The organism is Pseudomonas sp. SDT291_1_S447 (assembly GCF_054070155.1).
The window spans coordinates 1-51,625 of sequence record NZ_JBSVXS010000032.1; the positions used below are offsets into that span (position 1 = coordinate 1).

The window sequence follows — 51,625 nt, forward strand, 5'->3', positions numbered from 1 at the left end:
TTGGAATGCGATCAACCTGTGGGAGCGAGCCTGCTCGCGAAGAGGCCAGTGCAAACAGAAAAGATTTCTAGGGTTGTTCCCCGGAGAACAAACATGACTGACACGCCAATGTCCCCCGCCGAATTCGAAGCGGCCCTGCGCGCCAAAGGCGCCTATTACCACATCTACCACCCCTACCACGTGGCGATGTATGAAGGCCGCGCCACTCGCGAGCAGATTCAGGGCTGGGTCGCCAACCGCTTCTACTATCAGGTGAACATCCCCCTGAAGGACGCGGCGATCCTCGCCAACTGCCCCGATCGGGAAATCCGCCGCGAGTGGATCCAGCGCCTGCTCGACCATGACGGAGCTCCCGGCGAAGACGGCGGCATCGAAGCCTGGCTGCGACTCGGTCAAGCGGTCGGTCTCGACCCGGATCAACTGCGCTCCCAGGAACTGGTGCTGCCCGGCGTGCGTTTCGCCGTCGACGCCTACGTCAACTTCGCCCGCCGCGCCAGTTGGCAGGAAGCCGCCAGCAGCTCGCTGACCGAACTGTTCGCGCCGCAGATTCACCAGTCGCGCCTCGACAGCTGGCCGCAGCATTACCCGTGGATCGATCCGGCCGGTTACGAATACTTCCGCACCCGTCTCGGTCAGGCACGGCGCGATGTCGAGCATGGTCTGGCGATCACGCTCGAGCACTACAAGACCCGCGAAGGCCAGGAGCGCATGCTGGAAATTCTCCAGTTCAAACTGGACATTCTTTGGAGCATGCTCGATGCCATGAGCATGGCCTACGAACTGAACCGCCCGCCGTACCACAGCGTCACCGAACAACGGGTCTGGCATAAAGGAATCACCTTATGAGTTTCGACCGCAGCAAAATCCCGACCTGGCGTCCCGGTTACCGCTTCCAATACGAACCGGCGCAGAAAGGCCATGTGCTGCTCTACCCCGAAGGCATGATCAAACTCAACGAAACCGCTGCGTTGATCGGCGGTTTGATCGACGGCGAACGCGATGTCGCGGCGATCATCGCCAAACTCGATGAACAGTTCCCCGGCGTGCCTGAGCTCGGTGACGACATCGAGCAATTCATGGAGGTTGCCCGTGCGCAGCACTGGATCGAACTTGCCTGATCTGCCGCCCAAGCCTGAAGTCGGCCTGCCGCTGTGGCTGCTCGCCGAGCTGACCTACCGCTGCCCGCTGCAATGTCCGTACTGCTCCAATCCGCTGGATTTCGCCGAGCAGGGCAAAGAGCTGAGCACCGAGCAGTGGATCAAGGTGTTCCGCGAAGCGCGGGAGATGGGCGCAGCGCAATTGGGCTTTTCCGGTGGTGAGCCGCTGGTGCGTCAGGATCTCGCTGAGCTGATTCATGAAGCGCGGCAATTGGGTTTCTACACCAACCTGATCACCTCAGGCATCGGTCTGACCGAGCAGAAAATCAGCGACTTCAAGAAGGCCGGTCTCGATCACATCCAGATCAGTTTCCAGGCCAGCGACGAGCAAGTGAACAACCTGCTTGCCGGCTCGAAAAAAGCCTTCGCGCAGAAGCTGGAAATGGCCCGCGCGGTTAAGGCCCACGGCTATCCGATGGTGCTGAACTTCGTCACCCATCGGCACAACATCGACAAGATCGACCGCATCATCGAGCTGTGCATTGCGCTCGAAGCCGACTTCGTCGAGCTCGCCACCTGCCAGTTCTACGGTTGGGCGCAGCTCAATCGTTTCGGCCTGTTGCCGACCAAGGAACAACTGGTGCGTGCCGAGCGCATCACCAACGAATATCGGGCGAAACTGGAAGCAGAAGGGCATCCATGCAAGCTGATTTTCGTTACCCCGGATTATTACGAAGAACGCCCAAAAGCCTGCATGAACGGCTGGGGCAGCATCTTTCTGACGGTCACCCCGGACGGCACCGCCCTGCCCTGCCATGGCGCCCGACAGCTGCCGGTGCAGTTTCCCAATGTGCGCGATCACAGCATGCAGCACATCTGGTACGACTCGTTCGGCTTCAACCGCTTTCGCGGTTACGACTGGATGCCCGAGCCGTGCCGCTCCTGCGACGAGAAAGAAAAAGACTTCGGCGGCTGCCGCTGCCAGGCGTTCATGCTCACTGGTGATGCGAGCAATGCCGACCCGGTGTGCAGCAAGTCCGAACATCACGGCGTGATTCTCAAGGCCCGCGAAGAAGCCGAGACCGCCACTCAAACCATCGAACAACTGGCCTTCCGCAATGAACGAAACTCACGCCTCATCGCCAAGGGCTGAGCCTTTCAGCGCCTTGCAAGCCGTCGCTGCCGGCATGGATTTCGCCGAACTGCAGCTCGGCGCCAATGGTTTGTTCTGGAATGAATACCGCCCGGAAGATGCCGCGTGCCGGATCTGGCATTGGCGCGATGGCGTGGCGAAATGTCTGACGCCGGATGGCTTCAGCGTGCGCAGTCGGGTGTACGAATATGGCGGTGGCGCGTTTTGTCTGACGCCGGATGGGGTGGTTTTCGTCGCTGAGGCGGATCAGCAGTTGTATCGCCAGAAGCTCGGTGGCGAGCCGGAAGCATTGACCTCGGGCGAGTGCCGTTATGGCGATCTGCATTTTGCTTTCGGCCAAGTGCTGGCGGTCGAAGAACAGCAAGATCAGCATCGGCTGGTAGCAATCGATCTGGCTGACGGTGGGCGGCATTTATTGGCTGAAGGCGCGGATTTTTATGCGGCGCCAATCCTTAGTGTGGATGGCCAGCGTTTGGCCTGGATCGAGTGGAGTCGGCCGCATCAGCCGTGGACGTCGACCCGGTTGATGGTGGCTGAGCGTTCGACCAATAGCGCTTTTAGTTCGCCGCGATGCGTTGCCGGCGCCGAGTTTGAAGAGTCCATCCAACAACCGCGATTCGATGCCGACAATCGCCTTTATTGCCTGACCGATCGTGGTGGATTCTGGCAGCCGTGGGCTGAGACTTCCGCCGGTTTGGAGCCATTACCTGCTGCGCAAGCCGATCACGCGCCAGCACCGTGGCAACTCGGCGGCTGCACCTGGTTTCCTGTTGGGGATTCCTTTCTTGCCAGTTGGAGCGAAGGTGGTTTTGGGCGTCTGACGCTTGGCGATGAAGATTACACGGGGGATTACAGCCGCTTCCGCCACTTGGCGCTGGATGCACAAAACATCTACTGCATCGCCGCCTCGCCGATCAGCCCTTCGGCGGTCATCGTTATTGATCGAACGAGTCGCGAAGTGAAAGTGCTGGCCGGTGGTGTTGCGCCCCTGCCCGCCGAACGCATCAGCCGTCCGCAAACCCTGCGCTACCCAAGCGGTTCGGGCGAAGCGCATGGATTCTTTTATCCAGCCATGAGCGGCGAGACAAAACCGCCGCTGGTGGTGTTCATTCACGGCGGCCCGACATCAGCCTGCTACCCGATGCTTGATCCGCGAATCCAGTACTGGACGCAACGCGGCTTCTCCGTCGCCGATCTCAACTATCGCGGCAGCAGCGGTTATGGCCGGGAATATCGACAGGCACTGCATCTGAGCTGGGGCGAGGTGGATGTCGAGGATGCTTGTGCGGTGGTGAGTTATCTCGCCGAACAGGGTTTGATCGACGGTGAACGCGCATTCATTCGAGGTGGTAGCGCGGGCGGCTACACCACGTTATGTGCGCTGGCGTTCAAACACGTCTTCCGCGCCGGAGCGAGTTTGTACGGCGTTAGCGACCCGGTTGCGTTGGCTCGGGCAACGCACAAATTTGAGAGTGATTATCTGGACTGGCTGATCGGCGATCCCGAGCAAGACGCCGAACGCTACGCCGCACGCACACCGTTGCTGCACGCAAACAACATCCGCGTACCGGTGATCTTCTTTCAGGGAGAACTGGACGCCGTGGTTGTCCCGCAACAAACCCGCGACATGGTCACGGCGCTGGAGCAGAACGGCATCGCGGTCGAAGCGCATTACTACCCCGACGAACGCCACGGCTTCCGTCGCGCGGCCAATCAGGCGCATGCGCTGGAGCAGGAGTGGAAGTTTTATCGCCGCGTGATGGGGTTGGCGGACTGATCAGGGCGCCCCGCAGAAATCGCGCAGCCCCATTCGCGAGCAGGCTCGCTCCCACATTGGATCGGTGTTGTTCACAAATCCCCTGTGGGAGCGAGCCTGCTCGCGAAAGCTATCTACTTGGCGCCGCAGAACTCAGCGCTTGGCGATGATATACACCGCATGCACGATCCCCGGAATATAACCGCACAACGTCAGCAGAATGTTCAACCAGAACGCCCCGCCAAACCCGACCTGCAGAAACACGCCCAGTGGTGGCAACAGAATAGCGATGATGATGCGAATGAAATCCATGGGGCAGCTCCTGTATGGGGGTTGGCTCACTTGAGCCATACAAGCTAATCGACCTGCGCCGCTCGTCAGGGTTCAGTGCTAATCACGGTGTCGGTATCAAACTGATAGCTCAGCCAAGAATTTGCAGTCCGTGCTTCTGCACGATACTCAGTAACTTCAGCGCCATTCCGCTGGGGTGTTTGTCTCCCGACTCCCATTGTTTGACTGTCGACGCGCTCGTGTTCAAGTAGCGAGCGAATACCGGCTGGCTAACGTTATTGCGTTCGCGCAGAGCCTTGATCTGTTCCGCCGGGATCGCTTCAGGAACCGTTGCCAGACACGACTCATCAAACTCCCGCATTGTTGCCTTGCTGATTGCGCCGACAGCCAGTAGAGCGCTGGCTGATTCGTGTATCGATCCAAAAACTTCACTTTTGAATTTCTTACTCATGAAATATCTCCACAAACTCCTTCATTGCCAACAAATCCCGGATCTGCTCCTCGGTCAGCTGAGCATAGGCTTTGGCTAACTTTCGTAAATCCTTCAATTCAGATGTCGCAGGGACCTCCTAAAAAACCATTCGCACGACGAACTCTCAAGCTCTAAACACCATCTGCAAAACCCGGCCACAAAAAAACGCCCCACGCCAAAAGAATCAGGCGTGGGGCGTGCGTTATACCGCGAGACGGTTCTGGAAATCGGGTAGGAAACTTCAGTTCAGACGGCAATCCCCTTGCGGCATTGCAGTTGTGCGGTTCGCACTCGCGAGAAGGCGCGACCCAGGCGCAGGAGCATTTCGTCGATGTTGGTTTTGCTCACGGTGAGCGCCGGGGTGAAGCGCAGGCAGTTGGCTTGCGGGGCATTGAGCAGCAGGCCTTCATGCAGTGCGGCGTGGACCACGGCTTCGGCGGAATCGTCTGACAGGGTCAATCCGTAGAACAGGCCTTGGCCGCGCAATTCGCCGTGGTCATAGCGGTGCGCCAATCGAGCCAGGCCTTCGCGCAGGTATTGGCCGTTGTCGTTGATCTGCTGGAGGAAGCTGCGGTCGTACACGCTGTCGAGCACTACCAGACCGGCCGCCGTCATCAATGCATTGCCGTGATGCGTACCGCCGAGTTCGCCGGCCTCGAAACAGCAGGCCTTGCCCCGCGCCAGCAGCGCCGCCAACGGCACACCGCCGCCAAGCCCTTTGCCGAGCACAACGATATCGGCGCGCACGCCGTAGGATTGTTCGGCGAGCAAGGTGCCGCAGCGACCGATGCCGGTCTGTACTTCGTCGAGAATCAGCAGAATGCCCAATTCGCGGCACAGTCGTTCGACACCTTTGAGGTAATGCTCGGTCGCCGGCACAACGCCGGCGTCGCTCTGGATCGGCTCCAGCATGATCGCCACGGTCTGAGCATCGACCGCGGCGTGCAGGGCCGGCAAGTCGTTGAACGGCACCAGATCAAAACCCGGCAGCAGTGGCGCAAAACGGTTGTGCAGGTTGCAGCTGTCGGAGGCGGAAATCGTCGCCAGACTACGGCCATGACAACCCTGCTTCGCAACAATAATCCGCGACGCGCCGCCGCGATGCAGTTGGCCCCATTTGCGCGCCAGTTTGATCGCCGCTTCACAGGCTTCGCTGCCGCTGTTGAGCAAGTACGCCTGATCGCTGAAAGTGGCGGCGCAGAGGCGCTCGGCAAGGCTGAGCATGCCGCGATTATGCAGATTGAAACCGGGATTGATCAGCGCCTGCGCCTGACTGCTGATGGCTTTGACCAATGCCGAAGGACTGTGGCCAAGGCTGTTGGCGCCACCGGCCTGGGAAAAATCGAGGTATGCGCGGTCGTTACTGTCCCACAGCCACGACCCCTGCCCCCGGACGAACACCTGCTGCGGTCGTTCGATGCTGGGCATCAGCCTTTCAACGCTAAGATTTTCGCTGCTTTCTGCAGGATTGGCCTCGAAGGCGAGGTCATCAAGACTCGGCGTCTGACGCCGCAAACTGAACAGATTCATTGAAAAACACCTCGTTTCAGGTGTTTTGAACTGCCTATGCAAACACTGTCGAAGCGAACGCTATTCATCGCGCTTTCTGGCCCTGTAAGCCTTGTGAATGCGGTTAGACTAGGCTCACCGAGGCTTGCGGGCCATTTCGATTTACCAGCATTTTCGATAAGCATTACTTATGGATTTCAAACAACTGCGTTATTTCGTCGCGGTCTACGAGGAAGGTCATGTCGGCCGGGCGGCGGAACGCCTGTCGATTTCGCAACCGGCGCTCTCGCAGCAGATCCGCCAGCTCGAACAGAACCTCGACGTCACCCTGTTCGAACGCAGCAGCAAGCGCCTGCTGCCTACCCTGGCAGCGCACACCTTGTACAACCACGCGTTGCCGCTGCTCGATGGTTTGCAACGGGCGCGCGAGGCGTTGGGGAATTTCAAAGGACAGGCCTTGCGCACGCTGGCGATCGGCGTGCTGCAAACGGTTCACACTAGTCTGGTGCCACAAATGCTTGAGCGGGTGCGTAAAGCGCAGCCGCATCTGGTGGTGCAGATTTATGAGTTGACCGGACTTGAGATCGAGCGGCGACTGCTCAACGGTTCATTGGACATCGGCATTAGTTATCTGCCGCCGCGCCAACCTGGGCTGCATGGCGTCATGCTTTACGAAGATGAGCTGACGCTGGTCATCCCAGCCGATCACCCCTTGCGTGAATTCAAGAAAGTCTCGATGCGCCAGGCTGCCGAGTTGCCGATGTTGCTGCTGGGCGAAGAATTTCAGATCCGCCAGATCTGGCAGGCGCAACTGACCGCGCTGGGACGTCGCCCGCAGGTGCAGGCTGAGCTGAACAATATGGTGGGGATTCTCGACAGCCTGCCACACACCAAACTGGCGACGGTGCTGCCGGGGCGTTCGCAAAAGGAGTACGACGATCAGGATTTGCTGTGGAAACCGCTGAGCGAACCCAGGGTGCCGCTGAAGGTTGGGTTGGTCTGTCGCGATGTGCAGCGTCAGCAGGCGCCTTTGGCACTGTTACAAACGTTGCTGGAGGAAGTGATGGAGCGCGAAGTGAAGCCGGCGCTGGATCCGCTGGCCTGACTACTTTTCTGCAGGCAAAAGAAAACCCCGCCGAAGCGGGGCTTTGCAGACTGTTTCCCTGACATCCATTTCACTCCGCCACCCTGGCAGAATCCTACGTGTCCGTGTTGTTGCTTTGCGCTTCCTGCGCGACGTCCATGAAATGTAGATTAGCCGTGGATCCAATCCACGCATATGGGAGAACAGCAGCACGTCATGTAAGCAAATGCTTACATGACGTCATCGCATCAGAATTGCGCTGCATCCAGCAGGAACAGCGACTCGCTACCGGCCTTCACCGACGCACTCAACGAGTGAATACGCGGCAGCAAACGGGCGAAGTAGAAGCGCGCGGTGCCGAGCTTGCTGGCATAGAAATCGTCCTGCGCTTCTTTACCCAACGAGGCTTTGGCCATCAACGCCCACATGTAGGCGTAGGAAACGTATCCAAACGCTTGCAGATATTCGACTGAGGCCGCGCCGATTTCGTTCGGGTTGTTTTTCGCCCGATCCAGCAGCCACGAGGTCAGCTCGTCGAGGGTGTTGACGGCATCGTTCAGCGGTTTGGTGAATTCGCCCAGATCGGCACTCGCGGTGGCGGTGAAGTGGCGGATCTCGTCGGCGAACAGTTTGTAGAACGCGCCACCGCTGCCGACGATCTTGCGACCGACCAGGTCCAGTGCCTGAATGCCGTTGGTGCCTTCGTAGATCTGGGTGATGCGCACGTCGCGCACCAGTTGCTCCTGACCCCACTCGCGGATATAGCCGTGGCCGCCGAAAATCTGCTGGCCGTGCACGGTGGTTTCCAGACCCAGATCGGTGAGGAACGCCTTGGCCACCGGCGTCAGCAGTGCAACCAGATCTTCCGCACGTTTGCGGGTGGTGGCGTCTTCGCTGAACTTGGCGGTGTCGAGTTGCATCGCCACGTAGGTGGAGAACGCACGGCCGCCTTCGTTCGAGGCTTTCATGGTCAGCAGCATGCGCCGCACGTCCGGGTGGACGATGATCGGGTCTGCGACTTTGTCTTTGTTCTGCGCGCCGGTTGGCGAACGGCTTTGCAGACGGTCACGCGCATATTCAACGGCGTTCTGGTAAGAGCGCTCGCCGGTGGCCAGGCCCTGGATGCCGACGCCCAGACGTTCGTAGTTCATCATGGTGAACATCGCGGCGAGGCCTTTGTTCGGCTCGCCAACCAGATAACCCACGGCTTCGTCGAAGTTCATCACGCAGGTCGCGGAGGCCTGGATACCCATTTTGTGTTCGATCGAACCGCAGTTCGCCGGGTTGCGCGCGCCCAGGCTGCCGTCGGCGTTGACCATGAACTTCGGCACGAGGAACAGCGAAATGCCTTTCGGACCCGCTGGCGCGTCCGGCAGTTTCGCCAGCACCAGATGGATGATGTTTTCGGTGAGGTCGTGTTCGCCACCGGTGATGAAGATCTTGGTGCCGCTGACCTTGTAGGAACCGTCGGCCTGAGGCTCGGCCTTGGTGCGAATAATCCCCAGATCAGTACCGGCGTGTGGCTCGGTCAGGCACATGGAACCGGCCCAGACGCCGGCGTACATGTTCGGCAGGTACGCAGCTTTCAGCTCTTCGCTGGCGTGGGCGTTGATCGACAGGCAGGCGCCGGCGGTCAGCATCGGGTACAGACCGAAGGACAGGCTGGCGGAGTTGACCATTTCTTCGACTTGCGCCGACACGGCTTTGGGCATGCCCATGCCGCCGTAGGCCGGATCACCGCCAACGCCGACCCAGCCGCCTTCGGCATAAGTCTGATAAGCCTGTGGGAAACCTGCCGGTGTGGTGACGGCACCGTCGGCCCAATGGCAACCTTCTTCGTCAGCCGCACGGCTCAGTGGCGCGATGCTTTTGCTGGTGACCTTGCCGGCCTCTTCGAGAATGGCTTCAACAGTTTCGGCGTCGACGGTCTCGGCCAGCGCTGGCAGTTCAGCCCAGAGTTTGGCGACTTCGAACACTTCATTGAGGACGAAGCGCATATCGCGCAGCGGCGCTTTGTAGTCAGCCATGGCAAACCTCGCAAGATCTAAACAGGTGATTCGTGGAATGGTGTTTTCGTTGAGCCGGAGTGTACCTCAACAACTTTTGCGACACATAGGGTCAACCGGTGACTGTTTTGTTATTTTTAGTCATCAAAAAAGATCACAGCCTTCGCCAGCGCCTACAGGTAAAACACGATCCTATGTAGGAGCTGCCGAAGGCTGCGATCTTTTGATCTTCCTTAAAGCGCAAACAGTTCAGCAGGCAACTTCATCAAACAATCACTCCCCGCCTCGATCGCCGCCCGATGCGCTGCCGTACGCGGCAACAAACGCTTGAAGTAAAACTCGCACGTCGCCAACTTCCCGCGCAGGTAATCCGCCTCACCCTCGCCCGCGTCCAGTTGCGCCTGCGCCACCAATGCCATACGCAGCCACAGATAACCGAGGATGATGTAACCGCTGTACATCAAATAATCCACAGACGCCGCGCCCACCTCATCCGGGTTCTTCATCGCCGCCATCCCAACCTTCATGGTCAGGTCGCCCCACTGCTGGTTCAACTCATTGAGCTGCGCAACGAAACTGCCCAGTTGCGGGTGCTCGGCGTTGGCCGCGCAGAACTTATGGACTATTTTGGTGAAGCCGCGCAGCAACTTGCCCTGACTGCCCAGCACCTTGCGCCCCAGCAGATCCAGCGCCTGAATGCCGTTGGTGCCTTCGTAGATCGGCGCGATCCGACAGTCGCGAACCAACTGCTCCATGCCCCACTCGCGAATAAAACCGTGGCCACCAAACACCTGCATGCCGTGGTTGGTCACTTCCAGCCCGGTGTCGGTCATGAACGCCTTGCAGATCGGCGTGAGGAACGCCAGCAAGTCCTCAGCCTCCTGACGCGCCTCGGCATCGCTGCTCAGATGCGCGACATCAAGCAACTGCGCGGTGAAATACGTCAGCGCACGATTGCCCTCGTTGAAGGCCTTCATGGTCAGCAACATGCGCCGCACATCCGGGTGAACGATGATCGGATCGGCGGCTTTGTCCGGGGCTTTGGCACCGGTAAGCGAACGCATCTGCAAACGGTCGTTGGCGTATTTGATCGCACCCTGGAAACTCGCTTCACCCAGACACAAACCCTGCATCCCGGTGCCAAGGCGTGCATGGTTCATCATGGTGAACATGCAGTTCAGGCCCTTGTTCGGCTCGCCGATCAGGTAACCCTTGGCGCCGTCGAAGTTCAACACGCAAGTGGCCGACGCCTTGATGCCCATTTTGTGTTCGATCGAACCGCAGGACACGCCATTGCGCTCGCCTGCCTCACCCGTCGCATCCGGCAAGAATTTCGGCACGATAAACAGCGAAATCCCTTTGGTTCCGGCCGGCGCGTCCGGCAGTTTGGCCAACACCAGATGGATGATGTTGTCGCTCATGTCGTGCTCGCCGGCAGAGATGAAAATCTTGCTGCCGGTGACCGCATAACTGCCATCGGCCTGAGGCACGGCGCGGGTCTTGATGATGCCCAGGTCGGTGCCGCAGTGGGCTTCGGTCAGGCACATGGTGCCCGTCCATTGCCCGGCGGTGAGTTTGCTCAGATAAGTCTCTTTCTGCTCGGCGCTGCCGTGGGCGTGGATCGCCGACATCGCGCCGTGAGTCAGCCCCGGGTACATGCCCCACGACGTGTTGCTGGAGCCGACCATTTCGCTGATCACCAGCCCCAGCGAGCTCGGCAGGCCTTGGCCGCCGTAGGTCGGGTCCGCCGCCAGACCGTGCCAGCCGCCCTCGACGTATTGTGCGAAGGCTTGCTTGAAGCCTGTAGGCGTTGTCACCACACCGTTGTCGAAATGGCAGCCCTCTTCGTCACCGCTGCGATTAAGCGGCGCCAGAACGTTCTCGCAGAACTTCGCGCCCTCTTCGAGGATCGCGTTGATCATGTCCGGGCTGGCGTCATGGGCGCCGAGAGCGGCGTAATTGGCGTGGAAGTCGAAGACGTGGTCGATCAGAAAGCGCATGTCGCGCAGGGGAGCTTTGTACTCAGGCATGGTGGCTTCTCCGTCAGCAGATTGCCTCAACCTACTGCCGGCCACCACGCCAAACAATCATTGTGCAGACGCTGAATGCGCCGTCATCACTCAACCCGCAGCGGTGTCCATACGCACCGCGCCACGGCGGTTTTGTCCGTACGCCATCACGCAGTTACGCCCCGCGCCTTTAGCGGCGTAAAGCGCCTCGTCGGCGGACTTCAGCACTTGTTCCGGGTTGCGCTGCTCCACTCGCTCGGCGACACCGATGCTCACTGTCACCGACACACTGGACGCTCCCGAACCGGCGCGGCGCTGGCGACCTTGCTGATCATCCTGCGGACGGTTTTCCTGATTGCGCAGTTGAATGCTGTAGGACGCAATCGACTCTCGGATCACCTCAAGGTGCGGCATGCACTCTTCAAGGGTTTTGCCTGCGAACACCAGAGCAAATTCCTCACCACCGTAGCGATACGCCCTACCGCCACCACTGATTTTCGACAGCTTGCTGGCGACCAGACGCAGTACCTGGTCACCGACATCGTGACCGTGGGTGTCGTTGAATTTCTTGAAGTGATCGACGTCGCTCATCGCCAGCACATAATTGCGGCCCAAGCGCTGCATGCGTTCGTTGAGCGCACGACGTCCCGGCAGACCGGTCAGTTCGTCGCGGAAGGCCATTTGATAAGCCTCGTGCGCAACGGCGGCGGCAATCATCAACATCACCTGACTGCACATGATGTTCAAGGTAAACGGCAGGATGAAGGTTTTCGGCAGCATCCAGAACACGCCGAGCAGGCCAACCAATTGTGCCGCATGCAGTGGACGCGGATTGCGCCAGTATTGCCAGGCCAAGAGCAGGAACGCCGAGATAAATACCGGATAGGAAAGCTGGATCAGACTCATCCATGCGCCATGCAGCGCCGGCCAGCGGATTTCCGACAGCCACATCAGCAGTGCCTGGGGATAACTTTGCTCAAGCCCCAGCGCCACGCTGCCGAAGGCCAGCAGCACGGCGAAGCGCGCAACCATGTCCTGAAACAGATGCGTACGTTCCTGCCACGCAGCGAACAAGCCGAACAACAACGGCAGCAGCAAACACACAAGATGAAAGACCACCGCAGCGTCTTCGCGGACCTTGCCGTTGTCGCGGTAATAGTCGGTCTGGGTGTCGAGCAAAAAGTAGGCGATGTACACCGTGAGCATCAGAAACAGTTCACGCTGACGCCGATAAACCGCGCAATACGCGCCACCCAACAGCAGCACCAGGGTCGGCAACACATTGAACAGCGAAGTGAAGAACACGCTGAGGTCTTTGACGTACGCAGCCGCCAACCCCGCGAGTAACAACAGCAGTGAAGGTAGGAAATGGCTGAAACGTACAGCGGAAGAACGCGGCAAGGGTAAAGCTCCGACCCGTCATATCAAAGAGATGGCATTGTGCCTGCAAAGTGCAGCCAAGCCCACACAATGTGATCCAGATCACACACTGTCTCTTTAACGGCCGGTAGCCCGACTATCTGAACTGTTCACCAACAAAAAAACCGCTACCCCCTAACGGGAGCAGCGGTTTTCAGGAGACTGCGTTAAGGCTTAGTAGCCCAGTGCGAAGTCTTCTTCTTTCATGTCCATCAGGTTGTTGGCGCCCGACAGCATAGTGGCCACGTGCGTGCGGGTACGCGGCAGGATGCGCTGGAAGTAGAAGCGCGCGGTTTGCAGCTTGGCGGTGTAGAACGCCGCGTCGCCGCTGCCTTCTGCCAGCTTTTCAGCAGCCAGACGCGCCATGTCGGCCCAGAAATAAGCCAGGCAGGCATAACCGGAGTACATCAGGTAGTCCACGGAAGCCGCGCCGACTTCTTCGCGATCTTTCATGGCGGCCATACCGACCTTCATGGTCAGCTCGCCCCATTCCTTGTTGATTGCCGCCAGCGGTGCGACGAACTCTGCAACGGCTTCGTTGCCTTCGTTGTTCTGGCAGAACTTGTGGACGATCTTGGTGAAGCCCTTCAGAGCCTCGCCTTGCGTCATCAGCACTTTACGGCCCAGCAGGTCGAGTGCCTGGATACCGGTGGTGCCTTCGTACAGCATCGAAATGCGGCTGTCGCGAACGTTCTGCTCCATGCCCCACTCGGCGATGAAGCCGTGGCCGCCGTAGATCTGTACGCCGTGGTTAGCGGATTCGAAGCCGACTTCGGTCATGAACGCTTTGGCGATCGGGGTCATGAAGGCCAACAGTGCGTCGGCTTTCTTTTTCTCTTCTTCATCGACGCCGTATTTGACGATGTCGACCTGTTTGGCAGTGAAGTACACCATCGCACGGTTGCCCTCGGCGAACGCCTTCATGGTCAACAGCATGCGGCGTACGTCTGGGTGCACGATGATCGGGTCAGCGGCTTTTTCCGGCGCTTTCGGGCCAGTCAGCGAGCGCATTTGCAGACGATCGCGAGCATATTTCAGGCCGCCCTGGAAACCGATTTCGGCGTGGGCCAGGCCCTGCAGTGCGGTACCCAGACGTGCGGTGTTCATAAAGGTGAACATGCAGTTCAGGCCTTTGTTCGCCGGGCCGATCAGGTAACCGGTGGCGCCGTCGAAGTTCATCACGCAGGTGGCGTTGCCGTGGATGCCCATCTTGTGTTCCAGCGAACCGCAGGTCACCGCGTTGCGTGCACCGACGGTGCCATCAGCATTCGGCATGAACTTTGGAACGATGAACAGCGAGATGCCTTTGGTGCCAGCCGGTGCGTCCGGCAGGCGGGCCAGCACGATGTGGACGATGTTGTCGGCCATGTCGTGTTCGCCGGCCGAGATGAAGATCTTGGTGCCGGAAACTTTGTAGGAACCATCAGCCTGAGGTTCGGCCTTGGTGCGCAGCATGCCCAGGTCGGTGCCGCAGTGCGGTTCGGTCAGGCACATGGTGCCAGTCCATTCGCCGGAAACCAGTTTGGTCAGATAGGCTTCTTGCTGCTCTGGCGTGCCGTGCTCGGAGATGGTGTTCATCGCGCCGTGCGACAGGCCTGGGTACATGCCCCACGACCAGTTGGCTTCGCCAACCATCTCGCTCACTGCCAGACCCAGCGACTCCGGCAGGCCTTGGCCGCCGTGCTCAACGTCGTGAGCGAGGCTTGGCCAGCCGCCTTCAACGAATTGCTTGTAAGCCTCTTTGAAGCCTGTCGGGGTTTTCACGCCGGACTCGCTCCAAGTGCAACCTTCGAGGTCGCCCACGCGGTTCAGCGGTGCCAGTACCTGCTCACAAAACTTGGCGCCTTCTTCGAGAATGGCGTCAACCATGTCCGGAGTTGCGTCTGCGCAAGCCGGAAGGCTCTGATAGTGCGCTTCGTAGCCGAGCAGTTCGTCACGAACGAAGCGAATATCACGCAAGGGGGCCTTGTAGTCAGGCATAGCGATAAACCTCTGCTGATGTAACCGGGAATGAACGACCGTGTTGATTTGTTGTGACGGTCAAACAGTTGTTTGAAACATACGTTTACGCCGAAATCTTGTCAAGCGTCGATCTTTTGCCGTTCGTCATCGCACCTTTCAAACGCCGGGCACAGCAAACCGCCATGCGTTCGAATGAGCCACGGGCGCTGAAAAAAGATTAGTTGAGGGAGAAGGACTTACAACAAAAAACGCCGCGACAAGGCGCGGCGTTCAGGGTGCAGATTGCGAAAAATCAGGCGAAGGTGTCGATGATCGTACCGAGCACTTCGTCGGAGGCTTTGGCGACTTTCACACCCAGCTCCGCCTGGATCTTGCCCTGAGACATCTCGACCATATTGCTGGCCAGATCCGATTGCTGGGCGCGATCGACACCGCGCAGACGATCAATCTGCACTTCAGATGACTGGCTGGTCACCGAGCGCTCGATTGTGTTGTTGGCAATCTGGCTGGCAGCCTGATCGACGCGGTTCTGCCCGCTCTGAATCGAGCTCAGACCTGCATAAAAAGCTGTGTTACCGGAGATTTCCATAACAGTTCTCATCCCTGGGAAGGATCAATGGCTGCCATTGAAGCAGAGGCGCCAGAAAAACACCCGTCAAAAACACTAATGGCACAGTGCCTGCCCATAGAGAAAAGCTTAGTCGAGCAGATCCAGTTGCAAATGATCCGCCACCGCTTCTGCGCTCAGGGCCTTGAGTTTCGGCACGCGCCCCAGGCACGGCGCCGGAATCCGCTCGGCCAACGTCGCGAGGTTTTCTTCCAGCCGTGAAGTCTTCGGATCGATGATATTCGCCACCCACCCGGCCAGTTGCAGCCCATCACGGGCAATCGCCTCCGCAGTCAGCAAGGCATGACTGATGCAACCCAGTCGCACGCCCACCACCAGAATCACCGGCAACTTCAGCGCAATCGCCAGATCCGACAGATTATCCTGATCGGCCAAAGGCACCCGCCAGCCGCCCGCGCCTTCGATCAGAGTGAAATCGGCATGCATCGCCAGAATCTCACGCATCGGTGCCAGCAGCGATTGCACGGTCAAGGCCACACCCGCTTCACGCGCCGCCAGATGCGGAGCAATCGCCGGCTCGAACGCCACCGGATTGACCTGTTGATAAGTCAGCGGCAGCGAACATTCGGCCAACAGCGCCAACGCGTCGGCATTGCGCAATCCCTTCGGCGTCACTTCGCACCCGGACGCCACCGGTTTGCCCGCCGCCGTACTCAGCCCCGCAGAACGCGCCGCATGCAGCAACCCGGCGGCAATGGTGGTCTTGCCGACGTCAGTGTCGGTTCCGGTGATGAAATAGGCTGTGCTCATACGGGTTTCTCCAACACGGCGTAGACCACCTGATAAGTCGCCGGCAACCCCGACGCCTGACGGAACTGCTCGTAAGCGTCGACCAAACCGAGAATCCGCGCCCGCCCGGTCAAACCGCCCGGGCGCCCCGGGTTCAAATTGTGCGCGCCCAAGGCTTTCAACTCATGGGTCAAACTGCGCACATCCGGGTAATGCAGCACGTGCGGTTGATTCTCCAGACTCAACGTGCGCAAGCCACTGGCCGCACACAATTGTTCATAGCGGGCGAACTCGCGGAAGCGATTGACGTGCACCATCCCGTCGACCTGCCGCCAGCTGTCGCGCAACTCAAACAGCGTCCCTGCACAAAGACTAGCAAACGCGAAGATCCCACCCGGTTTCAGCACGCGAAAAGCTTCGCTGAGCACTGCATCAAAGTCCGCGCACCACTGCACGGCGAGGCTGGAGAAGATCAGGTCGCAAGTCGAGTCCTGCAACGGCAGACGCTCCGCATCGCCGGCAATGAAATGCTCGGCACCACCCAATGGCCGCGCGTGCTCAAGCATGCCTTCAGCGATATCCAGCGCCAGACCGTGACCCTCGGCAAACCGCGAAGCCAACGCGCGGGTGAAATAACCCGTGCCACAACCCAGATCCAGCCAACGCGCAGGCACAAATTCCTGCGGCAAACGCTCAACCAACTGTGTACCAACATCACGTTGCAACTCGGCGACGCTGTCGTAACTGGCCGCCGCGCGAGAAAAAGAGGCCGCGACCTGACGCTTGTCAGGCAAGCCGCCAGGCAGCACAAGAGACAAATCAGTCATCACCGCACTCATGTAAAAAAGCCTGGATAGCGCCCGCCAGTCCGTGGGGGTCTTCCAGGAGGAACGCATGACAGGCCTGTTCGATCAGACCTATTTCGATATCCGGCAACAGGGCGAACAATGCCCCCGCCGCTTCCGCCGGGACCAGACCGTCCTGTCCGGCGAACAAATGAAACTGCGGGCCACGAAAAGCCTGCAGCGCTTCGCGGGTGTCCATTTGCGCAAGCAATTCCAATCCCGCCATCAACGCCGACGGCGCAGTATTTGGCGCGCCGCCCAACATCAACCGCGACAACCCGCGCGGGTCCTGCGCGCCTTGAGCACAGAGCAGCGAGAAGCGTTTGAGAGTTGTGCGCGGATCAGCCTGGCAACCGGCGAGAAACGCGTCGAAAGTCTCGCCGGGCATCGCGTTCGGCCACTGCTCATGGGCAACGAAAGAAGGATTGCTCGCCAGCGTCAGCAAACCGCAGCAACGCTCGCCACGCCGTGCCGCCAGCTCGGACGCGAGCATGCCGCCCAGCGACCAGCCACCCAGCCACACGTCCTGAGGAATGCTTTCATCAAGTTCGTCGAGCCAGTCCTGCAGGTCGCTGGAATCCAGTTCCGGCAGCGGCTCGATGTCGACTTTCAGATGTTCATCAAGGCCTTGCAATGCGGCGGCCAGAGGCTCCATCGGCGACACGCCGAGGCCCCAACCGGGCAGCAGAATCAGGCGATCACGCATGGCTTGGCTCCGACGACAGTTGGGCAAAGCAATCGGCCAGTCCCTCTAACAATAGCTGCACCTGCGCCTCGCTGTGCGCGGCGGTCAGGGTCACCCGCAAGCGAGCGCTGCCGGCGGGCACGGTTGGCGGGCGGATGGCGGTGACCATCAAACCGCGCTCGCGCAACATCTGCGACAACCGCACCGCGCGCCCGGCATCGCCGATCATGATCGGCTGGATCGGCGTGAAACTGTCCATCAACTCGAGGCCAATCTGCTCGGCGCCATGGCGGAACTGACGGATCAGCGTTTGCAGATGTTCTCGACGCCAGTGTTCAGTGCGCAGTAGCTCCAGGCTTTTCAGCGTCGCGCAGGCCAGCGCCGGTGGCTGGCTGGTGGTGTAGATGTACGGACGGGCGAACTGGATCAGGCTTTCGATCAGCTCTTCGCTGCCAGCGACAAATGCCCCTGCCGTGCCGAACGCTTTGCCGAGGGTGCCGACCAGCACCGGCACATCCTCCTGAGTCAAACCGAAATGCTCGACGATGCCGCCGCCGTTCGCACCCAGCGGCCCGAAACCGTGAGCGTCATCGACCATCAACCACGCACCTTTGGCCTTGGCTTCACGGGCCAGCGCCGGCAGATCCGCGAGGTCGCCGTCCATGCTGAACACACCGTCGGTTACCACCAACGTATTGCCGGTGGCTTTCTCCAGGCGTTTGGCCAGGCTCACCGCATCGTTGTGCAAATAACGATTGAAACGCGCACCAGACAACAGGCCCGCATCCAATAACGAAGCGTGATTGAGGCGATCTTCCAGCACCGTATCGCCCTGCCCGACCAGCGCCGTGACCGCACCGAGATTGGCCATGTAGCCGGTGGTGAACAGCAACGCACGCGGGCGGCCAGTGAGGTCAGCCAGTGCTTCTTCCAGAGCGTGGTGCGGGCCGCTGTGGCCGATCACCAGATGCGAGGCGCCACCACCGACGCCCCAGCGTTCAGCACCGGCGCGCCAGGCTTCGATCACTTGCGGGTGATTGGCCAGGCCGAGGTAATCGTTGTTACAGAAGGCAAGTAACGGTTTGCCGTCGACCACCACTTGCGGGCCTTGCGGGGACTCGAGCAGCGGTCGCTGGCGATAGAGGTTTTCGGCACGACGGGCAGCAAGGCGTGCGGCGAGATCGAAAGACATGCAGGCCTCACATCTGAAAAATGACTGTGTAGGAGCTGCCGAAGGCTGCGAACTTTTGATGTTGTTTTTTAAAGACAAGATCAAAAGATCGCAGCCTTCGGCAGCTCCTACATGGAATCCGTATGGCGATCAGACGGCGGCGTTATAGAACTGCTCGCTGCTCTTCTGCTCCACCAATGCCTGCTCAATCGCAGCCTGATGCACTTCATCGGAATGCTCTTCACGGGCTTCCGGCTGGATGCCCAGGCGCGCAAACAGTTGCATGTCCTTGTCCGCCTGCGGGTTGGCGGTGGTCAGCAGTTTGTCGCCGTAGAAAATCGAGTTAGCACCGGCGAAAAATGCGAGGGCCTGCATCTGCTCGTTCATCGCTTCGCGGCCGGCGGACAGGCGCACGTGGGATTGCGGCATGAGAATGCGAGCCACGGCGAGCATGCGGATAAAGTCGAACGGATCAACGTCTTCGGCGTTTTCCAGCGGCGTCCCGGCGACTTTCACCAGCATGTTGATCGGCACCGATTCCGGATGCTCCGGCAGGTTGGCCAACTGGATCAGCAGATTGGCGCGATCATCCAGCGACTCGCCCATGCCGAGGATGCCACCGGAGCAGATCTTCATCCCCGACTCACGCACATAGGCCAGCGTCTGCAGACGCTCGCTGTAAGTACGGGTGGTGATGATGCTGCCGTAGAACTCCGGCGACGTATCGAGGTTGTGGTTGTAGTAATCGAGGCCGGCTTTGGCCAGTGCTTCGGTCTGATCCTGATCGAGACGACCGAGGGTCATGCAGGTTTCCAGGCCCATGGCCTTCACGCCTTCAACCATTTTCAGCACGTACGGCATGTCTTTCGCCGACGGGTGCTTCCACGCCGCGCCCATGCAGAAACGTGTCGAACCGATGGCTTTGGCGCGGGCAGCCTCTTCGAGGACTTTCTGCACTTCCATCAGCTTTTCTTTTTCCAGGCCGGTGTTGTAGTGACCGGACTGCGGGCAGTACTTGCAGTCTTCCGGGCAGGCGCCGGTCTTGATCGACAGCAGGGTCGAAACCTGAACGCGGTTGGCGTTGAAATGTGCACGGTGCACCGTCTGCGCCTGGAACAGCAAGTCGTTGAAGGGCTGTACGAAGAGTGCTTTGACTTCGGCCAAAGACCAGTCGTGACGCAGGGTGGCAGTGGTGCTCGCGCTCATGGGTAGTTCCTTGGTTATGCTTGGCTGGCGGCTGCGGGAACGGAATACCCACAGGCGCTACACGGATGTTCGGCATATTTAAGGAAGAGCCATGCGCTGTCAACCACGATACGAAGGACCGGTTTACATCTGTTTAAATAATGTACAACTCTGCTTGCTTTGCGATGAGCCGGCAGACGCAGAAATGCCAATCTGCGTGGCCTGTGAAACCGAACTGCCGTGGCTCGGCGAGCACTGCGTCACCTGCGCTTTGCCGTTGGTCGCAGCGGGCCTGACCTGTGGTGAGTGCCTGCTAGAGCCGCCGGCGTTCGAACAGGTGGTGGCGCCGTGGCTGTATGGCTTCCCGGTCGACAGTTTGATTACGCGGTTTAAACACAATGCGAAATGGCCGTTTGGCCACCTGCTCGCCGACGTTCTCGGGCAATACCTGCAACATCGCTTCGATGAGGGTTTGCCAAGGCCGGAGGCGTTGTTGCCGGTGCCGCTGGCTGGTAAGCGTCTGCGCCAGCGCGGGTTCAACCAGGCGGCTATGTTGGCGCGCTGGTTGAGTCAGTCGCTGGATCTGCCGTGCGAAGAACAGGTTCTGCGGCGAGTCAAGGAGACCGACGCCCAGCAGGATCTTGATGCCAAGGCGCGTAAACGCAATCTGCGCAATGCTTTCAACCTCATGCCGGATGCGCAGATAAAAGACCGACATTTGGCGTTGGTTGATGATGTGCTGACTACAGGCGCGACTGCTCAAGCGCTTGCGCGTCTGCTGATGAACGCAGGCGCTGCGCGGGTCGATGTCTATTGCCTGGCCCGCACGCCAAAACCCGGAAGCTGAAGCCAACGCAATCCCCCTGTAGGAGTGAGCCTGCTCGCGATAGCGTCATCATTGCCAACATTTATGCTGACTGATCCACCGCAATCGCGAGCAGGCTCACTCCTACAAGGGATCTCGGCTCGACTTGACTCTCGCGTCGCTAGCGGCCAACTTCACGTCCCACCGCCACAAAAAAAAGCACCCCATCCATGTCCATGCCCTCCCTGTTGTCCCAGCACATCGTCCGCCGTCCGCAGCGCATCGCTTTGCTGCAACACATCGCCGAACAGGGCTCGATCACCCGCGCGGCGAAAAGCGCTGGCCTGAGCTACAAAGCCGCGTGGGATGCCATTGATGAGTTGAACAACCTGGCGCAAAAACCATTGGTCGAGCGCGCCGTCGGTGGCAAGGGCGGTGGCGGCGCGAAACTCTCCAGCGAAGGCGAGCGCGTTTTGCGTCTGTACCAAAAACTCCAGGCCTTGCAAGCGCAGGTGCTGGAAGCGGCGGAAGACGCCAGCGACCTCGATCTGCTCGGGCGCTTGATGCTCAGAACCAGCGCACGTAATCAGTTGCACGGCAAAGTCGTGGCGATCGAAGCGCAGGGCCGCAATGACCTGATCCGTCTCGAACTGGCCGAAGGGCTGTGCCTCGACGCGCAGATCACCCACGACAGCACCGTGCATCTGGAACTGCAGGCCGGTACCGAAGTGGTCGCGCTGATCAAGGCTGGCTGGCTGGAATTGCTCGGCAGCGCGCAATCTGCAACGTCTGGTCACAATCTTCTGAAGGGCACTATCGAAGCGATTCTCGACGCCGAGGACGGCCCGAGCGAAGTACGGATTACCCTGCCCAACGGCCATACCCTCTGCGCCTTGGCTGAGCCGCTCGATTTGCGCACTCGCGGGCTGACCGTCGAGCAACCGGTGCAGGTGCAGTTTTCGCCGTCCAATGTGCTGATCGGCACGCCGCTGTAATCAGGCGCTGCAACGAAAGCGTCATCGACGCTCATTAAGGTAGCTGCCAAAACCAAGCAGGGAGCCTGATGTGAGCCTATTAGAAGAAAACCAATCCACTGACCTGGAAAAAATGGTCGGCCTCAGCCGTCGCGGCTTCATCGGCGCCGGTGCGCTGTGCGGTGCAGCGATGTTCCTCGGCGGCAGTCTGTTGAGCCGCAGCGCGCTGGCCACCGGCGTCAGCGCCGGCAACAGCCGCCTGCTCGGTTTCGAGAGCATTCCCGCTGCGACCACCGATGTCATCACGCTGCCCAAGGGCTACAAGTCTTCGGTGCTGATCAGCTGGGGCCAGCCATTGCAGAAAAACGGCCCGGCCTTCGACCCGAGCGGTAACGGTACCGCGGCCGCACAGGAAGTGCAGTTCGGCGACAACAACGACGGCATGAGCCTGTTCGCCTTCCCCGACGACCGCAACCGCGCGTTGATGGCGATCAACAACGAATACACCAACTACCGCTACCTCTACCCGCACGGCGGCATGCCGCAATCGGCCGAAGACGTGCGCAAGGCACTGGCCTGCGAAGGCGTGTCGGTGATTGAAGTGCAGCGCAAAAACGGTCAGTGGCAGTTCGTTCAGGGCTCGCGCTACAACCGCCGCATTCACGGCAACTCGCCGCTGCGCATCAGCGGCCCGGCGGCCGGTCACGAACTGATGAAAACCGCCGCAGACAAACACGGCAAGAAAGTCCTCGGCACCTTCCAGAACTGCGCCAACGGTAAAACCCCATGGGGCACTTACCTGACCTGCGAAGAAAACTTCACCGACTGTTTCGGCAGCAGCAACGCCCAGCAGCAGTTTGACCCGGCGCAAAAGCGCTACGGCGTCTCGGTCGCCAGCCGCGAAATCAACTGGCACCCGTACGACCCGCGCTTCGACATGGCGAAAAACCCCAACGAACTCAACCGACACGGCTGGGTGGTCGAGATCGATCCGTTCGATCCGCAATCGACTCCGGTCAAACGTACGGCGCTGGGCCGCTTCAAACATGAAAACGCCGCACTGGCCGAGACCGACGACGGTCGCGCCGTGGTGTACATGGGCGACGACGAGCGTGGCGAATTCATCTACAAATTCGTCAGCCGCGACCGCATCAACCACCGCAACGCCAAGGCCAACCGCGACATCCTCGACCACGGCACCTTGTACGTGGCCAAGTTCGATGCCGGCGACAGCAACCCCGATCACCCGAAAGGCCAAGGCCAATGGATCGAGCTGACCCACGGCAAGAACGGCATCGATGCCAGCAGTGGTTTTGCCGATCAGGCCGAAGTGCTGATCCATGCGCGCCTCGCCGCCAGTGTCGTCGGCGCGACGCGCATGGACCGCCCGGAATGGATCGTCGTCAGTCCGAAAGACGGCCAGGTCTATTGCACCCTGACCAACAACGCCAAGCGCGGCGAAGACGGGCAACCAGTGGGCGGACCGAACCCGCGCGAGAAGAACGTCTACGGGCAGATCCTGCGCTGGCGCACCGACCGCGACGATCACGCCGCGAAGACGTTTGCCTGGGATCTGTTTGTGGTCGCTGGCAACCCGGGCGTGCATGCCGGGACGCCGAAGGGTGGCTCGAAGAACATCACCCCGCAGAACATGTTCAACAGCCCGGACGGTTTGGGCTTCGACAAGGCTGGGCGCTTGTGGATTCTGACTGACGGTGATTCGAGCAACGCCGGGGACTTTGCCGGCATGGGCAATAACCAGATGCTGTGTGCCGATCCCAAGACCGGTGAGATTCGCCGGTTCATGGTTGGGCCGATTGGTTGTGAAGTCACGGGGATCAGCTTCTCGCCGGATCAGAAAACCCTGTTTGTCGGGATTCAGCATCCGGGGGAAAACGGGGGGTCGACCTTCCCTGAGCATCTGCCGAATGGCAAGCCGCGGTCGTCGGTGATGGCGATTACCCGTGAGGACGGCGGGATCGTCGGCGCCTGATCCACCGCCTTCGCGAGCAAGCTCGCTCCCACAGGGGATCGCATTCCAAATGTAGGAGTGAGCCTGCTCGCGATGGCGTCAGCACAGACACCAACCACCTCCCCCGCTGCCATCTGCGCTACCATGCTGGGCCGGACGCGGCAGCCTGCTGCGCGCAGGAGTCAGCATGGCCCACCCGTTTGAAACCCTCACCCCCGACCTCGTGCTCGATGCCGTTGAAAGCATCGGCTTCCTCAGTGATGCGCGTATTCTGGCGCTCAACAGCTACGAAAACCGCGTCTATCAGGTCGGCATCGAAGACTCCGAACCGCTGATTGCCAAGTTCTACCGTCCGCAGCGCTGGACCAACGAAGCGATTCTCGAAGAACACAAGTTCACCTTCGAGCTGGCCGACGTTGAAATTCCGGTCGTGGCACCGCTGATCCACAACGGCGAAACCCTGCACGAGCATGCCGGCTTCCGCTTCACTCTGTTCCCGCGTCGTGGCGGTCGTGCACCTGAGCCGGGTAATCTCGATCAGCTGTATCGCCTCGGCCAGTTGCTCGGGCGCATTCACGCGGTCGGCGCGACCAAGCCGTTCGAACACCGTGAAGCCCTCGCCGTGCAGAACTTCGGCCACGCCTCGCTGAACACCTTGCTCGAAGGCAATTTCATTCCGAAAAGCCTGCTGCCGGCCTACGAGTCCGTCGCCCGCGACCTGCTCAAACGCGTGGAAGATGCTTACGCCAACACACCGCACCAGAACATCCGCATGCACGGCGATTGCCACCCCGGCAACATGATGTGCCGTGACGAGATGTTCCACATCGTCGACCTCGACGACTGCCGCATGGGCCCGGCGGTGCAGGACATCTGGATGATGCTCGCCGGTGATCGTCAGGAATGTCTCGGGCAGTTGTCGGAATTGATGGATGGCTACAACGAGTTCCACGATTTCGACCCGCGCGAACTGGCACTGATCGAGCCGTTGCGCGCCTTGCGTCTGATGCACTACAGCGCCTGGCTGGCGCGCCGTTGGGATGACCCGGCATTCCCGCACAGTTTCCCGTGGTTCGGCACCGAGCGCTATTGGGGCGATCAGGTGTTGGCGTTGCGTGAGCAATTGTCCGCGCTCAACGAAGAACCGCTGAAACTCTTCTGATTCAAACCTGAACCCTGTGGGAGCGAGCTTGCTCGCGAAGGCGTCATGTCAGTCAGCTTAATGTTGAATGTCAGTCCGTATTCGCGAGCAAGCTCGCTCCCACAGGGGTTGTGTGTTCACAAATTTCTGACCAATCAGCTACGGCACTCGCCGGCAAACCTCCTTACAATCCCTCCTTTGTTAGCTGCCTAAGCAAGGATTCTGCATGCAAGCCGCCAACCCGCGTCGCGGGTACATTCTGGGCCTGAGTGCCTACATCATCTGGGGTCTGTTCCCGATCTACTTCAAAGCCATCGCGGAAGTGCCGGCCGTCGAGATCATCATCCATCGGGTGCTGTGGTCGGCGCTGTTTGGTGCGCTGTTGCTGATGGTGTGGAAACACCCGGGCTGGTGGCGCGAGTTGCTCGACAACCCCAAACGTCTGGCGATTCTGGCGTTGAGCGGTACGCTGATCGCTGCCAACTGGCTGACCTACGTATGGTCGGTGAACAACGGGCGCATGCTTGAGGCGAGCCTCGGTTACTACATCAACCCGTTGGTAAACGTGCTCTTGGGCATGTTGATTCTCGGCGAACGCTTGCGGCGGATGCAGTGGATTGCGGTCGGTCTGGCGGCGGTCGGTGTCGCGCAACAGGTGTGGCAGGTCGGCAGTCTGCCGTGGGTGTCGCTGGTGCTGGCGCTGACGTTCGGCTTCTACGGTCTGATCCGCAAACAGGCGCCGGTCAAGGCGTTGCCGGGGCTGGTGGTGGAAACCTGGATGCTGGTACCGATCGCGATTGCCTGGCTGCTTTTCAACCAGACCGCGACCAGTGCGCAACCTGAGTTCTGGACTACGTCCCAAGCCTGGTGGCTAGTAGCGGCCGGGCCGGTGACGTTGGTGCCGCTGGTGTGCTTCAACGCCGCCACGCGTCACTTGCCGTACACCACGATCGGCTTCCTGCAATACCTGGCGCCGACCCTGGTGCTGTTGCAAGCCGTACTGCTGTTCGGCGAGCACTTGTCGTCGAGCACGTTAGTCGCGTTTATCTTCATCTGGGCCGGTCTGGCGGTTTACAGCGTCGATGCGGTGATCAGTTTGCGTCGGCGCAGCTGATCAAAAAACGCACAAACCCTCGCAGGCCACGGTTCTCGTGGCCTGCATCGTTCCTTCCCAAGGTTATCCACAGCGTGATCCCCGCCGTTTGTGCGCAAGTCACTGAATGTTGGCGGTTTTTTGATCAGTTCCGCGCAAGCCCCGGCCGGCTTGACGCTGCGCCCGGTCTCTACAGGTTATCCACAGGCAGGTGCACGTTTAAACTGGATAACCTGATCGCCCCTTAAACGTCTGTGCGTAACACCAGTTCGACCATCAGATCGTCGGCCAGGGTTTCCAAACGCGACTGCAAGACATCAAGCGACAGGGTCAGCGGTACCGCGAGAATCGCCTCGGCGTGAAACAGCGGCTCACTGCTCATCGGCGCTGGACGCACTTCCGTGACCAGCCTTTCCAGGTTCACACCCTGCTCGCTCAACAACCGGGTGATGTCGCGCACAATCCCCGGCCGATCATTGCCCACCAACTCCATGGCAATCGGTTTCCAGGTGCAGGACTGCTCAATGCCACTCTCGGCAATCAGTACGCGAATGCCATGCGTCGACAATGCTTGTAGGGAATCGACTAATTCGTCGTAAGCCTCTGCCGGCACGCCGACCCGAAGAATCCCGGCAAACTGCCCGGCCATCCGCGACATCCGGCTTTCCAGCCAGTTACCGCCGTGCTCGGCGATGCATTGGGCGATGCGCTCGACCTGTCCGGGCTTGTCCGGGGCGAAAACAGTGAGTACGAGATGGTCCATGGCGTCGCCCTCTTGTCATGACTTTTGTTATAGAAGGGCAAGTATAGGCAAGGGTCGATTTTGCGTTGAGGCGACCGACGCTTTCGCGAGCAGGCTCGCTCCCACATAAACCGCTGCCATAGCAGCCAAATAGCATTTATGTGTACAACTTTTTATATTTAGCTGGAACAATCCAATGGTTTTTTGAGAACATCCCGTTCCGCGATGTGACCGCAATGCGACATGAGGTCGCAGAACGACGTAATTAGTCTGATTTTCACAAGCGCAACTCATCATGTAGTATGCCGCAGCGCGCACTACATAACGCCGGATCGATGTCTGCCCAAGGCCTGCTCGCAACCCTGAAAGCCCCGTCAGCAAGGCCCCAAGCCTTTGATTGGTCCCAGCCCAGCCGCCCGCAATGGCATGTACTGGTCGGCAGGTTTGTGGTTTAAATGGCCAGAGGCTTCATTGTCAAAATTGAAGAGCTGAAAAGCGAAATAGCTGAGCAGAGTGAGGCAAGCAATGACTGAACACGTTCAAGTCGGTGGCCTGCAGGTCGCCAAAGTCCTGTTCGACTTCGTGAACAACGAAGCCATTCCCGGTACCGGCCTCACCGCCGAAAAATTCTGGGAAGGTGCCGACAAGGTCATTCATGACCTGGCGCCGAAGAACAAAGCCCTACTCGCCAAACGCGATGACTTCCAGGCTCGTATCGATGCCTGGCACCAGGAACGCAACGGTCAGGCGCACGATGCCGTGGCCTATAAAGCCTTCCTGCAAGAAATCGGTTATCTGCTGCCAGAAGCGGCTGATTTCCAGGCAACGACGCAAAACGTCGATGATGAAATCGCCCGTACCGCCGGCCCGCAACTCGTTGTGCCGGTGATGAACGCCCGCTTCGCTCTCAATGCCTCGAACGCCCGCTGGGGTTCGCTGTATGACGCCCTCTACGGCACCGACGCGATCAGCGAAGACGGTGGCGCGGAAAAAGGCAAAGGCTACAACAAGGTGCGTGGCGACAAAGTCATCGCCTTCGCCCGTGCTTTCCTCGACGAAGCCGCGCCATTGGCGGCTGGCTCCCACGTCGATTCGACCGCCTACAAAATCGCTGACGGCAAACTGTTGGTCACCCTCAAGGGCGGCAGCAACACTGGCCTGCGCGACGATGCACAATTAATCGGTTTCCAGGGCGACGCCAACGCGCCAATCGCGATCCTGCTGAAACACAACGGTCTGCATTTCGAAATCCAGGTCGACGCCACCACCCCGGTTGGCCAGACCGATGCCGCCGGCGTCAAAGACATCCTGATGGAAGCGGCGCTGACCACCATCATGGACTGCGAAGACTCCGTGGCCGCTGTCGATGCCGACGACAAAGTGGTGATCTACCGCAACTGGCTCGGCCTGATGAAGGGCGACCTGGCGGAATCCGTGTCCAAGGGTGGCCAGACCTTCACCCGCACCATGAACCCGGATCGCACCTACACCGCGCCGAATGGCGGTGAAGTGACCCTGCACGGTCGTTCGCTGTTGTTCGTGCGTAACGTTGGCCACCTGATGACCATCGACGCGATCCTCGACAGTCAAGGCAACGAAGTGCCGGAAGGCATCCTCGACGGTCTGGTCACTTGCCTCGCGGCGATGCACAACCTCAACGGCAACACCTCGCGTCGCAACACCCGCACCGGTTCCGTCTACATCGTTAAGCCGAAGATGCACGGTCCGGAAGAAGCAGCGTTCACCAACGAACTCTTCGGCCGCATCGAAGACGTGCTGGGCCTTACGCGCAACACTCTGAAAGTCGGGATCATGGACGAGGAGCGCCGTACCACGGTCAACCTCAAGGCCTGCATCAAGGCAGCCAGCGAGCGCGTGGTGTTCATCAACACCGGTTTCCTCGACCGCACCGGCGACGAAATCCACACCTCCATGGAAGCCGGCCCGGTGGTGCGCAAGGCTGACATGAAGGCTGAGAAGTGGATCGGCGCCTACGAAAACTGGAACGTCGATATCGGTCTGAGCACCGGCCTGCAAGGTCGTGCGCAAATCGGTAAAGGCATGTGGGCGATGCCCGACCTGATGGCGGCGATGCTTGAGCAGAAAATCGCTCACCCATTGGCCGGTGCCAATACCGCTTGGGTTCCGTCGCCGACTGCTGCTGCGCTGCACGCGCTGCACTACCACAAGGTCGACGTGTTCGCCCGTCAGGCCGAATTGGCCAAACGTGCCCGCGCTTCGGTGGACGACATCCTGACCATTCCGCTGGCGGTCAATCCGAACTGGACGCCAGAGCAAATCAAGAACGAACTGGACAACAATGCCCAGGGCATTCTCGGTTACGTGGTGCGCTGGATCGACCAAGGTGTTGGCTGCTCGAAAGTGCCGGACATCAATGACGTCGGCCTGATGGAAGACCGTGCGACGCTGCGTATCTCCAGCCAGCACATCGCCAACTGGCTGCGCCACGGTGTGGTCACCGAAGCGCAAGTGATGGAAAGCCTCAAGCGCATGGCGCCGGTGGTGGATCGTCAAAACGCCAACGACCCGCTGTACCGTCCGCTGGCACCGAACTTCGACAGCAACATCGCCTTCCAGGCGGCGGTCGAACTGGTGATCGAAGGCACCAAACAGCCGAACGGCTACACCGAGCCGGTATTGCACCGTCGTCGTCGCGAGTTCAAGAAGGCCAACGGCCTGTAACTTGCGCTGAATGCCGGACATGAAAAAGCCCTGATCGAAAGATCAGGGCTTTTTTGTTTGTGTGGTGTGGGCTGGTATTTGTGGTGGGCTTGAGATCCATCCCCCTCACCCCAGCCCTCTCCCCCAAGGGGGCGAGGGGGAAAGGGAGCAGATTGGGGAAGCTTCAAGTTCTGAGTTCGACTCGGTAATTTCAAGTCGGTGTACCTTGCACATCCACCTCGGTCAGTCCCCTCTCCCTCTGGGAGAGGGCTAGGGTGAGGGGCTTTTAAGGATCGATACCCAACTCGTGTTTGACCAGACCGAGCAACTTGCCCGTATCAATCGGCTTGAGCAGAAAATCCACCACGCTCAAATGCATCGCCGCAATCGCGTCTTTCACATCGGCATCGCCGGACACAATGATGATCGGCATCGCCGCCCGCACCGACTCACGCACTTGCCGAATCAGCTCAAGCCCACCGACATGGCCCATACGCAGATCGGTGATGACCAGGCCGATCGAAGGTTTGTCTTCAAGCATCTTCAGCGCCGTTTCGCCACTGGCCGCGGTCATGCAACGAATACCGTCCAACGCGAGAATCTCCGACAACAGCTCCCGGGCGTCCTTGTCGTCATCGACGATCAGTACGCGCTGCGGCGGCAAGTCGGGTTCGAGCATTACAGCGCTGAGCGCTTCACGCTCGGCGTCGCTCAAAATATCGTGGTCGGACATGGCATTCTCTACGTTTTCAAATCAATCACCTGGCACAGTCGTCAGACATCGCTAAGCAGAGCTTCAATGTGCACTTCGTCGGATTTTTTTCCAAGGGGGCAAACAAGGGAATTTCCGACTGTTTGCGTAGGGCATCTCCGAAACTACGCCAATGGTGGCAAAACCTAGACTTACGTCCAATGGGCACCCTGTCCGTAGGGGTCGACCATGGCCGTAACGATCCGACAACAACAATTCGAAAAAGACTGCGGTAATGGTTATGAGTAAAGCGGACGCCTTCACCCAGGCAGGGAAAACCGCGGTATTGCAGAACATTCAGGGCACCCTGCAATTCCTCCAGCGCTTCCCGCCCTTCAATCAGATGGAACACGCCCACCTCGCGTATCTGGTGGAGCAATGTCAGCTGCGTTTTTACGGCCAGGGCGAAAGCATCATCAAACCCGCCGACGGCCCGGTCGAACACTTCCATATCGTCAAACAGGGTCGGGTGGTCGGCGAACGTCAGCACATCACCAAACCCGGCACCGAAACCACGTTTGAAATCACCACCGGCGAATGTTTTCCGCTGGCCGCGTTGCTCGGCGAACGCGCGACGCGCACCGAGCATCTGGCCGGCGAAGACACCTTCTGTCTGCAACTGAACAAACTGGCGTTCATCAAGCTGTTCGCCCTCTCCAACGCCTTCCGTGATTTCGCCTTGCGCGGGGTCAGCAGCCTGCTCGATCAGGTCAATCAGCAAGTGCAGCAAAAAGCCGTGGAAACCCTCGGCACCCAGTACTCGCTGAACACTCGCCTCGGCGAACTGGCCATGCGTCACCCTGTAACGTGCAGCCCCGACACGCCACTACGCGAAGCGGTGAAGTTGATGCATGAGCAGCAGGTCGGCAGCATCGTCGCGGTGGATGAGCACAAGGCACCGCTGGGGATTTTCACCCTGCGCGATTTGCGCCATGTCGTGGCCGAAGGCATCGGTGATTTCAGTGAAGCCATCGAGCGCCACATGACGCCTTCGCCCTTCTATCTTTCGCCGGATCACAGCGCCTTCGATGCAGCGATTGCCATGACCGAACGGCACATCGCGCACGTCTGTCTGGTCAAGGATCAGCGTTTGTGCGGCGTGGTCTCCGAGCGCGATCTGTTCTCGCTGCAACGGGTCGATCTGGTGCATCTGGCGCGGACCATTCGCAGCGCGCAACGCGTCGAACAACTGGTGAGCCTGCGCGGCGAGATCGGCCAACTGGTCGAACGCATGCTCGCCCACGGTGCTTCTTCGACGCAGATCACCCACATCATCACCTTGCTCAACGACCACACCGTATGCCGGGTGATCGAACTGACCCTCGCGGAAAAAGGTGACCCCGGCGTGCCGTTCAGTTGGTTGTGCTTTGGCAGCGAAGGCCGCCGCGAGCAGACGCTGCACACCGATCAGGACAACGGCATTTTGTTCGACGCGCGAGACGCGGCGCATGCAGCAGAGATTCGCGGCAAGCTGCTGCCGATTGCCCAGCAGATCAACCAGAGTCTGGCGCTGTGCGGCTTCACCCTGTGCAAAGGCAACATCATGGCCGGCAACCCCGAACTGTGTCTGTCGCGCGCAGAATGGGCACGGCGCTTTGCGGCGTTTATTCGTGAGGCGACGCCGGAGAATCTGCTCGGGTCGAGTATTTATTTCGACTTGCGCGTGGTCTGGGGCGATGAACAAGGCTGTGAACAACTACGCCGGGGCATTCTTGATCAGGTCGGTGACAACCGTTTGTTCCAGCGCATGATGGCCGAGAACGCTCTGCGCAACCGTCCACCGGTGGGGCGTTTCCGCGAGTTTGTCCTGGCGCGCAAGAACGGCGAGAAAGCCACGCTGGATCTCAAGGTGCAGGGGCTGACGCCGTTCGTGGATGGCGCGCGACTGCTCGCACTGGCCAATGGCATCGACGCCAACAACACCCTTGAGCGCTTCCGTCAGTTGGTCGAAAAAGAGGTGATAGAGCGACTGGATGGCGCGGCGTATGAAGAGGCCTATCACTTCATTCAGCAGACGCGCATGCAGCAACATCAACTGCAGACCCGCGAGAACCAGCCGTACTCCAACCGCGTCGACCCGGACAGTCTCAATCACCTCGACCGGCGCATCCTGCGGGAATCCCTGCGCCAGGCGCAGCGCCTGCAAAGCAGCCTGACCTTGCGGTATCAGCTATGAGCCTGTTCTCGTGGCTGCGCCCGGCGAGTGCGGTGGTGCCAGTGGATTTCCAGCAGCGTCTGGCGCAGCTGCCGGCGATTACCGAACTGCGCGAATGCACGTTGCGCGAACAACGTTGGGTGGTGCTGGATCTGGAAACCACCGGACTCAATCTGAACAAGGATCGTGTGCTGTCGATTGGCGCGGTAGTGATCGAAGATGGCGCGATCGATTTCAGTCAGCAGTTCGAACGCACGCTGCAATGCCGCGAGCTGAAGCTCAGCCCCAGCGTGTTGATTCACGGCTTGGGGCCGAATGCGATTGCGGCGGGCAGTGAGCCGGCCGAGGCGCTGCTGGAGTTCATGGAGTTTGTCGGTGACAGCCCGGTATTGGCGTTTCATGCACCGTTCGATCAGCACATGCTCGGGCGCGCGTTGAAGGAGCATCTGGGGCACAAGTTGCAGCAGGTGTTTCTGGATGTCGCCGACATTGCACCGCTGGTGTGTCCGCAAGCGAATATTCGTGAGGCCGGGCTGGATGAGTGGATCGACTGGTTCAAGCTTGAGGTGTTCGAGCGGCATAACGCGAGCGCCGATGCGCTGGCGACGGCGGAGTTGGCGTTGATTCTGTTCAGCCGGGCGCGGGGGCAGCAGATTCATAGTCCGTTGAATTTGCAGCAGCGGTTGAGTCAGTGGAAGCGGCGGCAGCAGGCGCCTTCGTTCTGAAGTTGAGTCAAGTCCAAGATCCATCCCCCTCACCCCAGCCCTCTCCCCCAAGGGGGCGAGGGGGAAGGGAGCAGATCTTCATGTTGTCCGCCCCGGAGTTCGACCGAAGAATTTCAGGTCGGTGTATCTCGAACATTCACCTCGGTCAGTCCCCTCTCCCTCTGGGAGAGGGCTAGGGTGAGGGTCTGCCTTTAACCGCCCACCTGACCAGTGGCCAATTGCTAACCATTCCCACCTCTGCCACAATCGCGAACAATTCGCGTTAGTTAATATTTCCCAATCGGTGATGTCCGGTGTCGTCAGTCCCAAGCCCTAACAGTGAGCTCGTCGGTGCGATGTATCGCGACCATCGTGGTTGGCTGTTGGCATGGCTGCGACGCAATGTGGCGTGTCCGCAGCGTGCCGAAGACCTGAGTCAGGACACCTTCGTCCGTCTGCTCGGTCGCGACGAAATGCTGACACCCCGCGAGCCGCGGGCCTTTCTGGTGGCGATCGCCAAAGGCTTGCTGTTCGACTACTTCCGTCGCGCGGCGCTGGAACAGGCCTACCTCACCGAACTGATGCTGATCCCCGAAGGCGAACAACCGTCGGTGGAAGAACAGCAAATGATCCTCGAAGACCTCAAAGCCATCGACCGCTTGCTCGGCAAACTGTCGACCAAGGCCCGCGCCGCTTTCCTTTATAACCGCCTCGATGGCCTCAGCCATGCCGAGATCGCCGACAAGCTCGGCGTTTCGGTGCCGCGTGTGCGCCAGTATCTGGCGCAAGGCATTCGTCAGTGCTACATCGCCCTGTACGGTGAGCCGACGTGAGCCCGGCCAGTTCCAGACCGGTGCCGGCGCATGTGCTGGATGCGGCGATTGCCTGGCAACTGACCCTCGACTCGAGCAGTCCGCTGGAGCGCGAGGAGTTCGCCAAATGGCATGCGGCCCATGAAGAACACGCCCGTGCGTGGCGGCAACTCGGCATGCTCGATCAGCGTTTCAGCGTGGCCAAAGGGCCGGCGCGCAGTGCGCTGCTGCAATCACGCGAGGGCATTCGCCGGCGAGTGCGCAAACTTGGCAGTGGGCTGGCCAGCGTCGTGGTGCTTGTCGGTGTGGGGCTTTTCGCCAGCGAACGGTTTATGCCGCTGGATTACTGGCTCGCCGATCAACGCACTGCTACGGGCGAACAGCGCACCGTGCACCTGGCGGATGGCACTGTGCTGAATCTCAATACCCACAGTGCGGTGGATGTGCGGTTCGATGACCAGCGCCGATTGATCGTCCTGCAGGAAGGCGAAATTCTCGTCGAAACCGGTCATGGCGATGCGCGCCCGTTCATCGTCGAAACCCGCGAAGGCAGCATGCGTGCTCTGGGTACGCGGTTTCTGGTCAAGCGTGAAGAAGCAGGCACGCGCCTGAGCGTGTTGCAGTCGGCGGTCGCGGCGCACCCGCAATCCAATCCTGAAGAGCAAATCCTCCATGAAGGCCAGCAAGTGCTGCTGCGCAGTGACGGATTGGGTTCGATCGTCGCGCTCAACCCCGGCGCCGATGCCTGGACGCGCGGGATGCTGGTGGTGGATAACGCACGCCTTGGCGATCTGGTGCATGAGCTCGGGCGTTATCGTCGCGGGCATCTGGGCGTGGCACCGGAAGTGGCGGACCTGCGGATTACCGGTAGCTTTCCGCTGCATGACACCGATAAGGCACTGAGCGCATTGCTGCCGACCCTGCCGGTACAGATCGAGCGGCATACGCCGTATTGGGTCACCGTGGCGAAGGCTGATATCAAGCCTGAGTAGTGTGGAGCCTGACAAATTGCCTTCGCGAGCAAGCTCGCTCCCACAGTGAAACGCATTCCAATGTGGGAGCGAGCTTGCTCGCGAAAGGGCCATTCGACACGCGAAATAAGTCCGCTCAAACGCATCAATCAGCGGCATTCAAACTTCAATAGAAATTATTTTCATCCAGCCCTATCACTTTCTGCTTTTCATCCGGCACACAGGCAATTGAGAAATATTTCCATTCAGGAGCCGCCGTATGTCCCGTTCGCTAGACACTTTGTTGCGCCCCAGTCTGCTGGCCGTCGCCATCGCGCTCAGCGCGCCGCTGATCAGCAGTCCGTTGCTCGCCGCTGAACAAGCGTCCAGCGTGCGCGCCTACAACCTGCCGGCGGCGCCACTGTCGACCACGCTGAATCAGATCGCCAGCCAAGGCGGCATTGCGCTGTCGCTGAATCCGTCGCTAGCGGCGGGCAAGACTTCGGCCCCGGTCAACGGCCAGTACGATGCGGCTGGCGCCTTGCGTGCGGCCCTGCGTGGCACCGGTCTGCAACTGGAGCAAAGCAGCACCGGCACCTACACCCTGGTTGCCGTGCCTGAAGGAACGCTGGCCCTGCCGGAAACTTCGGTCATCGGCGTGGAAAACTTCGAAAGCGCCTGGGGCCCGGTCGAAGGCTATACCGCCACTCGCACCGCTGCTGGCAGCAAGACCGACACCGCGCTGGTCGAAGCACCGCGTTCGATCTCCGTCGCTACCCGCCAGCAAATGGACGACCGCAGCGTGCACAGTCTCGACGATGCTGTGCGCTACATGCCGGGCATCACCGCCAGCAGCTACGGCAGCGACACCCGCGCCGACTGGCTGCGTGTGCGCGGTTTCGAACCGACCCAGTTCCTCGACGGCCTGCCGCTGCCAAAAGGCGTGTACGCCAACCCGAAACAGGAAACCTGGAACCTCGACCGCCTCGCCCTGCTGCGCGGCCCAGCCTCCTCGGTTTACGGCCAGACCCCACCGGGCGGCCTGCTGGACATGGTCAGCCGTCGTCCAAGTGCTGAAGCCAGCAACGAAATCCAGCTGCAATACGGCAGCGACAACCACCGTCAGATCAACTTCGCCAGCACCGGCAAGATCGATGACGCCGGCCAGTTTCTCTACGGCCTCAGCGGTGTGGTGCGCGACAGTGGCACGCAGGTCGATCACGTCGACAACAAGCGCTACAACATCGCACCGAGCCTGACCTGGAACATCGACGATGACACCAAGTTCACCCTGCTGAGCCAGTTCACCCGCGACGATACCGGCATCACCAGCCAGTTCCTGCCGGTGCAGGGCACCAAGATCAAGTCACCGCTAGGCGATATCTCCCACCACAAGAATCTGGGTGATCCGGACTGGGAATATTACGATCGCACCTACTACGCGCTGGGCTATGCCTTCGAACATCGTCTGAACGATGTCTGGCAGTTCAAGCAAAACCTGCGCTACACCAAGTCGGATCTGTCGTTCCAGTCGCTGACGCCGGGTTCCTATCCGTTCGCGCAAGTCGATGCTCAGGGCAATGTAAATCGCACCAGCACCAGCGTCGAAGAAGACATCAGCCAGTTCGCCGTCGACAACAACTTCCAGGCCGACTTCGCCACCGGCGACATCCGCCACACCCTGCTGTTGGGTCTGGACCACCAGCGCAGCAACACCAACTACACCTCGATCTTCGGTGATGGCCTGCCTACCAACGTCATCACGCCAATCTACGGTCAGCCGATCGTGCGTCCTGCGCGCTCGACGGCGTTTTACGATTACGACCAGAAAACCTACCAGACCGGCCTGTACATCCAGGACCAGATGGCCCTCGACCAGTGGCGCCTGACCCTCGGCGGCCGTGAAGACTGGGTACACACCAGCACCAAATTCATCAACAAGGGTGATGCCACCAACACCCAGCGCGACAAGGCCTTCAGCGGCAACGCCGCGCTCAGCTACGTGTTCGATAACGGTTTCGTGCCGTACCTGTCGTACGCCGAATCCTTCCAGCCGACCACGGGCGCAGACGCCACCTCGACCGGTTCTCTCAAACCGACTGAAGGCAAGCAGTGGGAACTGGGCATCAAATACCAGCCACCGGGCAGCAAAACCCTGCTGACCGCCGCCGTGTATGACCTCACCCAGAAGAACGTTTCGGTCAACACCTTCGTCAACAACGTGTCGATCACCAGTCAGACCGGCGAAGTGAAAGTCAAAGGCCTGGAGCTGGAAGCGGTTTCCGATGTGACCGATAACCTCAAAGTCATCGCTGCCTACACCTTGGCCAAATCGGAAGTGCAGAATGGCGTCGACAAGGGCAATCGCCTGCAACTGATGCCGAACCAGCAAGCGTCGCTGTGGACCGATTACACCTGGCACGCCGGCGTCCTCGACGGCTTCGGCATTGGCGGTGGCGTGCGTTACACCGGCAACACCTACGGCGACAAGGCCAACACCTGGCTGGGCAAGGCTGACGCCTACACCGTGTTCGACGCGAGCGTGCATTACGACCTCGGTCGTCTGGACAACAGCCTCAAAGGCGCGTCGCTGGCCGTCAACGCGACCAACCTGTTCGACAAGGAATACATTTCCACCTGCGACAGCTTCTACTGCTACTACGGCGACACGCGCAGTGTCGTCGCCAGCGCCACTTACAAGTGGTAAGCGATTGAGCTGAAACAGGCCCTGTTACCTGGCCGTCCCTCGTGGACGGCTTTGGTGTTTTTGAAGGTCATGAAATGAAAAGTAAAACAATCCGCCGCTGGTCGTTCGTGCACACCTGGACCAGCCTGGTCTGCACCGTGTTTTTGCTGATGCTGGCACTGACCGGTCTGCCACTGATTTTCAGCCATGAAATCGACCATTTGCTGGGCAACGCGCCGGAGCTGCAGGAGATGCCGGCCGACACGCCGCAGCTCAATCTGCAGCAACTGGTCGATGCCGCGCAGAAACATCGACCGGGCGAAGTCATGCAGTATTTCGGCTATGACGATGAAGACCCGAACGCGGCGTTCGCGATCATGGCGAAAACCGCCGGCACCGAACCGAACTCCTCGCACACCTTCATGCTCGATGCACGTACCGGTGAAGCGCTGGAAACCCCGTCGGCCAACGGCGGCTTGATGCTGTTTATCCTGCGCCTGCATGTCGACATGTTCGCCGGGCTGCCGGGCAAATTGCTGCTGGCGTTCATGGGGCTGCTGTTTGTCGTGGCCATCGTATCCGGGACGGTGCTGTACCTGCCGTTCATGCGCCGTTTGAAGTTCGGCACGGTGCGTCAGGACAAGTCGACACGGCTGCGCTGGCTCGACCTGCATAACTTGATCGGTGTTGTCACCCTGACCTGGGCGCTGGTGGTCGGCGTGACCGGTGTGATCAGCGCCTGCGCCGACTTGTTGATCGCGGCGTGGCGCAATGAAGCACTGACTGCGCTGATCGAACCGTACCGCGATGCGCCACCGCTGACGCACCTGGCGCCGGCCACACGTTTGCTCGACATCGCTGCTGAAGTTGCGCCGGAGATGAAACCAGACTTCATTGCCTTTCCCGGAACACGCTTTTCCAGTGAGCACCATTACTCGGTGTTCATGAAGGGCGGTACGCACCTGACTTCGCATCTGCTGACGCCAGTGCTGATCGATGCAACCACGCTGCAGGTCACTGCGGTGGCCGAACGGCCGTGGTACATGGACGCCATGGGCATGTCGCAGCCATTGCACTTCGGTGATTACGGCGGCATGCCGATGAAGATTCTCTGGGCCACCCTCGATGTGCTGACGATCATCGTGCTCGGCAGCGGCGTGTATCTGTGGGTGGTGCGGCGCAAAGCGGCGAAGCCTGTGCTGGAAACGGCGGAGGCGTCTGCATGAAGCCGCGTCAGTCGAGTTTCTGGAAGGTGTTCAGCACGCCGATCGTGATTGCGTTGCTCAGTGCGGCAGGGTTGTTTGCGGCATTGCTGGGGGATGGGATTTGGGATGCGTTGAGCTGGGTTGGACTGGGTGTGCCGGCATTTCTGGCGATACGAGGATTGCTGCAGCGAAGCTGAAAAACCTTTGTAGGAGTGAGCCTGCTCGCGATGGCTGCGGGTCAGTCAACATAGTTGTTGAATGTTATTACGCTATCGCGAGCAGGCGAAGGCCTACATTTGGTTCGGCGCAAGGCTTGAGCTCGTGCACTGACAGGCTATGCTGCTCCCTCATCGTTCTGATCGAGACCCTGCCAATGTCCGCCCCCAGCATGACCCTGTACCACAACACGCTCTCCCCGTTCGTGCGCAAAGTGATGGTGTTGCTGCACGAAACCGGCCAGCAGGATCGCGTTGCCTTGCAAGATTGCGTGCTCAGCCCGGTCAGCCCGAGTGCCGAGCTCAATGCCGATAACCCGTTGGGCAAGATTCCCGCCCTGCGTCTGGCCGACGGCAATGTCATCCATGACAGCCGTGTCATTCTCGAATACCTCGATCAACAACACGTTGGCAACCCGCTGATCCCACGCGAAGGCGCGGCGCGCTGGCGGCGTCTGACCCTGGCCTCGATGGCTGACGGGATCATGGATGCCTCGGTGATGGTGCGTTATGAAATGGTCCTGCGTGCTCCGGAAAAGCACTGGGAAGAATGGCTCGAGGCTCAGCGCGACAAGATCCGCCGCGCCCTATCTGTGTTGGAAAAGGATGCGATTGCCGAGCTGACCAGCCATTTCGACGTGGCCGCCATCAGCGTGGCCTGTGCGCTGGGTTACCTCGATCTGCGCTTCCCGGATCTGGGCTGGCGTGAGGCCAACCCGCAACTGGCCAACTGGTTTTTTGAAGTGAGTCAGCGACCTTCCATGATCGCCACGATGCCCAAGCCTTAAATCGGCGGCGCCTGTTCCGGCCTCTTCGCGAGCAGGCTCGCTCCCACATTGTTTTTGGGTATGGCAGACATCTCTGTGCCAACACCAATCCTGTGGGAGCGAGCCTGCTCGCGAATGCACCACCTCGGTTCCACAGGCAAAAAACCGATAATCCGCGTCACCAACTCATCCTTCCAGCACTGATCCTCACGCAATCCCAGCGACCGGCTCATTGCATCGCCCCCACATCAAACTCCAACGGCTTCGCCGGTTTCTGCCCGATCCCGTACCAATCCAGTTTGCGCGTCAGCACCATGAACACACCGAGCAGACCGAACAGCAGCAACGAGCCCATCAACAACGCGTAATCCTCAGCGCTCAGCAAGCCATAGAGCAGGCCATACAAAGCCGCCAGCCCTGCCGAAAAACTCAAACCGTGGCGCACACTGCGCAGCACGTGGCAGACGTAAAACCCGATCAACAACACACAACCGCTGGCCGACAACAGATATGCCAGGGCGAAGCCGATGTGTTCCGACAGCGACAGCAACAACAGATAAAAGAACGCCAGCGCCACACCGACCAACGCGTATTGCACCGGGTGCACGGCCAGACTTTTCAGCACTTCGAACAGGAAGAAACCGGCGAACGTGAGGACGATGAACAGCAACGCGTATTTGATCGCCCGGTCACTCTTCAGGTACTGATCCACCGGGTCGATGAAGCTCACGCCAAAGCTGCGACCGTTGAACGCCTCGCAATCATTGCTGCTCACGCAACGGCTCATGGCGTCTTGCAGGTTGGTGGAGAAGAACGTGGTCTGCCAATCGGCGCTGAAACCCTGATCGTTGATCTCACGTTTGGCCGGCAGGAAATTGCCGATGAAACTTGGATGCGGCCAATTCGCAGTGAGGCTGACGCTGCTGCTCTTGCCCACAGGCAGCACCTGCAATGAACCAGTGCCTTGCAGCCGCAGATCGAAACCGAAGCTCAGTTCCGTGGTTTTGCTGGTGTCGAGCAACGGCAGCGACACTCGTACACCCTCGCCGAGCCAGCCGACCTGGGTGCCCGGCACGAAGTCCAGACGCTGACCGTCAAGTTCCAGTTTCAGCGCATTTTCGATACCGCGAATGTCGCTGATACCTACCGCGAGAAACGGTGCATCGAACTGGTAGTCGCTGAAGTCTTCCTTGATGCCCAACTGTGCAGGCAATGAGAAATGGCCATTGATACGGTTGTCGGCGTGGAACAGCCGCGCTTCATAAATACCCCGTGCACGCAGTTCGGTTTGCACCTGGCCGTCGAGTTCGAAACGCTCCGGCAGGAAGTACAAACGACCACGCTCTTCGCTCGGTTCGTCGTAGCGCTGGTTGGTCTTGTCGTTGGTCTTCCAGTTGTGAATCACTTTGCGATACGGCACCACCATCACCGGGCCGCTCAGTTGCTGGCTGTAGCTGGAACTGCGGGCGATGTCTTCGAGCACGCCGTCGCGCAACTGTTGGCGGTCGTCGATGACGCCATCGATCATCAATAAAGGTATCAGCAACAGCAGGATCAGCACGGCGATGGCGCCGAGCTTGATGGTCAGATTCTTGTTCATGGGACTCTCCCTGTTTGGATGGGGGGAGTCTGGTGATCGGGTGTGGGGGTTTTGTGGGGGGATTGTGGAGATTGTGTGGAGACTTCACCGGCCCTATCGCGAGCAGGCTCACTCCTACATTTGGAATGCGTTCCCCTGTAGGAGTGAGCCTGCTCGCGATGGCCGCAACTCGGTATCAAGACAAGCGCAATGTCACCTCAACACCACTTTCGACATTACGAATCTGCATCGACCCGCCATGCAACTTGACCACCTCTTCAACGAAGTTAAGCCCCAGCCCCGTGCTTTTCCGCCCACTGTCCGGTCGCGGCAATGAGTAGAAGCGCTCGGTCAAACGCGGCAAGGCGTAATCGGGAATCGGCGCGGTTTCATTGAACAGACGCAGTTCAATCTGCTCATCCCGACGCTCGGCACTGAAGCGCAGCCCCCCCTCAACCGGGGTGAAATCCAGCGCATTCTCCAGCAAATTACCCAACGCCTGACGCAACAGAAACGGCTCGCCAATCAACAGCAGATCCGCCGCAATCGCCTGTTCGATGCGCAACTGTTTGCCTTCAATCCGCGCTGCCTGTCCCTGCAACAACTGATCAACCAGCGCCGCCAACGGCACGGCGACCCGCTCTTCAAGGCCCTGACGTTGTTCCACCTGCGCCAGATTCAGCAAGCGTTCGATCAACTGCTGCATCCGCGCACTTTCGCTGTCGATGTTACCGACAAAGCGCAGGCGCTGAACCGGCGGCATGTCGCCTTGCAGCAACTCCGCCGCGCCACGAATCGCCGCCAGCGGACTTTTCAGTTCATGTGTCAGCGTGTGCACGTAGCGTTCGACGTAAGCCTTGCCTTCCAGTTGTGTGCGCATCTGCTCGACCGCTGTGGCCAGTTGCTCCAGCTCACCGCCTCGGTAATGCGGCACTTCCACCCGCCGCCCTTCGCTCACGGCCTGGGCATAACCGGTCAACCGGTGCAGCGCACGGCTCAACCACCATGACAACAAAGCACCGAACAGCAGACCGAGGCCGATCAATCCGGCGCCGTAAAACAGCAAGCGCCGTTCGGTGCGATCCACGTAAGGCTGTAAAGAGCTGTTGGGTTTGGCCACGGTGACCACGCCGATGATCTGGCCGTTGTCACGGATTGGCGCGCCGACGTGCATCACCGACGAACTCGCGTCATCCGCATCGCTGCGGCTCGAACGCGCGCCATATTCACCGCGCAAGGTCAGGTAGACGTCGTTCCAGCGCGAGTAATCCTGACCGACCGCGACACCACTGGAATCGAGCACCACAATGCCCTTGGCATCAGTCACGTAGATACGATGGTTGACCTGATTTTTTGGCAAACCCCAGATCGTCGCTTGCGGCTGACGCTCGCCATAGGCGCGCAGCAACTCCGGCCAGCGGTTCTCGCTGAGGGTGCCAGCCTTGAAATCGTCACGGAGGATCTCCGCCATCAGGTTGGCAGTATCGACCAAGGTTTCTTCGGTGGACTGACGCACGCCGGGGCGGATTTCTTCCATCACCGTGTTGAGCACGAAATACCCGGTGAGGCCGACAAACAGCACATACACCAGAAAGATCCGCAGCCCCAAAGACATCAACTGTGCCCCGGGCTGTAGCTGTAACCGAGGCCACGATGGGTCTGGATCGGCTCGGCGTCGGCGCGCACCAGACGCAATTTGGCGCGCACGCTTTTGATATGGCTGTCGATGCTGCGTTCATAACCGGCGTCGGCCGCTACGCCCAGCGCGTCAAGCAGTTGTTCGCGACTGAACACCCGCTCGGGTTGTTCGAGCAGGCATTGCAGCAGGCGGAATTCGTGGCGGGTCAGGGCCAACGTCTGGCCGCGATAAATGATTTGAATCCGCTCCGGATCGATTCTAAATAGCGCTGAAGTGGCTTCAATCGCAGGACGCGGCGCCATGCGTTTAAGGATTGCCTTCACTCGCGCCGCGACTTCACGCGGGCTGAACGGCTTGACCACATAATCGTCGGCACCAATTTCCAGACCCACCACGCGATCAATCTCGGCATCGCGGGCGCTAAGGAACAGCACCGGCACCTCGCTGAAGCGCCGCAGTTGCTTGCAGGTCTCGAAACCGCTGATGTCCGGCAGGCCAATGTCGAGGATGATCAGATCGGCCGGGGTCTGCCGCTGATGCTCCAGCGCCGCCGCGCCGAGGCTCAGCCACGTGGTGGTGAAGCCCTCGCCCTGCAATGCAAAAATCAGCGTGTCGGCAATCGCCGCTTCGTCTTCGACAATCAGGATATGAGGCATGGCGTCCGAGCCCGTGGGTTAAGTGCGCGAACGGTGCCCCAAGCCTGACGTTACGTCAATGAGACCACTTGGTTCAGCAGTCCGGCTTGTCGGCCGTGAAGCGCCGCGCCGGGTTTACCGCAGCGCCAAATTCGCGCAAGGCCTTGGCACCGATCAGCAGCGGATAGTTGAAGTTGCTGCGATCGGTCAGGTTGACCTCAACGGTACGCTTGACGTTGCCCAGACACAGCTCCAGATCGACCACCGGGCGCTTGGCGACTTCGGTGCTTTCGCCCTCGTCCTCTTCATCCGAACGGCTCTTGATCTTGCTGATCCGCGCGACCTTGTGTTCGTAGACCTTGTTGCTGGCGTCCTTGGTGGCGAGGCGGAAACGCACCCATTCGTCGCCATCGCGGGTGAAGGTTTCGATGTCCTTGGCCGACAGCGAGGCGGTCAGTGCGCCGGTGTCCATCTTGGCCTTGAGCACTTCACCGCCGATTTCCGGCAGCGCAATGTATTCATAGCGCCCGTACAGGGTCGGCTCGGCGGCCATGACCGGCAGGGCGACGAGGGCAAACAGTGCAAGGAGGGATTTCACGTAAGGGGCTTCCTTGGAAAATGAGGGCGGCAGACTGGGATTTTAGACACCCATTGAGTCATTCGTTCGCCTTGAAATCGCTTTCGCGAGCAGGCTCGCTCCCACAGGGTTTTGTGTTGAGCACACATTTTCAATACACCTGAATCCAGTGTGGGAGCGAGCCTGCTCGCGAAGAGGCCAGCACATTCAACACAACGCTGAGCAAAGCATACCGGCCCAAAAGTGAAACATTCGTCACCAGCGATTTGGCCTGCCGCGCGAAGCTGCTTATCATGGCGCGCCCATCCGTTTGCAAAGAGTTGCTTATGCGCCGCCTGCTCACCGGCTGTTTCGTCACCCTGCTGCTGTTGCTCAACACCCTGATCCTGATCGGGCCGTTGCTGGTCTTCGCCCTGCTCAAACTGATCGCACCAGGCCGCTGGCGCGATTACGCGTCGGGCGCGGTGATGTGGATCGCCGAGACCTGGGCCGAGATCGACAAGCTGATTTTCCGCCTGTGCATCCCCACCCAATGGGACATTCGCGGTGGCGAAGATTTGCGCGGCGACACCTCGTATCTGGTGGTCAGCAACCACCAGTCGTGGGTGGATATTCCGGCGTTGATCCAGACGCTCAACCGGCGCACGCCATTCTTCAAGTTCTTCCTCAAGAAAGAACTGATCTGGGTACCGTTTCTGGGGCTGGCGTGGTGGGCGCTGGATTACCCGTTCATGAAGCGCTACACCAAGGCCTTTCTGGCCAAGCACCCGGAACTGGCCGGCAAGGATCTGGAAATCACCAAGCAGGCCTGCGAGCTGTTCAAGCGTCAGCCGGTGACCGTGGTCAATTATCTGGAAGGCACGCGCTACACCGCCGCGAAAAGCGCGCAGCAGCAATCACCGTTCAACCACCTGCTCAAGCCAAAGGCTGGCGGCGTGGCGTTTGTATTGGCGGCGATGGGTGAACAGTTGGATGCGATTCTCGACGTCACCGTGGTTTATCCACAGGCGAACATTCCGGGTTTCTGGGATTTGATCAGCGGCAACGTGCCGCGCGTGATCATCGACATCAAGACCCGCGAACTCGACCCGGCGCTATGGCAAGGCGATTACGAGAATGATCCGGCGTTTCGCCAGACGGTCCAGAGCTGGGTCAACCAGCTCTGGAGCGAGAAAGATCAGCGCATCGCCGAACTGCGCGGCTGAATCAGCTACCGGTGCCGGTGCCCCAGATGCTGCCCAGGCTGCTCAGCAGCGAACCGCCGACGCCCTGCTGACCGAGGTATTGCAACAGCACAGGGGCAAACTGGCCGATCATGCCGCTGTCCATGCCCAATGCGCTGAAGGCATTGTTCAGGTCATTGGTGTCCTTGACGTTGCCCAGCGCATTCTCAAGCCCGGCGGACTTGCCGGACGAACCGAGCAGAGCCCCCAACGCCGCCAGATTGCCACTGCCGCCTGACAACTTGTCGATGCCCGGCACTTCTTTGGCCAACTGCGAATAATCGGTACTGTTCAACTGATTCTTCGCCAGCCCGAGCATCGCGCTAGTACCGCCAACGGCTTGCTCCGGCGTGACATCCAGCGCACTGAGGGCACTGAGCAAACCGGCGGTTTCCGAGGTCGGCGCCGCAGCGGCCGCTTTTTCACCGCCCTGCATCCCCGAAACCGCACCAGCGACGTCATTAAGACTGAAACCGGCAAACACCGGCCCGGCGGCCAGGGTCAGGAGCGATGCCAAGGCAAAACCGCGTGAAATCTTCATTCAGACATCCTCTTGCGCTGTAAAAACCACCCGCTGAACGGGCAGTAAAACTGCCGGTTTGACCGGGTATCCGCCGGCATGTTCCGGCGCGGCACATCCATTTTCATCCGGCCTGCGTATATAAAACGTGAAATCCCGGACACCCTCGCGATGAATGGCACAACCGCTGTCGCTGAACTAGCCTGTGAACAGTCCGAGCCCAGCCCTCGTCGCCCGACCTTTGCCTGGAGAGTCGTCATTTCCATCGCCGACACCGATCAGCTGCGACAGTTGTTGGCCCAGTGTTCACTGGGTGATCGTCGCGCCTTCGAAACGCTCTATCGTAGCGTCGGCCCGCGTCTGCATGGCGTGGCTCTACGTTTTATGGGCCGCACTGATCTGGCCGAGGAAGTGCTGCAGGAAAGTTTCGTGCGCATCTGGAACAACGCCTCGCGCTACGAAGCGCATTTGTCGGCACCGTTGACGTGGATGATCAACATCACCCGCAATCAAGCCATCGATCAATTGCGCAAACACCGGGACCGGCCACTGACCGATCTCGAACAGGACGCCCTGCCGGACGAAAGTCCTTCAGCGCATGATCAGTTGAACAGCGCCCGCGAGGCTCAGACGTTGAACCGCTGTCTGGACAGCCTTGAAAGCATGCAGCGCCAATCGATCACCGTGGCCTACTTCCAGGGATTGTCGTGCACGGAACTCGCCAAACACCTGGCCACGCCACTGGGCACGGTGAAATCGTGGATCCGCCGTGGCATGGAACGTCTGCGTCGGTGCCTTGAATCATGAATTACCAGACCCCTACCCTGCGCCGCGCCCTGGCTGCCGATTACGCTATCGGCCTGATGTCTGCGCCAGCGCGGCGGCGGTTTGAACAATTGCTGCTGGACGACGCTGTGTTGCGAGCTGAAGTGGCGCAATGGCAGGAAGCACTGGTGAATCTCACCGAATCCCTGCCCGACCATCCAGTGCCCGACCGCGTCTGGCAAGGCATCACCGCGCGAATCGAACCGCAGGTGCTGCATGTCCCTGAGAAACGACCATTCTGGAACTGGCTACGACTCACGGCAGCCATCTGTTCCATCGCCGTGCTGGTGTTCCTCGGCTCGCTGTATAACCGTGACGACGCCCGCTACCGCGCCACCCTGCTGACCGCCGATGCGCAACCGGCGCTGAAGGTCGAGGCGCATGCGGATTATCTGCAAGTCGAGCCGCTGACATTGGCGGCCGTTGATGCGGATCGCAGCCTGGAATTGTGGGCGATTCCTGCTGACGGCAAACCGATCTCGCTTGGGATCATTCCGGCGGGGGGCAAAGGCAAGGTTGAGTTGAACGAAGCGCAGAAAGCCTTGATCGGTAAACCGATTGCGCTGGCGGTCAGTCTTGAGCCTAAAGGTGGTTCGCCGACCGGGCAGCCAACAGGTCCGGTGCTATATCAAGGGGCCTTGGCGACGCTGTAAAGCAAAGCCCCTCACCCTAACCCTCTCCCAGAGGGAGAGGGGACTGACCGTGGGATATTGACGTAATACGCCGACGTGAAAGACTTGCGTTGAATCCATAGTCGACTCGATCTTTCAGGTCGATGTACGACGCAAGACACCTCGGTCGGCCCCCTCTCCCTCCGGGAGAGGGCTGGGGTGAGGGTCGCTTTTGACCTTGTCTTCCAACAAAAAACAGCGCCCCTGAGGGAGCCGTTTTATATTGCGCTTAAGCCTTACGCCGCACTGAACAACTTATGCGGATCAATCACGAACTTCTTCGGCACACCCGCATCGAACTCGCCGTACCCTTCCGGCGCCTGATCGAGGCTGATCTCCCCGCAAGACCTTGTACCCGCGAAGCTACAGAAGGCTGCGGTCTTTTTTAGGTCGTTAATTGCTTGTTATGCAAATCAATATTTCAAAAAGAACTAGACACCTGTCACATCTGACAGGTGTCTAGCGATCCAGGCTGGAATAAGCTGCTGGCGTGTCAATTGTTCGAAGAAAGCGAGGTGCAATTAACGGTCATTCAACGGGAGATACAGTGATGGAGAAGCAACTCAGTCCGCGCGATCAACTGCTCGAATCAGATGTCCCGCCGATCATCTTTTGCATCAGCCCGGACGATCCGATCATCAAACACATCAAAGCGGGGCAGAAGGTTACTTATGACCTTGTGCGGGGCGATAACAGTCAATATTACGCAGTCGATATAAAACTGGCTCAGGACGAGGACTTTCTCAAACATCCTCATTCTTCTGTTGTTTTGTAAATGTTTTCACCAATCAATCGAAACGGGAAGCAAAGACATGGCAGGTAGAGAGAGTGGCACGGTCAAGTGGTTCAACGATGAAAAGGGGTTTGGTTTCATCACGCCGAAGAATGGCGGCGATGACCTCTTCGTTCATTTCAAAGCAATCAAGGCTGATGGGTTCAAGAGTTTGAAGGAAGGACAATCCGTTAGTTACATTGCTGCTAAAGGGCAGAAAGGAATGCAAGCAGAAGAAGTTGAAATTGAGTAAAAGCGGAAGGAAATTCCCGCCCCATGAAAAACGGCGCCTCAATGGCGCCGTTTTCTATTGCGTAAAACCTTACGCCGCACTAAACAACTTATGCGGATCAATCACAAACTTCTTCGGCACACCCGCATCGAACTCGCCGTAACCTTCCGGCGCCTGATCCAGACTGATCACCTGCACGCCCACCACTTCGGCGATGTTGATGCGATCCCACATGATCGCCTGCATCAGTTGGCGGTTGTACTTCATCACTGGGGTCTGGCCGGTGTGGAAGCTGTGCGACTTGGCCCAGCCCAGACCGAAGCGAATGCTCAGGCTGCCCATTTTCGCAGCGGCGTCGACGGCGCCCGGATCTTCGGTGACGTACAGGCCCGGGATACCGATCTTGCCGGCCACACGCACCACGCCCATCAGTGAGTTGAGCACGGTGGCCGGCGCTTCGGCTTTCACGCCGTCGTGGCCGTGGCCGCGTGCTTCGAAGCCGACGCAGTCCACCGCGCAATCCACTTCCGGCTCGCCGAGCAGTGCGGCGATCTGTTCGTGCAGCGGCGTGTCCTTGGACAGGTCGACGATTTCAAAACCCTGGGATTTGGCGTGAGCCAAGCGGATGGTGTTGACGTCGCCGACGATCACCACCGCAGCACCGAGCAAACGTGCGGAAGCGGCAGCGGCCAGACCGACCGGGCCGGCGCCCGCAATGTAAACGGTGCTGCCCGGACCAACGCCGGCAGTGACGGCGCCGTGGTAGCCGGTTGGGAGGATGTCGGAGAGGCAGGTCAGGTCGCGGATTTTCTCCATGGCCTTGTCGCGGTCCGGCAGTTTCAGCAAGTTGAAGTCGGCGTACGGCACCAGCACGTATTCCGCTTGGCCACCGGTCCAGTCGCCCATGTCGACGTAGCCGTATGCGCCGCCGGCACGGGCCGGGTTGACGGTCAGGCAGACGCCGGTGTGTTGCTCTTTGCAGGAACGGCAGCGCCCGCAAGCCACGTTGAACGGTACGGAAACCAGGTCACCGATTTTCAGGTTTTCGACGTCGGAGCCTTTTTCGATCACCTCGCCGGTGATCTCGTGGCCCAGCACCAGACCGGTTTGCGCCGTAGTACGGCCGCGCACCATGTGTTGGTCGGAGCCGCAAATGTTGGTGGAAACCACTTTGAGAATGACCCCGTGCTCGATCTTGCGACCGCGCGGGTCCTGCATTTTCGGATAGTCGATTTTCTGTACTTCGACCTTGCCAGCGCCGAGATACACCACACCACGATTGCCAGACATGCTTTCACCTCGCTGTTGTTTTTATGGAACCGCGTTGCCCAGGCAGGCAGCGCGTTGAATGCTCGGGTACAGATGCTGTTTATGTGTTGCCTGTTATGGCCTCTTCGCGAGCAAGCTCGCTCCCACATTGGAATGCTTACCCCTGTGGGAGCGAGCTTGCTCGCGATAGCTATCTAAAGAACGACCGTGCGATTGGCGTTGAGAAACACCCTCCGCTCAATGTGATACCCAACCGCCCGCGCCAGCGTCAGGCCCTCAATATCGCGCCCCTTGGCAATCAGATCCTCGGGGTAATGACTGTGATCCACCGCCTCGACGCCTTGGGCAATGATCGGCCCTTCGTCGAGGTCGTTGTTGATGTAATGCGCCGTCGCGCCGACCAGCTTCACGCCTTTGTTGTAAGCCTGGTGATACGGCTTGGCGCCCTTGAAGCCCGGCAGCAGCGAATGATGAATGTTGATCGCTTTGCCATCGAGCTTGCGGCACAGCTCCGGCGACAGCACCTGCATGTAGCGGGCGAGGATCACCAATTCGGCGCCGGACTCTTCGATCACCTGCCACACCTGACGCTCCTGCGACGGTTTGTCGTTGGGGTCGAGGGGGAAATGGTAGTAGGGAATCTGGTGCCAGTCGGCCAGCGGTTTCAGATCCGGGTGGTTGGAGACCACTGCCGCGACGTCCATCGACAACTGGCCGATGCGCTGGCGGTAGAGCAAATCGTTGAGGCAGTGATCGGCCTTGGAGACCATGATCACCACTTTTGGCCGGTAGTTCGGCGCAGTCAGCTCGAAGATCATGCCGAAGGCCTGGCCGCGCTCGGCTAGGCCTGCGCGGAAGGCTTGTTCGTCAAAACCGTCGGGCTGGCGGAATTCCACGCGAATGAAAAAGCGCCCGGAGAGGCGGTCATCGAACGAGTGGTGCTCGGTGACGTAGCAGTCCTGCTCGAACAGAAAACGCGTGACCGCGTCCACGGTGCCGAGGACGCTGGGGCAGTCGGCGGTCAGAATCCATGTGTCTGGGGCGCGGCTCATGGTGCGGTGACTCCTGTTCTTTGTGCGGGGTGTCAGGGGGATTTTTTCCCCTCACCCTAGCCCTCTCCCGGAGGTAGAGGGGACTGACCGAGGTGTTGTTTCGAGCTACGCCGACCTGAAATATCGCGGCGAACTCAGGCTCGAAAAACACACAAATCTGCTCCCTTTCCCCCTCTCCCCCCTGGGGGAGAGGGCTGGGGTGAGGGGGTGGCTTTTGATCTTCAGGCCTGAACGCTCAACCCGTACTCAGCCGAAGCATCCTGCAACCACAACCACCAGTAATCCGAAAAGCTACGACGAATCAGCAGTTCCCAAGTGTCTTCAGCGGTATGGCGAATCATCAACTGCGATTTGGCGAACACCGTGCCGACCGCTTTACCCACCGGAAAATTATTCGGATGCACGTCATAACTGGTCGACTTCATCAGCACCTGACGCACGTTCGGCCCGCTCAGTTCGAGCACTTGCTGGCCGCCGCTGACGTTGACGATCGCGATGTGCAGATCACCCAGCGCTTCGCGCAGTTTCTGTTCGGCGGCGAATTCTTCACCGCTTGGCACGATCAGCAGCCACTCATCCGGGCCCATCCATTGCAGGCTGGTTTCACCTTTGACGATGACGCTCAGAGCGCCAGGCAGTTCAATGCCCAAGGCTTTGTGTACGCCAGCGGCGAACGCGGCATCGTGGCCATCGCCACGAATGGTCAGGTGACCGAGGAGTTTCTTTTCCCGCACGATCACGCCGGCGTTCTTGCGGCCCTTGCCGACCAGGCTGGCGAGGTCGGCATGGTGCAGCGACGACTCGGCCTTGGCGCCGGTGGTCGGGCGTTGTTGGTAAATATTGGCTGTGGTCATAAAGCACCTTTATCAATTCTGTTGGTTCCGGCCCTTGTGGTGGCTGTTACACCGCCTTCGCGAGCAAGCTCGCTCCCACACTGGACTGATGCCTGACACAAATCCCATTAACAACCCGAAAC

47 protein-coding genes and 1 pseudogene are annotated in these 51,625 nt (G+C 59.6%); 24 read left to right on the forward strand and 24 right to left on the reverse strand.

The window, feature by feature from the left end:
- Positions 1–93 precede the first annotated feature (93 nt).
- The 4 genes from pqqC to ACW9IR_RS13110 are packed head-to-tail and all read left to right on the forward strand — an operon-like array spanning position 94 to position 4,027.
- Entirely contained in the window at positions 94–846 is a 753-nt protein-coding gene (gene pqqC / locus ACW9IR_RS13095; RefSeq protein ID WP_064365278.1) for a pyrroloquinoline-quinone synthase PqqC, read from the forward strand.
- Positions 843–1,118: a pyrroloquinoline quinone biosynthesis peptide chaperone PqqD gene (pqqD, locus tag ACW9IR_RS13100; protein WP_110720732.1), complete on the forward strand. Its 276-nt coding sequence runs from the start codon at positions 843–845 to the stop codon at positions 1,116–1,118. Before pqqC ends, pqqD begins: the two co-directional genes overlap by 4 nt.
- A complete protein-coding gene (gene pqqE / locus ACW9IR_RS13105) occupies positions 1,111–2,250 on the forward strand; it encodes a pyrroloquinoline quinone biosynthesis protein PqqE (RefSeq protein WP_457463593.1) in 1,140 nt (379 codons plus the stop codon). The genes pqqD and pqqE overlap by 8 nt, the downstream gene beginning before the upstream one ends.
- Positions 2,216–4,027 (forward strand): prolyl oligopeptidase family serine peptidase, encoded by a 1,812-nt coding sequence (locus tag ACW9IR_RS13110; RefSeq protein WP_457463549.1) that lies wholly within the window; start codon positions 2,216–2,218, stop codon positions 4,025–4,027. Before pqqE ends, ACW9IR_RS13110 begins: the two co-directional genes overlap by 35 nt.
- A 132-nt stretch (positions 4,028–4,159) precedes the next feature.
- Here the strand turns inward: ACW9IR_RS13110 and ACW9IR_RS13115 are convergent, their stop codons facing one another.
- The 3 genes from ACW9IR_RS13115 to ACW9IR_RS13125 all read right to left on the reverse strand — a co-directional run bounded on the left by ACW9IR_RS13115 (position 4,160) and on the right by ACW9IR_RS13125 (position 6,299).
- Positions 4,160–4,318 carry a YqaE/Pmp3 family membrane protein gene (locus tag ACW9IR_RS13115; protein WP_003228885.1) on the reverse strand — a complete coding sequence of 53 codons (159 nt, stop codon included), beginning with the start codon at positions 4,316–4,318 and terminating at the stop codon, positions 4,160–4,162.
- A 109-nt stretch (positions 4,319–4,427) separates the two neighbouring features.
- The gene (locus ACW9IR_RS13120) at positions 4,428–4,748 is read right to left on the reverse strand and encodes a helix-turn-helix domain-containing protein (protein WP_102900121.1); all 321 of its coding nucleotides are present in this window, start codon (positions 4,746–4,748) and stop codon (positions 4,428–4,430) included.
- Between the two features lie 267 nt (positions 4,749–5,015).
- Positions 5,016–6,299 (reverse strand): aspartate aminotransferase family protein, encoded by a 1,284-nt coding sequence (locus tag ACW9IR_RS13125; RefSeq protein WP_457463552.1) that lies wholly within the window; start codon positions 6,297–6,299, stop codon positions 5,016–5,018.
- A 169-nt stretch (positions 6,300–6,468) separates the two neighbouring features.
- Between ACW9IR_RS13125 and ACW9IR_RS13130 the strand changes: the two genes are divergently transcribed.
- Entirely contained in the window at positions 6,469–7,383 is a 915-nt protein-coding gene (locus tag ACW9IR_RS13130) for a LysR family transcriptional regulator (protein WP_077574788.1), read from the forward strand.
- Between the two features lie 227 nt (positions 7,384–7,610).
- Here ACW9IR_RS13130 and ACW9IR_RS13135 read toward each other — a convergent pair whose 3' ends face one another.
- The 10 genes from ACW9IR_RS13135 to bioB all read right to left on the reverse strand — a co-directional run bounded on the left by ACW9IR_RS13135 (position 7,611) and on the right by bioB (position 20,022).
- Positions 7,611–9,389, reverse strand: a complete 1,779-nt coding sequence (locus ACW9IR_RS13135) for an acyl-CoA dehydrogenase C-terminal domain-containing protein (RefSeq protein WP_457463555.1) — start codon at positions 9,387–9,389, stop codon at positions 7,611–7,613.
- A gap of 212 nt (positions 9,390–9,601) precedes the next feature.
- On the reverse strand, positions 9,602–11,398 hold the full coding sequence (locus ACW9IR_RS13140; RefSeq protein ID WP_457463557.1) for an acyl-CoA dehydrogenase C-terminal domain-containing protein: 1,797 nt from the start codon (positions 11,396–11,398) through the stop codon (positions 9,602–9,604).
- Between the two features lie 90 nt (positions 11,399–11,488).
- On the reverse strand, positions 11,489–12,778 hold the full coding sequence (locus ACW9IR_RS13145; protein ID WP_016983164.1) for a GGDEF domain-containing protein: 1,290 nt from the start codon (positions 12,776–12,778) through the stop codon (positions 11,489–11,491).
- Between the two features lie 192 nt (positions 12,779–12,970).
- Entirely contained in the window at positions 12,971–14,776 is a 1,806-nt protein-coding gene (locus tag ACW9IR_RS13150) for a phenylacyl-CoA dehydrogenase (protein WP_110720737.1), read from the reverse strand.
- Positions 14,777–15,050: 274 nt separating this feature from the next.
- Positions 15,051–15,347, reverse strand: a complete 297-nt coding sequence (locus ACW9IR_RS13155; RefSeq protein ID WP_095122564.1) for a pyrroloquinoline quinone biosynthesis protein PqqE — start codon at positions 15,345–15,347, stop codon at positions 15,051–15,053.
- 108 nt (positions 15,348–15,455) lie between these two features.
- Positions 15,456–16,136, reverse strand: a complete 681-nt coding sequence (gene bioD / locus ACW9IR_RS13160) for a dethiobiotin synthase (protein ID WP_457463560.1) — start codon at positions 16,134–16,136, stop codon at positions 15,456–15,458.
- A complete protein-coding gene (gene bioC, locus ACW9IR_RS13165; RefSeq protein ID WP_457463562.1) occupies positions 16,133–16,942 on the reverse strand; it encodes a malonyl-ACP O-methyltransferase BioC in 810 nt (269 codons plus the stop codon). Before bioC ends, bioD begins: the two co-directional genes overlap by 4 nt.
- Complete coding sequence (locus ACW9IR_RS13170; protein WP_457463564.1) at positions 16,935–17,666, reverse strand: alpha/beta fold hydrolase; 732 nt, start codon at positions 17,664–17,666, stop codon at positions 16,935–16,937. The genes bioC and ACW9IR_RS13170 overlap by 8 nt, the downstream gene beginning before the upstream one ends.
- The gene (gene bioF / locus ACW9IR_RS13175) at positions 17,659–18,837 is read right to left on the reverse strand and encodes an 8-amino-7-oxononanoate synthase (protein WP_457463566.1); all 1,179 of its coding nucleotides are present in this window, start codon (positions 18,835–18,837) and stop codon (positions 17,659–17,661) included. The genes ACW9IR_RS13170 and bioF overlap by 8 nt, the downstream gene beginning before the upstream one ends.
- A 129-nt stretch (positions 18,838–18,966) precedes the next feature.
- Positions 18,967–20,022 carry a biotin synthase BioB gene (gene bioB, locus ACW9IR_RS13180; protein ID WP_007910031.1) on the reverse strand — a complete coding sequence of 352 codons (1,056 nt, stop codon included), beginning with the start codon at positions 20,020–20,022 and terminating at the stop codon, positions 18,967–18,969.
- Positions 20,023–20,113: 91 nt separating this feature from the next.
- Between bioB and ACW9IR_RS13185 the strand changes: the two genes are divergently transcribed.
- From ACW9IR_RS13185 to rarD, 5 genes are all read left to right on the forward strand, one after another.
- The gene (locus ACW9IR_RS13185; protein ID WP_457463568.1) at positions 20,114–20,848 is read left to right on the forward strand and encodes a phosphoribosyltransferase family protein; all 735 of its coding nucleotides are present in this window, start codon (positions 20,114–20,116) and stop codon (positions 20,846–20,848) included.
- A gap of 188 nt (positions 20,849–21,036) precedes the next feature.
- Positions 21,037–21,801 (forward strand): TOBE domain-containing protein, encoded by a 765-nt coding sequence (locus tag ACW9IR_RS13190; RefSeq protein ID WP_102900110.1) that lies wholly within the window; start codon positions 21,037–21,039, stop codon positions 21,799–21,801.
- 70 nt (positions 21,802–21,871) lie between these two features.
- Complete coding sequence (locus ACW9IR_RS13195) at positions 21,872–23,773, forward strand: PhoX family protein (RefSeq protein ID WP_102900109.1); 1,902 nt, start codon at positions 21,872–21,874, stop codon at positions 23,771–23,773.
- Positions 23,774–23,939: 166 nt separating this feature from the next.
- The gene (locus ACW9IR_RS13200) at positions 23,940–24,914 is read left to right on the forward strand and encodes a serine/threonine protein kinase (protein ID WP_016983182.1); all 975 of its coding nucleotides are present in this window, start codon (positions 23,940–23,942) and stop codon (positions 24,912–24,914) included.
- A gap of 205 nt (positions 24,915–25,119) precedes the next feature.
- On the forward strand, positions 25,120–26,007 hold the full coding sequence (gene rarD, locus ACW9IR_RS13205) for an EamA family transporter RarD (RefSeq protein ID WP_102900108.1): 888 nt from the start codon (positions 25,120–25,122) through the stop codon (positions 26,005–26,007).
- 223 nt (positions 26,008–26,230) lie between these two features.
- Here rarD and ACW9IR_RS13210 read toward each other — a convergent pair whose 3' ends face one another.
- Positions 26,231–26,749 carry a glycine cleavage system protein R gene (locus ACW9IR_RS13210; RefSeq protein ID WP_007910018.1) on the reverse strand — a complete coding sequence of 173 codons (519 nt, stop codon included), beginning with the start codon at positions 26,747–26,749 and terminating at the stop codon, positions 26,231–26,233.
- Between the two features lie 504 nt (positions 26,750–27,253).
- Here ACW9IR_RS13210 and ACW9IR_RS13215 point away from each other — a divergent pair.
- Entirely contained in the window at positions 27,254–29,431 is a 2,178-nt protein-coding gene (locus tag ACW9IR_RS13215) for a malate synthase G (protein WP_108225145.1), read from the forward strand.
- A 265-nt stretch (positions 29,432–29,696) separates the two neighbouring features.
- On the opposite strand, the gene ACW9IR_RS13220 is transcribed toward ACW9IR_RS13215, so the two are convergent.
- Positions 29,697–30,143, reverse strand: coding sequence for a response regulator (locus tag ACW9IR_RS13220; RefSeq protein WP_102900106.1), 447 nt, complete (start codon positions 30,141–30,143; stop codon positions 29,697–29,699).
- 259 nt (positions 30,144–30,402) lie between these two features.
- On the opposite strand from ACW9IR_RS13220, the gene ACW9IR_RS13225 reads away from it, so the two are divergent.
- The 8 genes from ACW9IR_RS13225 to ACW9IR_RS13260 all read left to right on the forward strand — a co-directional run bounded on the left by ACW9IR_RS13225 (position 30,403) and on the right by ACW9IR_RS13260 (position 39,676).
- Positions 30,403–32,337: a putative nucleotidyltransferase substrate binding domain-containing protein gene (locus ACW9IR_RS13225; RefSeq protein WP_318264913.1), complete on the forward strand. Its 1,935-nt coding sequence runs from the start codon at positions 30,403–30,405 to the stop codon at positions 32,335–32,337.
- Positions 32,334–33,041, forward strand: a complete 708-nt coding sequence (locus ACW9IR_RS13230) for a 3'-5' exonuclease (RefSeq protein ID WP_457463573.1) — start codon at positions 32,334–32,336, stop codon at positions 33,039–33,041. The genes ACW9IR_RS13225 and ACW9IR_RS13230 overlap by 4 nt, the downstream gene beginning before the upstream one ends.
- Before the next feature lie 335 nt (positions 33,042–33,376).
- Positions 33,377–33,853, forward strand: coding sequence for an RNA polymerase sigma factor (locus tag ACW9IR_RS13235; protein ID WP_189684071.1), 477 nt, complete (start codon positions 33,377–33,379; stop codon positions 33,851–33,853).
- A complete protein-coding gene (locus ACW9IR_RS13240; protein WP_457463575.1) occupies positions 33,850–34,824 on the forward strand; it encodes a FecR domain-containing protein in 975 nt (324 codons plus the stop codon). The genes ACW9IR_RS13235 and ACW9IR_RS13240 overlap by 4 nt, the downstream gene beginning before the upstream one ends.
- Before the next feature lie 238 nt (positions 34,825–35,062).
- Complete coding sequence (locus ACW9IR_RS13245; protein WP_102900102.1) at positions 35,063–37,489, forward strand: TonB-dependent siderophore receptor; 2,427 nt, start codon at positions 35,063–35,065, stop codon at positions 37,487–37,489.
- Between the two features lie 74 nt (positions 37,490–37,563).
- Positions 37,564–38,694: a PepSY-associated TM helix domain-containing protein gene (locus ACW9IR_RS13250; protein ID WP_102900143.1), complete on the forward strand. Its 1,131-nt coding sequence runs from the start codon at positions 37,564–37,566 to the stop codon at positions 38,692–38,694.
- Positions 38,691–38,870: a hypothetical protein gene (locus tag ACW9IR_RS13255; RefSeq protein ID WP_110720752.1), complete on the forward strand. Its 180-nt coding sequence runs from the start codon at positions 38,691–38,693 to the stop codon at positions 38,868–38,870. Before ACW9IR_RS13250 ends, ACW9IR_RS13255 begins: the two co-directional genes overlap by 4 nt.
- A 176-nt stretch (positions 38,871–39,046) precedes the next feature.
- On the forward strand, positions 39,047–39,676 hold the full coding sequence (locus ACW9IR_RS13260; RefSeq protein ID WP_110720753.1) for a glutathione S-transferase: 630 nt from the start codon (positions 39,047–39,049) through the stop codon (positions 39,674–39,676).
- A 208-nt stretch (positions 39,677–39,884) separates the two neighbouring features.
- Here ACW9IR_RS13260 and creD read toward each other — a convergent pair whose 3' ends face one another.
- The 4 genes from creD to rloA2 all read right to left on the reverse strand — a co-directional run bounded on the left by creD (position 39,885) and on the right by rloA2 (position 44,106).
- Positions 39,885–41,255: a cell envelope integrity protein CreD gene (gene creD, locus ACW9IR_RS13265; protein WP_102900098.1), complete on the reverse strand. Its 1,371-nt coding sequence runs from the start codon at positions 41,253–41,255 to the stop codon at positions 39,885–39,887.
- Between the two features lie 175 nt (positions 41,256–41,430).
- A complete protein-coding gene (creC, locus tag ACW9IR_RS13270) occupies positions 41,431–42,849 on the reverse strand; it encodes a two-component system sensor histidine kinase CreC (protein WP_102900097.1) in 1,419 nt (472 codons plus the stop codon).
- Entirely contained in the window at positions 42,849–43,529 is a 681-nt protein-coding gene (creB, locus tag ACW9IR_RS13275) for a two-component system response regulator CreB (protein ID WP_102900096.1), read from the reverse strand. Before creB ends, creC begins: the two co-directional genes overlap by 1 nt.
- Before the next feature lie 73 nt (positions 43,530–43,602).
- On the reverse strand, positions 43,603–44,106 hold the full coding sequence (gene rloA2, locus ACW9IR_RS13280) for a retropepsin-like aspartic peptidase RloA2 (protein ID WP_095050277.1): 504 nt from the start codon (positions 44,104–44,106) through the stop codon (positions 43,603–43,605).
- A gap of 305 nt (positions 44,107–44,411) precedes the next feature.
- Between rloA2 and ACW9IR_RS13285 the strand changes: the two genes are divergently transcribed.
- Entirely contained in the window at positions 44,412–45,290 is an 879-nt protein-coding gene (locus ACW9IR_RS13285) for an acyltransferase (RefSeq protein ID WP_457463580.1), read from the forward strand.
- 1 nt (position 45,291) lies between these two features.
- On the opposite strand, the gene ACW9IR_RS13290 is transcribed toward ACW9IR_RS13285, so the two are convergent.
- Positions 45,292–45,849: a DUF2780 domain-containing protein gene (locus ACW9IR_RS13290; protein WP_457463582.1), complete on the reverse strand. Its 558-nt coding sequence runs from the start codon at positions 45,847–45,849 to the stop codon at positions 45,292–45,294.
- A gap of 150 nt (positions 45,850–45,999) precedes the next feature.
- Here ACW9IR_RS13290 and ACW9IR_RS13295 point away from each other — a divergent pair, with 150 nt between their 5' ends.
- Both ACW9IR_RS13295 and ACW9IR_RS13300 read left to right on the forward strand, forming a co-directional pair.
- Positions 46,000–46,635 (forward strand): RNA polymerase sigma factor, encoded by a 636-nt coding sequence (locus ACW9IR_RS13295; protein ID WP_457463584.1) that lies wholly within the window; start codon positions 46,000–46,002, stop codon positions 46,633–46,635.
- Positions 46,632–47,306: an anti-sigma factor gene (locus tag ACW9IR_RS13300; protein WP_457463586.1), complete on the forward strand. Its 675-nt coding sequence runs from the start codon at positions 46,632–46,634 to the stop codon at positions 47,304–47,306. The genes ACW9IR_RS13295 and ACW9IR_RS13300 overlap by 4 nt, the downstream gene beginning before the upstream one ends.
- Positions 47,307–47,560: 254 nt before the next feature.
- Here ACW9IR_RS13300 and ACW9IR_RS13305 read toward each other — a convergent pair.
- Positions 47,561–47,659, reverse strand: a pseudogene (locus tag ACW9IR_RS13305) (hypothetical protein); the annotation flags it as partial.
- A gap of 215 nt (positions 47,660–47,874) precedes the next feature.
- On the opposite strand from ACW9IR_RS13305, the gene ACW9IR_RS13310 reads away from it, so the two are divergent.
- Positions 47,875–48,099 (forward strand): hypothetical protein, encoded by a 225-nt coding sequence (locus tag ACW9IR_RS13310; protein ID WP_095122519.1) that lies wholly within the window; start codon positions 47,875–47,877, stop codon positions 48,097–48,099.
- Positions 48,100–48,136: 37 nt separating this feature from the next.
- Complete coding sequence (locus ACW9IR_RS13315; RefSeq protein ID WP_085646912.1) at positions 48,137–48,349, forward strand: cold-shock protein; 213 nt, start codon at positions 48,137–48,139, stop codon at positions 48,347–48,349.
- 69 nt (positions 48,350–48,418) lie between these two features.
- Here the strand turns inward: ACW9IR_RS13315 and fdhA are convergent, their stop codons facing one another.
- The 3 genes from fdhA to ACW9IR_RS13330 all read right to left on the reverse strand — a co-directional run bounded on the left by fdhA (position 48,419) and on the right by ACW9IR_RS13330 (position 51,503).
- Positions 48,419–49,618, reverse strand: coding sequence for a formaldehyde dehydrogenase, glutathione-independent (gene fdhA, locus ACW9IR_RS13320; RefSeq protein WP_034155015.1), 1,200 nt, complete (start codon positions 49,616–49,618; stop codon positions 48,419–48,421).
- A gap of 173 nt (positions 49,619–49,791) precedes the next feature.
- Positions 49,792–50,649 (reverse strand): formyltetrahydrofolate deformylase, encoded by an 858-nt coding sequence (purU, locus tag ACW9IR_RS13325; RefSeq protein WP_457463589.1) that lies wholly within the window; start codon positions 50,647–50,649, stop codon positions 49,792–49,794.
- 221 nt (positions 50,650–50,870) lie between these two features.
- Complete coding sequence (locus tag ACW9IR_RS13330) at positions 50,871–51,503, reverse strand: sarcosine oxidase subunit gamma (RefSeq protein ID WP_457463591.1); 633 nt, start codon at positions 51,501–51,503, stop codon at positions 50,871–50,873.
- Positions 51,504–51,625: the final 122 nt, after the last annotated feature.

Coding starts and splice junctions, on each gene's coding strand:
- pqqC (WP_064365278.1), top strand. CDS start 94: ATGACTGACACGCCAATGTCCCCCGCCGAATTCGAAGCGGCCCTGCGC.
- pqqD (WP_110720732.1), top strand. CDS start 843: ATGAGTTTCGACCGCAGCAAAATCCCGACCTGGCGTCCCGGTTACCGC.
- ACW9IR_RS13110 (WP_457463549.1), top strand. CDS start 2,216: ATGAACGAAACTCACGCCTCATCGCCAAGGGCTGAGCCTTTCAGCGCC.
- ACW9IR_RS13115 (WP_003228885.1), bottom strand. CDS start 4,318: ATGGATTTCATTCGCATCATCATCGCTATTCTGTTGCCACCACTGGGC.
- ACW9IR_RS13120 (WP_102900121.1), bottom strand. CDS start 4,748: ATGAGTAAGAAATTCAAAAGTGAAGTTTTTGGATCGATACACGAATCA.
- ACW9IR_RS13125 (WP_457463552.1), bottom strand. CDS start 6,299: ATGAATCTGTTCAGTTTGCGGCGTCAGACGCCGAGTCTTGATGACCTC.
- ACW9IR_RS13130 (WP_077574788.1), top strand. CDS start 6,469: ATGGATTTCAAACAACTGCGTTATTTCGTCGCGGTCTACGAGGAAGGT.
- ACW9IR_RS13135 (WP_457463555.1), bottom strand. CDS start 9,389: ATGGCTGACTACAAAGCGCCGCTGCGCGATATGCGCTTCGTCCTCAAT.
- ACW9IR_RS13140 (WP_457463557.1), bottom strand. CDS start 11,398: ATGCCTGAGTACAAAGCTCCCCTGCGCGACATGCGCTTTCTGATCGAC.
- ACW9IR_RS13150 (WP_110720737.1), bottom strand. CDS start 14,776: ATGCCTGACTACAAGGCCCCCTTGCGTGATATTCGCTTCGTTCGTGAC.
- ACW9IR_RS13155 (WP_095122564.1), bottom strand. CDS start 15,347: ATGGAAATCTCCGGTAACACAGCTTTTTATGCAGGTCTGAGCTCGATT.
- bioD (WP_457463560.1), bottom strand. CDS start 16,136: ATGAGCACAGCCTATTTCATCACCGGAACCGACACTGACGTCGGCAAG.
- bioC (WP_457463562.1), bottom strand. CDS start 16,942: ATGACTGATTTGTCTCTTGTGCTGCCTGGCGGCTTGCCTGACAAGCGT.
- ACW9IR_RS13170 (WP_457463564.1), bottom strand. CDS start 17,666: ATGCGTGATCGCCTGATTCTGCTGCCCGGTTGGGGCCTCGGCGTGTCG.
- bioF (WP_457463566.1), bottom strand. CDS start 18,837: ATGTCTTTCGATCTCGCCGCACGCCTTGCTGCCCGTCGTGCCGAAAAC.
- bioB (WP_007910031.1), bottom strand. CDS start 20,022: ATGAGCGCGAGCACCACTGCCACCCTGCGTCACGACTGGTCTTTGGCC.
- ACW9IR_RS13185 (WP_457463568.1), top strand. CDS start 20,114: ATGCGCTGTCAACCACGATACGAAGGACCGGTTTACATCTGTTTAAAT.
- ACW9IR_RS13190 (WP_102900110.1), top strand. CDS start 21,037: ATGTCCATGCCCTCCCTGTTGTCCCAGCACATCGTCCGCCGTCCGCAG.
- ACW9IR_RS13200 (WP_016983182.1), top strand. CDS start 23,940: ATGGCCCACCCGTTTGAAACCCTCACCCCCGACCTCGTGCTCGATGCC.
- rarD (WP_102900108.1), top strand. CDS start 25,120: ATGCAAGCCGCCAACCCGCGTCGCGGGTACATTCTGGGCCTGAGTGCC.
- ACW9IR_RS13210 (WP_007910018.1), bottom strand. CDS start 26,749: ATGGACCATCTCGTACTCACTGTTTTCGCCCCGGACAAGCCCGGACAG.
- ACW9IR_RS13215 (WP_108225145.1), top strand. CDS start 27,254: ATGACTGAACACGTTCAAGTCGGTGGCCTGCAGGTCGCCAAAGTCCTG.
- ACW9IR_RS13220 (WP_102900106.1), bottom strand. CDS start 30,143: ATGTCCGACCACGATATTTTGAGCGACGCCGAGCGTGAAGCGCTCAGC.
- ACW9IR_RS13225 (WP_318264913.1), top strand. CDS start 30,403: ATGAGTAAAGCGGACGCCTTCACCCAGGCAGGGAAAACCGCGGTATTG.
- ACW9IR_RS13230 (WP_457463573.1), top strand. CDS start 32,334: ATGAGCCTGTTCTCGTGGCTGCGCCCGGCGAGTGCGGTGGTGCCAGTG.
- ACW9IR_RS13235 (WP_189684071.1), top strand. CDS start 33,377: ATGTATCGCGACCATCGTGGTTGGCTGTTGGCATGGCTGCGACGCAAT.
- ACW9IR_RS13245 (WP_102900102.1), top strand. CDS start 35,063: ATGTCCCGTTCGCTAGACACTTTGTTGCGCCCCAGTCTGCTGGCCGTC.
- ACW9IR_RS13250 (WP_102900143.1), top strand. CDS start 37,564: ATGAAAAGTAAAACAATCCGCCGCTGGTCGTTCGTGCACACCTGGACC.
- ACW9IR_RS13255 (WP_110720752.1), top strand. CDS start 38,691: ATGAAGCCGCGTCAGTCGAGTTTCTGGAAGGTGTTCAGCACGCCGATC.
- ACW9IR_RS13260 (WP_110720753.1), top strand. CDS start 39,047: ATGTCCGCCCCCAGCATGACCCTGTACCACAACACGCTCTCCCCGTTC.
- creD (WP_102900098.1), bottom strand. CDS start 41,255: ATGAACAAGAATCTGACCATCAAGCTCGGCGCCATCGCCGTGCTGATC.
- creC (WP_102900097.1), bottom strand. CDS start 42,849: ATGTCTTTGGGGCTGCGGATCTTTCTGGTGTATGTGCTGTTTGTCGGC.
- creB (WP_102900096.1), bottom strand. CDS start 43,529: ATGCCTCATATCCTGATTGTCGAAGACGAAGCGGCGATTGCCGACACG.
- ACW9IR_RS13285 (WP_457463580.1), top strand. CDS start 44,412: ATGCGCCGCCTGCTCACCGGCTGTTTCGTCACCCTGCTGCTGTTGCTC.
- ACW9IR_RS13290 (WP_457463582.1), bottom strand. CDS start 45,849: ATGAAGATTTCACGCGGTTTTGCCTTGGCATCGCTCCTGACCCTGGCC.
- ACW9IR_RS13295 (WP_457463584.1), top strand. CDS start 46,000: ATGAATGGCACAACCGCTGTCGCTGAACTAGCCTGTGAACAGTCCGAG.
- ACW9IR_RS13300 (WP_457463586.1), top strand. CDS start 46,632: ATGAATTACCAGACCCCTACCCTGCGCCGCGCCCTGGCTGCCGATTAC.
- ACW9IR_RS13310 (WP_095122519.1), top strand. CDS start 47,875: ATGGAGAAGCAACTCAGTCCGCGCGATCAACTGCTCGAATCAGATGTC.
- ACW9IR_RS13315 (WP_085646912.1), top strand. CDS start 48,137: ATGGCAGGTAGAGAGAGTGGCACGGTCAAGTGGTTCAACGATGAAAAG.
- fdhA (WP_034155015.1), bottom strand. CDS start 49,618: ATGTCTGGCAATCGTGGTGTGGTGTATCTCGGCGCTGGCAAGGTCGAA.
- purU (WP_457463589.1), bottom strand. CDS start 50,649: ATGAGCCGCGCCCCAGACACATGGATTCTGACCGCCGACTGCCCCAGC.
- ACW9IR_RS13330 (WP_457463591.1), bottom strand. CDS start 51,503: ATGACCACAGCCAATATTTACCAACAACGCCCGACCACCGGCGCCAAG.